The 57,671-nt window shown below is 38.7% G+C and carries 54 protein-coding genes and 1 tRNA gene (2 of these 55 cut by a window edge); 17 read left to right on the forward strand and 38 right to left on the reverse strand.

Features of this window, described 5'->3' with window-relative positions; translation table 11 throughout:
• A protein-coding gene (gene rnd, locus HSP_RS0102170) for a ribonuclease D (protein ID WP_007525114.1) crosses the window boundary here: on the reverse strand, window positions 1-485 show its 5' portion. It extends 628 nt beyond the left edge of the window; only the first 485 of its 1,113 coding nucleotides appear in the window; its start codon is at window positions 483-485; its stop codon lies beyond the left edge, outside the window.
• A gap of 149 nt (window positions 486-634) precedes the next feature.
• Here rnd and HSP_RS0102175 point away from each other — a divergent pair, with 149 nt between their 5' ends.
• Together HSP_RS0102175 and bioD are read left to right on the forward strand one after the other, a co-directional pair.
• Window positions 635-1,834: an ROK family protein gene (locus HSP_RS0102175; RefSeq protein ID WP_007524902.1), complete on the forward strand. Its 1,200-nt coding sequence runs from the start codon at window positions 635-637 to the stop codon at window positions 1,832-1,834.
• A 46-nt stretch (window positions 1,835-1,880) separates the two neighbouring features.
• Entirely contained in the window at window positions 1,881-2,600 is a 720-nt protein-coding gene (gene bioD, locus HSP_RS0102180) for a dethiobiotin synthase (RefSeq protein ID WP_007524042.1), read from the forward strand.
• A 187-nt stretch (window positions 2,601-2,787) separates the two neighbouring features.
• On the opposite strand, the gene HSP_RS0102185 is transcribed toward bioD, so the two are convergent.
• The 4 genes from HSP_RS0102185 to pheS form a co-directional block, all read right to left on the reverse strand.
• Window positions 2,788-3,318 (reverse strand): NlpC/P60 family protein, encoded by a 531-nt coding sequence (locus tag HSP_RS0102185; protein WP_007524244.1) that lies wholly within the window; start codon window positions 3,316-3,318, stop codon window positions 2,788-2,790.
• Between the two features lie 47 nt (window positions 3,319-3,365).
• Complete coding sequence (locus HSP_RS0102190) at window positions 3,366-3,659, reverse strand: integration host factor subunit alpha (RefSeq protein WP_007524318.1); 294 nt, start codon at window positions 3,657-3,659, stop codon at window positions 3,366-3,368.
• A 30-nt stretch (window positions 3,660-3,689) separates the two neighbouring features.
• Window positions 3,690-6,077, reverse strand: coding sequence for a phenylalanine--tRNA ligase subunit beta (pheT, locus tag HSP_RS0102195; RefSeq protein WP_007524386.1), 2,388 nt, complete (start codon window positions 6,075-6,077; stop codon window positions 3,690-3,692).
• Window positions 6,078-6,207: 130 nt separating this feature from the next.
• Entirely contained in the window at window positions 6,208-7,191 is a 984-nt protein-coding gene (gene pheS, locus HSP_RS0102200; protein ID WP_007524769.1) for a phenylalanine--tRNA ligase subunit alpha, read from the reverse strand.
• A 197-nt stretch (window positions 7,192-7,388) separates the two neighbouring features.
• On the opposite strand from pheS, the gene HSP_RS0102205 reads away from it, so the two are divergent.
• Window positions 7,389-8,051: an NAD(P)H-dependent oxidoreductase gene (locus HSP_RS0102205; RefSeq protein ID WP_029495019.1), complete on the forward strand. Its 663-nt coding sequence runs from the start codon at window positions 7,389-7,391 to the stop codon at window positions 8,049-8,051.
• A 27-nt stretch (window positions 8,052-8,078) separates the two neighbouring features.
• Here HSP_RS0102205 and HSP_RS0102210 read toward each other — a convergent pair whose 3' ends face one another.
• From HSP_RS0102210 to HSP_RS11565, 4 genes are all read right to left on the reverse strand, one after another.
• Window positions 8,079-8,297, reverse strand: a complete 219-nt coding sequence (locus HSP_RS0102210) for a sulfurtransferase TusA family protein (protein ID WP_007524754.1) — start codon at window positions 8,295-8,297, stop codon at window positions 8,079-8,081.
• Window positions 8,297-8,809 carry a hemerythrin domain-containing protein gene (locus HSP_RS0102215; RefSeq protein ID WP_007524493.1) on the reverse strand — a complete coding sequence of 171 codons (513 nt, stop codon included), beginning with the start codon at window positions 8,807-8,809 and terminating at the stop codon, window positions 8,297-8,299. The genes HSP_RS0102210 and HSP_RS0102215 overlap by 1 nt, the downstream gene beginning before the upstream one ends.
• 47 nt (window positions 8,810-8,856) lie before the next feature.
• Window positions 8,857-9,996 carry a tRNA guanosine(34) transglycosylase Tgt gene (gene tgt, locus HSP_RS0102220; RefSeq protein WP_007524841.1) on the reverse strand — a complete coding sequence of 380 codons (1,140 nt, stop codon included), beginning with the start codon at window positions 9,994-9,996 and terminating at the stop codon, window positions 8,857-8,859.
• An 82-nt stretch (window positions 9,997-10,078) separates the two neighbouring features.
• A complete protein-coding gene (locus HSP_RS11565; RefSeq protein ID WP_007524027.1) occupies window positions 10,079-10,213 on the reverse strand; it encodes a lipoprotein in 135 nt (44 codons plus the stop codon).
• Window positions 10,214-10,313: 100 nt separating this feature from the next.
• On the opposite strand from HSP_RS11565, the gene HSP_RS0102230 reads away from it, so the two are divergent.
• From HSP_RS0102230 to HSP_RS0102260, 7 genes are all read left to right on the forward strand, one after another.
• Window positions 10,314-10,886, forward strand: coding sequence for a YceB family lipoprotein (locus tag HSP_RS0102230; RefSeq protein ID WP_007525272.1), 573 nt, complete (start codon window positions 10,314-10,316; stop codon window positions 10,884-10,886).
• A gap of 94 nt (window positions 10,887-10,980) precedes the next feature.
• Entirely contained in the window at window positions 10,981-11,721 is a 741-nt protein-coding gene (can, locus tag HSP_RS0102235; protein WP_007525484.1) for a carbonate dehydratase, read from the forward strand.
• A gap of 311 nt (window positions 11,722-12,032) precedes the next feature.
• The gene (locus HSP_RS0102240; protein ID WP_010128325.1) at window positions 12,033-13,757 is read left to right on the forward strand and encodes an acetolactate synthase 3 large subunit; all 1,725 of its coding nucleotides are present in this window, start codon (window positions 12,033-12,035) and stop codon (window positions 13,755-13,757) included.
• Window positions 13,750-14,241 (forward strand): acetolactate synthase small subunit, encoded by a 492-nt coding sequence (gene ilvN, locus HSP_RS0102245; protein WP_007524449.1) that lies wholly within the window; start codon window positions 13,750-13,752, stop codon window positions 14,239-14,241. The genes HSP_RS0102240 and ilvN overlap by 8 nt, the downstream gene beginning before the upstream one ends.
• A gap of 228 nt (window positions 14,242-14,469) precedes the next feature.
• Window positions 14,470-15,468, forward strand: coding sequence for an iron ABC transporter substrate-binding protein (locus HSP_RS0102250; protein ID WP_007525017.1), 999 nt, complete (start codon window positions 14,470-14,472; stop codon window positions 15,466-15,468).
• An 84-nt stretch (window positions 15,469-15,552) separates the two neighbouring features.
• A complete protein-coding gene (locus tag HSP_RS0102255) occupies window positions 15,553-17,073 on the forward strand; it encodes an ABC transporter permease (RefSeq protein WP_007524839.1) in 1,521 nt (506 codons plus the stop codon).
• Window positions 17,074-17,085: 12 nt separating this feature from the next.
• On the forward strand, window positions 17,086-18,141 hold the full coding sequence (locus HSP_RS0102260) for an ABC transporter ATP-binding protein (RefSeq protein WP_007525349.1): 1,056 nt from the start codon (window positions 17,086-17,088) through the stop codon (window positions 18,139-18,141).
• 90 nt (window positions 18,142-18,231) lie between these two features.
• Here the strand turns inward: HSP_RS0102260 and HSP_RS0102265 are convergent, their stop codons facing one another.
• The 6 genes from HSP_RS0102265 to rplM form a co-directional block, all read right to left on the reverse strand.
• Window positions 18,232-19,005, reverse strand: a complete 774-nt coding sequence (locus HSP_RS0102265) for a Zn-ribbon-containing protein (protein ID WP_007524270.1) — start codon at window positions 19,003-19,005, stop codon at window positions 18,232-18,234.
• The gene (locus HSP_RS0102270) at window positions 18,986-19,906 is read right to left on the reverse strand and encodes a cation diffusion facilitator family transporter (protein ID WP_029495020.1); all 921 of its coding nucleotides are present in this window, start codon (window positions 19,904-19,906) and stop codon (window positions 18,986-18,988) included. Before HSP_RS0102270 ends, HSP_RS0102265 begins: the two co-directional genes overlap by 20 nt.
• 2 nt (window positions 19,907-19,908) lie before the next feature.
• Complete coding sequence (locus tag HSP_RS0102275; protein ID WP_007523998.1) at window positions 19,909-20,448, reverse strand: hypothetical protein; 540 nt, start codon at window positions 20,446-20,448, stop codon at window positions 19,909-19,911.
• On the reverse strand, window positions 20,448-21,224 hold the full coding sequence (yaaA, locus tag HSP_RS0102280) for a peroxide stress protein YaaA (RefSeq protein WP_007525440.1): 777 nt from the start codon (window positions 21,222-21,224) through the stop codon (window positions 20,448-20,450). Before yaaA ends, HSP_RS0102275 begins: the two co-directional genes overlap by 1 nt.
• A 96-nt stretch (window positions 21,225-21,320) precedes the next feature.
• Window positions 21,321-21,716 carry a 30S ribosomal protein S9 gene (rpsI, locus tag HSP_RS0102285; RefSeq protein ID WP_007525323.1) on the reverse strand — a complete coding sequence of 132 codons (396 nt, stop codon included), beginning with the start codon at window positions 21,714-21,716 and terminating at the stop codon, window positions 21,321-21,323.
• Window positions 21,717-21,731: 15 nt separating this feature from the next.
• Window positions 21,732-22,160, reverse strand: a complete 429-nt coding sequence (gene rplM, locus HSP_RS0102290) for a 50S ribosomal protein L13 (RefSeq protein WP_007525214.1) — start codon at window positions 22,158-22,160, stop codon at window positions 21,732-21,734.
• A gap of 296 nt (window positions 22,161-22,456) precedes the next feature.
• Between rplM and HSP_RS0102295 the strand changes: the two genes are divergently transcribed.
• Window positions 22,457-22,846, forward strand: a complete 390-nt coding sequence (locus tag HSP_RS0102295; protein ID WP_007524465.1) for a Z-ring associated ZapG family protein — start codon at window positions 22,457-22,459, stop codon at window positions 22,844-22,846.
• Between the two features lie 45 nt (window positions 22,847-22,891).
• Here the strand turns inward: HSP_RS0102295 and glnD are convergent, their stop codons facing one another.
• The 8 genes from glnD to rlmE form a co-directional block, all read right to left on the reverse strand.
• Window positions 22,892-25,435 (reverse strand): bifunctional uridylyltransferase/uridylyl-removing protein GlnD, encoded by a 2,544-nt coding sequence (gene glnD, locus HSP_RS0102300; RefSeq protein ID WP_007524894.1) that lies wholly within the window; start codon window positions 25,433-25,435, stop codon window positions 22,892-22,894.
• Between the two features lie 69 nt (window positions 25,436-25,504).
• Window positions 25,505-26,710 (reverse strand): aromatic amino acid transport family protein, encoded by a 1,206-nt coding sequence (locus HSP_RS0102305; protein ID WP_007524134.1) that lies wholly within the window; start codon window positions 26,708-26,710, stop codon window positions 25,505-25,507.
• Window positions 26,711-26,850: 140 nt separating this feature from the next.
• Window positions 26,851-28,065 carry an aromatic amino acid transport family protein gene (locus HSP_RS0102310; RefSeq protein WP_007524188.1) on the reverse strand — a complete coding sequence of 405 codons (1,215 nt, stop codon included), beginning with the start codon at window positions 28,063-28,065 and terminating at the stop codon, window positions 26,851-26,853.
• A gap of 142 nt (window positions 28,066-28,207) precedes the next feature.
• Complete coding sequence (locus HSP_RS0102315) at window positions 28,208-29,002, reverse strand: formate/nitrite transporter family protein (protein ID WP_007525294.1); 795 nt, start codon at window positions 29,000-29,002, stop codon at window positions 28,208-28,210.
• A 152-nt stretch (window positions 29,003-29,154) separates the two neighbouring features.
• A complete protein-coding gene (locus HSP_RS0102320; RefSeq protein ID WP_007525519.1) occupies window positions 29,155-30,303 on the reverse strand; it encodes a hypothetical protein in 1,149 nt (382 codons plus the stop codon).
• A 14-nt stretch (window positions 30,304-30,317) separates the two neighbouring features.
• Window positions 30,318-32,969, reverse strand: a complete 2,652-nt coding sequence (locus HSP_RS0102325) for a TonB-dependent receptor domain-containing protein (RefSeq protein ID WP_007524023.1) — start codon at window positions 32,967-32,969, stop codon at window positions 30,318-30,320.
• Between the two features lie 241 nt (window positions 32,970-33,210).
• Window positions 33,211-35,130 carry an ATP-dependent zinc metalloprotease FtsH gene (ftsH, locus tag HSP_RS0102335; RefSeq protein ID WP_007524292.1) on the reverse strand — a complete coding sequence of 640 codons (1,920 nt, stop codon included), beginning with the start codon at window positions 35,128-35,130 and terminating at the stop codon, window positions 33,211-33,213.
• Between the two features lie 48 nt (window positions 35,131-35,178).
• Complete coding sequence (rlmE, locus tag HSP_RS0102340) at window positions 35,179-35,805, reverse strand: 23S rRNA (uridine(2552)-2'-O)-methyltransferase RlmE (protein ID WP_007524260.1); 627 nt, start codon at window positions 35,803-35,805, stop codon at window positions 35,179-35,181.
• 226 nt (window positions 35,806-36,031) lie between these two features.
• Between rlmE and guaB the strand changes: the two genes are divergently transcribed.
• The 4 genes from guaB (at window position 36,032) to HSP_RS0102360 (ending at window position 40,484) form a co-directional block, all read left to right on the forward strand.
• The gene (gene guaB, locus HSP_RS0102345; RefSeq protein WP_007524038.1) at window positions 36,032-37,498 is read left to right on the forward strand and encodes an IMP dehydrogenase; all 1,467 of its coding nucleotides are present in this window, start codon (window positions 36,032-36,034) and stop codon (window positions 37,496-37,498) included.
• Between the two features lie 60 nt (window positions 37,499-37,558).
• Complete coding sequence (locus HSP_RS0102350; protein WP_007524328.1) at window positions 37,559-37,888, forward strand: hypothetical protein; 330 nt, start codon at window positions 37,559-37,561, stop codon at window positions 37,886-37,888.
• Window positions 37,889-37,901: 13 nt separating this feature from the next.
• Window positions 37,902-39,473, forward strand: coding sequence for a glutamine-hydrolyzing GMP synthase (gene guaA, locus HSP_RS0102355; RefSeq protein WP_007524106.1), 1,572 nt, complete (start codon window positions 37,902-37,904; stop codon window positions 39,471-39,473).
• 78 nt (window positions 39,474-39,551) lie between these two features.
• Window positions 39,552-40,484 (forward strand): AEC family transporter, encoded by a 933-nt coding sequence (locus tag HSP_RS0102360; RefSeq protein WP_007525379.1) that lies wholly within the window; start codon window positions 39,552-39,554, stop codon window positions 40,482-40,484.
• Window positions 40,485-40,522: 38 nt separating this feature from the next.
• Here HSP_RS0102360 and leuB read toward each other — a convergent pair whose 3' ends face one another.
• On the reverse strand, window positions 40,523-41,605 hold the full coding sequence (leuB, locus tag HSP_RS0102365) for a 3-isopropylmalate dehydrogenase (RefSeq protein WP_007525219.1): 1,083 nt from the start codon (window positions 41,603-41,605) through the stop codon (window positions 40,523-40,525).
• Between the two features lie 88 nt (window positions 41,606-41,693).
• On the opposite strand from leuB, the gene HSP_RS0102370 reads away from it, so the two are divergent.
• On the forward strand, window positions 41,694-41,921 hold the full coding sequence (locus tag HSP_RS0102370; RefSeq protein WP_010128330.1) for a YceK/YidQ family lipoprotein: 228 nt from the start codon (window positions 41,694-41,696) through the stop codon (window positions 41,919-41,921).
• Window positions 41,922-42,006: 85 nt separating this feature from the next.
• Here the strand turns inward: HSP_RS0102370 and lpdA are convergent, their stop codons facing one another.
• The 7 genes from lpdA to lolB form a co-directional block, all read right to left on the reverse strand.
• Complete coding sequence (gene lpdA, locus HSP_RS0102375; RefSeq protein ID WP_007525161.1) at window positions 42,007-43,431, reverse strand: dihydrolipoyl dehydrogenase; 1,425 nt, start codon at window positions 43,429-43,431, stop codon at window positions 42,007-42,009.
• A gap of 102 nt (window positions 43,432-43,533) precedes the next feature.
• Window positions 43,534-45,438, reverse strand: coding sequence for a pyruvate dehydrogenase complex dihydrolipoyllysine-residue acetyltransferase (aceF, locus tag HSP_RS0102380; RefSeq protein WP_007524838.1), 1,905 nt, complete (start codon window positions 45,436-45,438; stop codon window positions 43,534-43,536).
• Window positions 45,439-45,499: 61 nt separating this feature from the next.
• Complete coding sequence (gene aceE / locus HSP_RS0102385) at window positions 45,500-48,157, reverse strand: pyruvate dehydrogenase (acetyl-transferring), homodimeric type (RefSeq protein WP_007524903.1); 2,658 nt, start codon at window positions 48,155-48,157, stop codon at window positions 45,500-45,502.
• Between the two features lie 270 nt (window positions 48,158-48,427).
• The gene (gene pyrD, locus HSP_RS0102390; RefSeq protein WP_010128331.1) at window positions 48,428-49,441 is read right to left on the reverse strand and encodes a quinone-dependent dihydroorotate dehydrogenase; all 1,014 of its coding nucleotides are present in this window, start codon (window positions 49,439-49,441) and stop codon (window positions 48,428-48,430) included.
• A gap of 104 nt (window positions 49,442-49,545) precedes the next feature.
• Window positions 49,546-50,496 carry a ribose-phosphate pyrophosphokinase gene (locus HSP_RS0102395; protein ID WP_007525184.1) on the reverse strand — a complete coding sequence of 317 codons (951 nt, stop codon included), beginning with the start codon at window positions 50,494-50,496 and terminating at the stop codon, window positions 49,546-49,548.
• Window positions 50,497-50,516: 20 nt separating this feature from the next.
• Window positions 50,517-51,359, reverse strand: coding sequence for a 4-(cytidine 5'-diphospho)-2-C-methyl-D-erythritol kinase (gene ispE, locus HSP_RS0102400; RefSeq protein ID WP_007524994.1), 843 nt, complete (start codon window positions 51,357-51,359; stop codon window positions 50,517-50,519).
• Entirely contained in the window at window positions 51,359-51,991 is a 633-nt protein-coding gene (gene lolB, locus HSP_RS0102405) for a lipoprotein insertase outer membrane protein LolB (protein ID WP_007525508.1), read from the reverse strand. The genes ispE and lolB overlap by 1 nt, the downstream gene beginning before the upstream one ends.
• Before the next feature lie 136 nt (window positions 51,992-52,127).
• Between lolB and HSP_RS0102410 the strand changes: the two genes are divergently transcribed.
• On the forward strand, window positions 52,128-52,748 hold the full coding sequence (locus tag HSP_RS0102410; RefSeq protein ID WP_007525335.1) for a DUF1919 domain-containing protein: 621 nt from the start codon (window positions 52,128-52,130) through the stop codon (window positions 52,746-52,748).
• Between the two features lie 66 nt (window positions 52,749-52,814).
• Here HSP_RS0102410 and HSP_RS0102415 read toward each other — a convergent pair whose 3' ends face one another.
• The 7 genes from HSP_RS0102415 to pyrF all read right to left on the reverse strand — a co-directional run.
• Window positions 52,815-53,603, reverse strand: a complete 789-nt coding sequence (locus HSP_RS0102415; RefSeq protein WP_007524276.1) for an OB-fold protein — start codon at window positions 53,601-53,603, stop codon at window positions 52,815-52,817.
• A 162-nt stretch (window positions 53,604-53,765) separates the two neighbouring features.
• Window positions 53,766-53,851: transfer RNA gene (locus HSP_RS0102420), tRNA-Leu, on the reverse strand.
• A gap of 6 nt (window positions 53,852-53,857) precedes the next feature.
• On the reverse strand, window positions 53,858-54,190 hold the full coding sequence (gene secG / locus HSP_RS0102425; protein ID WP_010128332.1) for a preprotein translocase subunit SecG: 333 nt from the start codon (window positions 54,188-54,190) through the stop codon (window positions 53,858-53,860).
• A gap of 115 nt (window positions 54,191-54,305) precedes the next feature.
• Window positions 54,306-56,219 carry a DNA topoisomerase III gene (locus HSP_RS0102430; protein ID WP_010128333.1) on the reverse strand — a complete coding sequence of 638 codons (1,914 nt, stop codon included), beginning with the start codon at window positions 56,217-56,219 and terminating at the stop codon, window positions 54,306-54,308.
• A 71-nt stretch (window positions 56,220-56,290) separates the two neighbouring features.
• The gene (gene mepA, locus HSP_RS0102435; protein ID WP_007525151.1) at window positions 56,291-57,121 is read right to left on the reverse strand and encodes a penicillin-insensitive murein endopeptidase; all 831 of its coding nucleotides are present in this window, start codon (window positions 57,119-57,121) and stop codon (window positions 56,291-56,293) included.
• A 108-nt stretch (window positions 57,122-57,229) separates the two neighbouring features.
• The gene (yciH, locus tag HSP_RS0102440) at window positions 57,230-57,541 is read right to left on the reverse strand and encodes a stress response translation initiation inhibitor YciH (RefSeq protein WP_007524280.1); all 312 of its coding nucleotides are present in this window, start codon (window positions 57,539-57,541) and stop codon (window positions 57,230-57,232) included.
• A 3-nt stretch (window positions 57,542-57,544) separates the two neighbouring features.
• Window positions 57,545-57,671, reverse strand: partial view of an orotidine-5'-phosphate decarboxylase gene (gene pyrF, locus HSP_RS0102445; RefSeq protein ID WP_007524145.1) — the end only. The gene runs 569 nt beyond the window's last position; the window shows 127 of its 696 coding nt (coding positions 570-696); the start codon falls outside the window, past its right edge; it ends in the stop codon at window positions 57,545-57,547.

The raw sequence follows: 57,671 nt of genomic DNA on the forward strand, positions 1-57,671 counted from the left end.
AAGAGATACCAAACGTCTGCAGCCGCATAATCAAGTTGGACTTCGCTTAATGGGCGTGCTAGCCAATCCGTACGGGATGCTCCTTTATCTAACTCAATCTCAAGATAATGTGCCACTAACTTAGCAAATCCAATAGAGGCTCCCAGCCCTAAAAATCCTGCCATAATTTGAGTATCTATCATTGGCGTTGGCAGTTGCTGAAAGCGATGTTGAAACACCTCTAGATCTTCGCTACAAGCATGCAGTACTTTAATCACCTGTTCATCGGCTAACAAATGGCAAAATGCTGAAAAATCTTGGATTTTTTTCGGGTCAATTAAACTAACGGTTTGCCCATCAAATAACTGAATCAAGCCTAGTTGCGGGTAAAAGGTACGAATGCGAATAAACTCAGTATCTAATGCTACTACTTTTTTTTGCCGAGCAGCTTCACAAACTTCACGTAATTTTTCATTGGAATCAACCCAAAGATAAGGTATAGCCATTACTTTCTCACTAATTTTTTTATGTTTTGAAATAAATAATGTGATGCAGATCACAATCTAAGTATAAACTCATTGAATCCTTTAGCCACTCTGGAGCAAAATGCTCAAAGGACTGGAGTGATTTTTTGAGTAAGGATAAAGGGGATGTTATGATGTCTGAAAACCGCCTGCAACATCTTGGCAAAATTTATCATCTGGTTGAACAATTCGAACTCATCTCTCGAACAGATCTCGCGAAGCTTTCTGGTTTTGCGCCAGCCTCAATTACAAATCTCACTAAGTCGTTAATTGATCAGCAATTTATTCTTGAACGCACTGTTCAAAATCATACGACACGAGGGCGCCCAGCAGTTGGACTTGCTATCTCACCTTTTTATTGGCAACTTCTTTCCATTATTGTTTCTCCTAACAAGGTAGAAATTTCACTCTGTGAATTAAATGGAACCACAATTTATTCACAAAATTATACCGTTTCTGCCGAAGATTATCCTGCCCTAGATGAAAAAATTCTTAGCTTTTTGCAAAATTTTGAGCAAAAACGACCGCTTGTCGATGCACGTTTATTGGCAGTTTCCGTTAGTGTGATCGGCCGCATCAATGCCAAAAAAACAGACATTGTCCAATTAGGTAATTCAGCCTTGCAATGCGCAATTGTTAATGCGCTAAAAGGACAGTTTACTCAACCCATTCTACTCAATGAGCACTTCCAACTTTGGCTCCTTACCGAATCAAAACTCGGTAGATTGATTAGCCATCAGAATGTGCTTTTTTTACAACATGGCGACACGCTAAGACTTGGCGTGATGGTTAATGGCAGCTTGTTACATAAAAATGTAGATATGAACATCAATCACTTATTAACCCCTTCTTTTGGGCCAATGAGTGATGAAGTCGCAGCCTACATGCAAAAAACGCATCCACAAGCGCAACGATATCAAATCGCAGATCAACTCACTTTCCCTGCACTTGCATTTTTAATAGACCGCTATTTACCAAATACGCTCACGCAAGTTGAGGAAAAAATTGTATTCTTATGCCAACAGATTGAGCAAGTGAATCCAGCCGCATTGGCTATCTTAGAGCATGTCACTAGCCATTTAGCACATCTGTTAATGAACCTGCTCAGCATTTTCTCTAGTGAAAAAATTATGCTGAATTCCCCGCTACTTCCTGTTAAAGACATGCTATTTGAACAACTTACCCAAAAATTAGCTGATTATGGTATTAGGCTTTCACCATTAAATTTAGTAACCAGTTTATTAGAATGGGATAGCCCTTTTATTGCCTGTAGTGCGATTAAACAGGGAATTTATGAAGGAAATTTGATCAAGGACAGGATCTCTCTTTAAAAAATCCGCTAGACTAGCGTAGCTTTGAACAAAAAAAGGACAAATTATGCCTGCGCTATTCATCACAGGCACCGATACCGATGTTGGAAAAACCATCGTTTCCCGTGCCTTATTGCAAGTTTTACAACAACAGCAATATAAAATCGTGCCTTATAAACCCATCGCTTGTGGTGGAGATGACGAACTCCCGACCGATCCTATTTATAATGATTATGCTAGCGAAGATAACTCTGACGTGCTAATACTACTCAATAGCTGCACACAGCCTGTGTCATATCAAGAAATCAATAGTTATACCTTCAAACATTCAAGCACGCCTGTGTTTGCTGCATTGGATGCGGTTCGTCGCATTCAAGTTGAAAAATTAGATAGTGATCTCGCACGCTTAAAAGAGAATTATCAAAATGTTTTGGTTGAAGGCACTTATGGCTGGTTAACACCAATCAAAAAACAGTTTAGTTTTGCTGATTGGGTAGAAAAAAATCAAATGCCGGTTGTATTAGTAGTTGGAATAAAAGAAGGTTGCGTAAACCATGCTTTGCTTACTGCAGAAGCGATAAAAGCGCGCGGGGTACCATTGCTAGGTTGGGTTGCAAATCGTATCAATCCTGGTTTACGTCATTATACGAAATTAGTCGAATTACTTGCCAAACAAATTGATGCACCATTGCTTGGACAAATTCCTTATATCGGCCACCCAGAAAACAGAGATTTGACACAATATATCGAAAATCCAACACCGTTATTAGACTATTTCAAAGCCTAAAAAAAAAGCCCCTAATCAGGGGCTACTCGGAAAGCAAATTTATAAATAGGTTGTTAAAACAACACTTATATTTGTTAGGCTTAGAGTACGAAAGTTTCACACAATTTTCAAACTTATTTTTTGATTCCAAGGAACTTCTTTTCGATTTTGTGATCTGCTTCAAACTTTTAGCCAAACAATATAAAAATTATAACCGGCGTGCTTGCCAGAATGTTTTAGTCCAATATGGAGAATCCATATCAGAATAAATCACCCCGCCTTTAGTTGAAGCATGTAAAAACTGCCCGTTTTTAACATAGACCCCCACATGCTTACCATTGGGGCCTCTTCCTGTATTAAAGAAGACTAAATCGCCCGTTCTTAATTCGCTTTTACTAATTTTCGTTCCTTCTTTGGCCTGATCAACAGTCATTCTTGGTAAATCAATGCCAAATAGGTCACGGAAGGTAATTTGCATAAATCCGGAACAATCTACGCCACTCTTTGAATTTCCACCAATGCGATAACGAGTACCTTGCCATTCTTGCTGATGTTCACTTAAATTGGCAATCACCATAATTTGATCATCTAAATTTGAGATCACGCGATTGGTTTTGAAGATACCTGCTTTAGCTTTAATTGGCCCTTTCACGTTTTGATTGGTACTTGATGAACAAGCGGTCAAAATTACCGAAAAAGTTGCTAATGCCAATACTTTCAAGGGTGAACGATAATTCATAACATATCCTCTTAGTCATTCTTCCGTATTGCTACGGAAGAATCTACTTAATTTTTTGCTTTAAATGCACTGACCCGTTCTCGCATTTTAGGGCTAGCTTTAAAAGTGACGACACGGCGCGCAGAAATCGAAACTTCTTCACCAGTTTTAGGATTCCTCCCAGGGCGTGCTTTTTTCTCACGCAGTTGGAAATTACCAAAACCAGATAATTTCACCTCTTTACCAGAGGCTAATGCGTTACGGATTTCATTAAAAAATTGTTCGACAAAGTCTTTTGCTTGCGCTTTATCAAAGCCTTTTGCCACTAATGCTTCCGCTAATTCCACTTTTGTTAATGCCATAAAATATCCTTTTTCGGGTCAACCCATTTATTAGTCACGAAGCACTGCATTAAAGCGCTCTGCTAGCGCAGATAATACTGCTTGCATCACCGCATTAATTTCGTCTTCTTCTAACGTTTTTTCCGCATCTTGAATAGTTAAACTAATAGCTAAACTTTTCTTACCTTCAGCAAGATTTGCACCTTGATAAACATCGAATAAGTTAACCGCAATAAGTTTTTCACCACCAGCTTGACGGCACACATTTAATACATCGCCTGCAGCAACGTTGTTATCTACCACAACCGCAATATCACGGTTATTAGCAGGGAATTTAGAAATCTCTTTCGCTGCAGGGATAGGACGTTCTGAAATAGCTTGCGCTAAAATTTCAAATACAACCGGTTTACCTTTAATTCCTAATTTTTGTACGATGCTTGGATGCACAGTGCCGATAAATCCAATTTCCTGACCATCTAACATAATTGCCGCAGATTGTCCCGGATGCAATGCAGGGAAACTTTTCGCTACAAATTGTAAATCATGACGTACGGATGTTAATGACAGAATGCGCTCTAAATCCCCTTTTAAGTCAAAGAAATCAACTGCTTCTGCTTTGCTTTCCCAATAGGTTGAACGTTTATCACCTACAATCGCGGCTGCAAACACAGGCTCTTGGCGCACGCCAGATTCAGCATTAGTATCTGGAATAAAGCGTAATCCCGTTTCAAAAATACGAACACGGGGTCGTTGACGGTTTTGGTTATAAACGATAGTTTCCAATAACCCAGTTAATAATGAAACGCGCATTGCAGACATTTCACTGGAAATCGGGTTAGGTAAAACTAACGCTTCCTGTTCTGGATGTAATAACTGTTGGATTTTCGGATCTACAAAGCTATAAGTAATGACTTCTTGATAATCACTATCTACCAATGCTGTACGCACACGGCTCGCTTCCAATAATTTTTCAGGCGTTCCTTTCATTTCAAGGTGTGCTAATGGAGAATTATTTGGAATGCTGTTATAACCGTAAATACGCGCAACTTCTTCAATTAAATCTTCTTCAATTTCAATATCAAAACGCCAACTTGGTGCAACTGCTGTCCAAGTGTCATTTTCAAAACGAACATTTAAGCCTAAACGAGTAAGAATATCTGTTACAACATGATCTTCAATGTGATGACCAATTACCGCATCTAATTTAGCTCTTCTAAGCGTGACGTTATTACGTTTTGGCAAATGCGCCTCGCTCACTGCCTCAACAATTTCACCCGCTTCACCACCGCAAATTTCTAGTAATAATGCAGTTGCACGTTCCATTGCACGACGAGTTAATTCAGGATCTACACCACGTTCAAAACGATGTGAAGCATCTGTATGTAAGCCATATTGACGAGCACGGCCTGTAATCGCTAATGGCGCAAAGAATGCGGCTTCTAATACAACATCTTTGGTTTCTTGGCTAACACCACTTGCTTGGCCACCAAAGATACCTGCCATCGCTAATGCACCTTTATCATCTGCAATAACTAATGTATTTGGTTGTAATTTAGCTGTTGTACCGTCTAATAATACTAATTCTTCGTCCGCTTTTGCCATACGAACTTGGATTGCGCCATCAACTTTAGCGGCATCAAAAGCATGCATCGGTTGACCTAACTCAAGCAAGCTCAAGTTAGTAATATCTACGATTGGATCAATAGAACGAATACCACAACGACGTAATTTTTCTTGCAACCATAAAGGAGATGCTGCTTTCACGTTTACATTTTTCACTACGCGCGCTAAATAGCGCGGGCAAGCTTCTGGTGCTTCTAATTTCACCGCTACTTTATCTGTAATAGTTGCTGCTACAGTTTGAACCTCAGGCGCAACAACTTCTGCACGGTTAATCACCCCCACTTCGCGAGCAATACCGGCAATGCTTAAACAATCTGCACGGTTTGGGGTTAAACTAATTTCAATTGCAACATCATCTAAATTCAGATATTCACGAAAATCTTTACCAATAGGCGCATCTGCAGGTAATTCAATAATACCACTATGATCTTCTCTGATGCCTAGTTCAGAAAATGAACAAAGCATTCCTTCTGACGGCTGACCACGTAATTTAGTTTTCTTAATCTTAAAATCGCCCGGTAAAACTGCGCCTTCAGTCGCACAAGCTACTTTTAAACCTTGGCGACAATTTGGTGCGCCACATACGATATCTAATAAACGATCTCCGCCTACATTGACTTTTGTCACACGTAATTTGTCTGCATCTGGGTGTTGTGCACATTCCACCACTTCACCTACAACCACACCAGTAAATGCACCCGCAACAGGTTCTACGCCATCCACTTCTAGACCTAGCATAGTAATTTGGTCGCATAACTGCTCCGTGGAAATTGCAGGATTTACCCACTCACGCAGCCAAGATTCATTAAATTTCATTTTATATCCTTTCCAATTTTGTAAAATTCTTGCGGAATTTAACCGCTTGTACACTATTTTGCATCGTTATCAAATCTCCCCTAATCCCTCTTTGAAAAAGAGGACTGGGGGAGATTTTGAGCGAAGCAAATTATTTAAACTGTTTTAAGAAACGTAAGTCATTTTCGAAGAATGAACGTAAATCAGTTACGTTATAGCGCAACATAGTTAAACGTTCAACGCCCATGCCTACCGCGAAACCACTGTATTCGTCAGGATCAATACCAACATTGCGCAATACATTCGGATGCACCATGCCACAGCCTAATACTTCTAACCATTTACCGTTAGAACGCATAACATCTACCTCAGCAGAAGGCTCTGTGAATGGGAAGAATGAAGGACGGAAACGTACTTGTAAGTCTTCTTCAAAAAATGCTTTTAAGAAGTCATGAATCAAGCCTTTTAATTCAGTAAAGTTAGCTTTTTTATCTACATAAAGCAGCTCAATTTGATGGAACATTGGCGTATGCGTTTGGTCGTAGTCGTTACGATACACACGACCCGGCGCTACAATACGTAAAGGCGGTTGAACTTTCTCCATCGTACGAATTTGCACACCTGAAGTTTGGGTACGTAATAAACGCTGAGCATCAAACCAGAAAGTATCATGATCTGCACGTGCTGGGTGATGAGCCGGAATATTTAACGCATCAAAGTTATAATAATCGGTCTCAATTTCAGGCCCGTTTGCAACAGTAAATCCTAATTCAGAAAAGAATTTCACCACACGTTCAATCGTAATAGAAACTGGATGCAATCCACCTAATTCTGTTTTACGACCCGGTAAAGAAACATCAATACGCTCATTCGCTAATTTTGCATTTAACTCTGCTGATTCTAATGCTTCTTTTTTCGCATTTAATGCATTTTGCGCAATTTGTTTAGCATCATTGATTTTCTGACCTACCGCTGGGCGCTCTTCTGCGGGCACATCACGCAGCCCCTGCATTAACGCAGTAAAATGCCCTTTCTTACCAAAATATTCTACTTTTAATGCTTCTAATGCCGCCAAATCTTCCGCTGCATTTACTGCCTCAACAGCCTGTGCGACTAAACTTTCTAGGTTTTGCATTCTATCCTCTAAATTTATCGATGAAAAATTGTTGAAATAATAATACTTTGAAGGCAGAAAGTAAACGCAAAGATAGGCTAAGACGTTGATTTCTCTTCTTAAATCAAGGCTCTCACAAGCGGTCTTATTTCTTAAAATTTTTGCAAATTTTGACTTAAGGTGTATGATTCGTTCATTGATATTTCATTTGTGAGGAAATTATGTCAATTGAGAAACAACAAGTTTTAGATGCTTTTCATTTTCGTAGTGCTTGTCGATACTACGATGCGAATAAAAAAATTAGTCGTGAAGATATGGAATATATCTTAGAGTTAGGGCGACTTTCACCAAGCTCAGTGGGTTCTGAACCTTGGCAATTTTTAGTGCTACAAAATGAAGCAATTCGTGAAAAAATTGCACCTGTAACTTGGGGAATCAAGCATCCAATGAATGAAATGAGTCATTTAGTGGTGCTTTTAGCCAAGAAAAATGCGCGTTATGATAGTGCTTTTTTTCGCAATTCGCTTGAACGTCGTGGTTTAACACCAGAGCAAATTGAAGCAACTTTAAGTCGCTACAAGACTTTCCAAACCGAAGATATTCAAATCACTGATAGTGAAAGAACCTTATTTGATTGGTGCAGCAAGCAAACCTATATCGCACTAGCGAATATGATGACTGGTGCAGCAATGATTGGAATTGATTCTTGTCCAATTGAAGGTTTTCATTATGAATCCGTCAATCGTATTTTAAGCGAAGCAGGTTTATTTGATGCCAATGAATGGGGCGTTTCTTGTATGGTAACTTTCGGTTATCGTTCGAAAGAAATTAAGAAGAAATATCGCAAACCAGCTGATGAAGTGATTAAGTGGATTGAGTAAACGTAATAAGACCGCCTACAAGCGGTCTTATTTTTTGATTAATATGCAAATTTCATCTTCATAATTTTGCACATCAACTATTTGATATTGTTCTGCTTCACAAAGCAGGCGAATATCGTCTAACTGGCTTGTATGATTTAAGTGAATCTTTAGGCTATCGCCACTAGCAAGCTTTATCAATGCCTTTTGGGTCATCAATAAAGGTAACGGGCAAAGATATGCCCGTAAATCAAGTTCATATTCCATTATAATTTGCGACGTGCCGCCATAATTTTGCCCATTTCAGATAAAGTTTCTGAATCTAAGCATTCTCTGCCCATTTCAAATAATGGCTCTTCAATCGCAATATGCACATCATAGCCTGCAATAAACTGTTGAATTAGCGTTTCATCAATTTGATCTTGCTTACCGGCTAATAAATCTTCTAATGCTTGTGCTAATAATGCCCAGTTATGATGCAATGTATGATGTTGTTTTTCTAGCTCATCAATTGCTGTTTGTGCTTCAGGCTTTTTACTTGCCAAAATAGGGAAAAAATCCTGTTCTTCATCTTCATGATGAAGTGGTGCTGAGCGATTAAAATAATTTAGAATTTGCTGAACATCATTTTTCACCGCTTGATTCACACCATTTTCTGCTAAATATGCTGGCAAAATTTGTAACTGTTTGCAAAAGCGTTTTACTTTGCTATGGCAAGCATAAAGCATTTCAATGGGTTCTGCCCAAGTCGCAAATTGTTGAGGTTGAAGCTGTTGCATAGTTTCTCCTTTATAAAATAGGCGCACTGAATGCGCCTGATTTTCTATTATGCTTTTTGCATTGGTGGCACTTCTTTACCAATTTTGGCATAGAATTCCACAACAAAGTCGTTAAAACGATCTTCTTCGATTGCTTGGCGAATTTGTGCCATTAAACGTTGATAATAACGTAAGTTGTGAATGGTATTAAGTCTTGCACCTAAAATTTCACCACATTTATCTAAATGATATAAATAAGCTTTGGTGTAGTTTTTACAAGTATAACAATCACATTCTGGATCTAATGTACTGGTGTCATTTTTATATTTCGCATTACGGATTTTCACCACGCCATCGCTAACAAATAAATGACCGTTACGCGCATTACGCGTCGGCATTACACAGTCAAACATATCAATACCACGGCGCACACCTTCGACTAAATCTTCTGGTTTGCCCACACCCATTAAGTAACGGGGTTTATCTTGTGGCAATAACGGCGTAGTAAATTCTAAAATGCGGTGCATTTCTTCTTTCGGTTCACCCACGGCTAAGCCGCCAACCGCATAGCCATCAAAACCAATATTGACTAAGCCTTCTACTGAAACTTTACGTAATTCTTCAAAGGTTCCGCCTTGAACAATACCAAATAATGCTCTTGGATTTTCCAATTCATCAAAGCGATCACGGCTACGTTTTGCCCAACGAAGTGACATTTCCATCGATTTTTTCGCATAATCAAAAGTCGCCGGATATGGTGTACATTCATCGAAAATCATTACGATATCAGAACCTAAATCGTATTGAATTTCCATAGATTTCTCTGGCGAAAGGAAGATCTTCTCACCACTGATTGGGTTTTGGAACGTCACGCCTTCTTCTTTAATTTTGCGTAATTTACCCAAACTGAATACTTGGAAGCCACCACTATCGGTTAAAATCGGGCCATGCCATTGCATAAAATCATGCAAGTCACCGTGCATTTTCATCACTTCTTGCCCTGGTCTAAGCCATAAATGGAAGGTATTGCCTAATAAAATTTGAGCACCTGTTGCTGCCACCTCTTCGGGTGTCATCCCTTTAACGGTACCGTAAGTTCCCACAGGCATAAATGCTGGGGTTTCCACTACATATTCGCCCTTTGGACGAGAAAAAATTAAACGACCACGGCGCGCATTGCCATTGGTTTTCTTAAGTTCGTACTTCATAAAATCCTCTTATAGATAAACAGTCTATATACAAGCGGTCAAATTCCGCCAAAATGTTGCAATGTTGCAAAATATCAATGCATTAGAAGTTAATACCAGAACCAATGCCTACACCTACACCAACGCCATTAGAGCCACCACCAGCACTAATACCACCGCCGAAAGAACAGGCTGAAACGCTCAGCATCACAACTAATGCTAATAAGATTTTTTTCATTTATTATTTCCTTTCACAGAACTAAATTGCTATATTAGCTATCAAAAGTACAACATTTTACAGATTTTTTTGATTGAACACTAACTGAAAGAGGCTTTTCATGAAACTTTTACATAAATTGACTGCCGTCTCATTAACGGTAGGTTTTGCCTCAATGGTTTTTGCCAGTCCATTAAGCATTAGTGAACAAGAAATTAACCATTATTTGCATAATCACTTGGCAGAAAAAGTGCCATTACAAAATAATGTTGGCGTGCCGGGTTTATTTGAACTTGACTATAATTTACACGATCTGATTACTCGCATTGGGCGAACTGATGAAAAGAAAGTGGAAATCCAAGGCATTGTAGACGGCATTTTAACGGCTAAAGGCAAAAAACATAATGCGCAGGTTAAACTAAATTTAGATACCAAACCTTATTATGATGCCGAAAAAGGTGCATTGTTTTTACAAGATGTTCGTTTGTTAAGTTGGTCTGCTACGCCAGAAAAATATCAGGAAAAATTAGCGATGTTTATGCCGGTGTTAATGGATGGATTAACGGAAGTGCTAAACAGCACGCCAGTTTACACGCTGGATGAAACGAAAAGTAAAGAAGCGTTAGTGAAAAAATTTGGAAAAGCGATCATCGTGGAAAAAGGCGAATTACGACTAGAAACATCTGTGTTTTAAGCCTCTTTTCCATTCTTTTACAAGCGGTGGAATTTGCAATCTTTTTTGCAAATACCACCGTTCTTTATTCCAACGAATATAACATGGAGATATTATGTTAGATATTGCACAACTGTTCGCCAATAATCACGCTTGGGCAACCAAGATGAAAGATGAACAGTCAAATTATTTTAAAGAACTTGCTGAACACCAAAAACCGACCTACCTTTGGATTGGTTGTTCAGATAGCCGTGTTCCCGCAGAAAAACTGACTGGATTAGGCCCAGGTGAGCTATTTGTTCATCGTAATGTAGCCAATCTTGTGATCCATACTGATCTTAACTGTTTATCTGTTGTTCAATATGCGGTGGACGTGTTAGACATTAAGCACATCATCATCTGTGGCCACACTAATTGTGGCGGCATTAAAGCCGCAATGGGAACCGTTGAAGATTATGGGCTTATCAGTAACTGGTTATTACATATTCGCGATCTTTGGTTTAAGCACAGCCATCTACTTGGCAAACTTTCTTCGGAACAACGCGCGGATATGCTGACCCGCTTAAACGTGGCAGAACAAGTATATAATCTTGGTCGTTCATCGATTGTTAAAGCCGCTTGGGAGCGCGGAAAATCACTTTCTATTCATGGATGGGTTTATGATGTGCAAGATGGTTTCTTAAACGATCAAGGCGTAATCGCAACTAGCCGTGAAACATTAGAAATTACTTATCGTAATGCAATTGCCAAACTGACAACAGAAATCGATGCCCTTGTTGAACAGAGCACGCAAGAAAAAGCAGAATTAGCGGAAGCAGAACGCATTAAACAAGGATTAGAAAACTTCGTTGATTAACTTCTAACCAAGCTTGAGATTTTCTTTATAAAAAGTGTGATCTAAATCACACTTTTTATATTTTTTATCCTCTCTCCTTAAAAAAATTAAATTCTGTTCATTTTATAAAATCCCGATAATTTATCTAAAAATGGCATTATTATTCATTTTAATTTTATTTAAATCTGATTTTTCTATTTATTTGAGATTAAATATTGAAAAACACCATTTTTAGGTATCTAGACAATCTTTTTCATTTTTTGCAGAATGCTCTTACCAACACTGCTAATTCAAAAGCAGGATTATCAAACACAACATCTCAGGAGTATTCAATGAAAAAACTTTCTGGTGCAGAAATGGTCGTACAATCGCTTAAAGACGAAGGCGTAGAATACGTTTTCGGCTATCCAGGCGGTGCAGTATTAGATATCTATGATGCGATTCATACGCTAGATAACATTAACCACGTTTTAGTTCGCCATGAGCAAGCCGCCATCCATATGGCTGATGGCTATGCCCGTTCAACTGGTAAAGTCGGTTGCGCATTAGTGACATCTGGCCCTGGTGCAACCAATGCGATTACTGGTATTGCTACGGCTTATGCGGACTCCATCCCATTAGTTATTTTAACAGGACAAGTACCTTCAAATTTAATTGGTACAGATGCTTTCCAAGAGTGCGATATGTTAGGTATTTCTCGCCCTGTGGTAAAACACAGCTTTATGATTAAAGATCCGCAAGAGATTCCAAACATCATCAAAAAAGCATTCTATATTGCTTCAACCGGACGCCCTGGTCCTGTGTTAATTGATATTCCAAAAGATATGGTTAACCCAGCGAATAAATTCACTTACGAATATCCTAAATCAGTTTCCCTTCGCTCTTACAACCCAACGGTTCAAGGGCATAAAGGTCAAATTAAAAAAGCATTAAAAGCATTATTAGTCGCGAAGAAACCAGTACTTTATATTGGTGGTGGGGTAATTTCTGCAAATTGTGCTGCGGAATTAACCGATTTTGCGAAAAAACTCAATTTACCGGTAACCAGTTCATTGATGGGGTTAGGCGCATTCCCTGCTTCTGATAACCAATTCTTAGGTATGCTTGGCATGCACGGTACTTATGAAGCCAATAACGCGATGCATGAAAGTGATTTAATTTTAGGGATTGGCGTACGTTTCGATGATCGTACAACAAATAATTTAAGCAAATACTGCCCTAATGCGAAAATCATTCACGTTGATATTGACCCTGCTTCAATTTCTAAAACCGTGCCAGCCTATATTCCAATTGTAGGTTCTGCTAAAAATGTATTAGATGAACTTCTTTCTCTTTTAGAAGATGAAAATCTTGCAAAAAGCCAAGCAGATTTGACCGCTTGGTGGGAACAAATTAAAGAATGGAAAGCGAAAGAATGCTTAAACTTCGAGAAAAGCGATAGCGTGATCAAACCACAAGCGGTTGTACGCTTAATTCATAAGCTAACAAAAGGCGATGCTTATATCGTATCTGATGTAGGGCAACACCAAATGTTTGCTGCACTACACTACGGTTTTGATAAACCTCGTCGTTGGATTAACTCGGGCGGTGCCGGCACAATGGGCTTTGGTTTACCGGCTGCTATTGGAACAAAATTTGCCCACCCTGATGCAACCGTGGTTTGTATTACGGGAGATGGTTCAATTCAAATGAACATCCAAGAGCTTTCAACGGTTAAACAATACGATACTCCAGTTGTGATTGTTAGCCTTAACAACCGCTTCTTAGGCATGGTAAAACAGTGGCAAGATTTGATCTATTCTGGTCGCCATTCGCAAGTTTATATGAACTCGTTACCAGATTTCGCAAAACTTGCTGAAGCTTATGGCCACGTTGGCATTACCATTGACCACCCAAGTGAGCTAGAAGAAAAATTAACCCAAGCTTTTGCCATTAAAGATAAATTAGTGTTTGTTGATGTAAAAGTGGATGAAACTGAACACGTTTACCCAATGCAAGTGCGTGGCGGGGCTATGAATGAAATGATTTTAACTAAACCGGAGAAAAAAGATGCGTAGAACACTATCCGTATTACTTGAAAACGAATCTGGGGCATTATCACGCGTCGTCGGGCTTTTTTCTCAACGCGCATTTAATATCGAAAGCCTAACCGTAGCGCCGACAGATGACCCAACGCTTTCACGCATGACCATCGTAGCAAAAGGCGACGAAGGCATTTTAGAGCAAATTGAAAAACAACTACATAAGTTAATTGATGTATTTAAAGTCAGCAATTTAAGTCAAACTGAGCATGTTGAGCGTGAAATCATGTTATTAAAAGTTCGGGCAACTGGCTCTTCTCGCGATGAATTGAAACGGATGGTGGATATTTTCCGTGGACAAATCGTAGATATCACGCCGAAGCTATACACGATTCAGCTTTCTGGCTCGAGTGAAAAATTAAATGCTTTCATTGAAACTATTAAACAAGAAACTTCTGTGGAAGAGATCGTAAGATCGGGGGTTATTAGCCTCTCTCGTGGCGAAAAAAACATTTTGTAATCTTCGTTAAAAATTAGACCGCTTGTTCTACCAAGCGGTCTTTTTTTATCCATAAAATGTTTCTGAACTATCGATGAATCTTTACGTAATCTATCGAATCATTCTAAGCGATTGACAAAATGATATTTTTTGATAATTATTTGCATTATCTCTTTTAAATATATTAGAATGAGACAATTTGTATTTTCAGAAAATGGGCGATTTGCCCAATAACATAAAGGAGTTTTCATGAAAATTAAACATTTCAAAATTGCAGCCCTTACCGGCTTAATGGCATTTGCAGGATTCGCTTCTGCAGATATTACCGTTTACAACGGCCAACACAAAGAAGGTTCTCAAGCTGTTGCTGATGCATTTACAAAAGCAACAGGTATTAAAGTGACCTTAAACAGTGCAAAAAGCGATCAACTTGCTGGCCAATTAAAAGAAGAGGGTGATAAAACCCCTGCTGACGTATTCTTTTCTGAACAAACTTCGCCTTTTGCAACGTTATCTGATGCTGGTCTTTTAGAGCCACTTTCAGATGCAACAATCAAACAAACTGCACATAATGGCGTGCCTGTTGCACCTAAAAAAGACTGGGTTGCATTAAGCGGTCGTTCTCGTGTTGTGGTTTACGATCACACTAAATTATCTGAAAAAGACATGGAAAAATCCGTGTTAGATTATGCAACACCAAAATGGAAAGATAAAATTGGTTACGTTCCAACTTCAGGTGCATTCTTAGAGCAAGTTGTTGCGATTACCAAATTAAAAGGTAAAGATGCCGCTCTTAAATGGTTAAAAGGCTTAAAAGAAAACGGTAAACTTTATGCGAAAAACAGCGTTGCTCTTCAAGCGGTTGAAAATGGTGAAGTACCAGCAGCGTTAATCAACAACTATTACTGGTATTCACTTGCAAAAGAAAAAGGTGCTGATAACCTCAAAACACGTCTTTACTTCATTCGTCATCAAGATCCAGGTGCATTAGTGACCTATTCTGGTGCAGCGGTATTAAAAGGTTCTAAAAATAAAGAAGAAGCGAAAAAATTCGTTGATTTCTTAGCAAGTAAAGAAGGACAACAAGCGTTTGTTTCAGTACGTGCAGAATACCCACTTCGTACCGATGTGGTTTCTCCATTTAACATGGAACCTTATGCGAAATTAGAAGCGCCTGTTGTTTCGGCAACCACTGCTGAAGACAAGGAAAACGCAAATAAACTTATTGAAGAAGCTGGTTTGAAATAAGTTTAATTTGCTATGCAATATAGGGCGTGTAATACACGCCCTTCTGTTATTTACTCTACACTAATATTTTCAAAGGATTCTTTTGTGTCTAATCGCCCACCTCGCTGGCTTATAGCCTTAATCGTGCTGATTAGTTTGCCATTATTATTACCTTTTTTATATGTTATTGAGCGTGCTGCAGATGTTGGATTAGCTCGCAGCATTGAATTACTTTGGCGCCCAAGAATGTGGGAATTGCTCAGTAATACCCTACTTTTAATGGTATTTGTGACGCTTTTCGCCATTATTCTCGGCACGTTATGTGCATTTTTATTAGAACGTTATCGCTTTTGGGGAAAAGGTTTTTTCCAAGTTGCGATGACACTCCCTCTTTGTATTCCGGCTTTTGTTAGCTGTTTTACGTGGATCAGTCTCACCTTCAGAGTGGAAGGCTTGTGGGGAACCATAGGCATTATGACGCTGAGTTCTTTCCCGCTTGCTTATCTCCCTGTCGCGGCGACCTTAAAAAGACTCGACCGCTCTTTAGAAGAAGTGAGCCTTTCATTGGCTAAAAGCCATGCTTACACATTTTGGCATGCGATTTTTCCGCAACTCAAACCCGCGATTGGTAGTAGCGTATTATTAATTGCGCTTCATATGTTGGTAGAGTTTGGTGCGGTTTCTATTTTAAATTATCAAACCTTCACTACAGCAATTTTCCAAGAATATGAAATGGCCTTTAATAACAACACTGCCGCCTTACTCTCTGGCGTGTTAATGGTCATTTGTATCCTTGTTGTGATGGGTGAAGTTCGTTTTAGAGGCACACAAACGCTCTATCAAAGCGGCAAAGGTGTAATACGTCCGTATCCGTTGAAAACGCTCTCAGCAGGAAAACAAATTTTAGTCGTGAGCTTTTTCACGACCATTTTTGTGCTCAGTATTGGTGTGCCGATTACTATGCTGATTTATTGGCTAACCGTGGGAAGTTCCATTGAAAATGCGGTCGATTTTGGGGAATTTTTTACCGCCTTCACAAATTCACTGACTATATCAACACTGGGGGCAACACTTACCGTTATTTGTGCACTACCATTGGTATGGGCTGCGGTACGCTATCGCAGTAAATTGACGATTTGGCTTGATCGAATCCCTTATCTACTTCACGCTGTACCAGGGCTTGTTATCGCATTATCGTTGGTCTTCTTTACCATCAACTATGCGTATTCGCTTTATCAAACCTTTGCCATGGTTGTCGTCGCCTACTTTATGCTTTATCTTCCCATGGCACAAACGACCTTACGAGGATCGCTTGAACAGATGTCTGATAACATCGAAAAGGTGGGGCAAAGCTTAGGCCGTAGTAACTTTTATATTTTCCGTACCTTAGTTATTCCAGCTATGTTACCTGGAATTGCTGCTGCGTTTGCTTTAGTTTTTTTAAACTTAATGAAAGAGCTCACCGCAACCCTATTACTGACCCCAAATGACATTAAAACGCTTTCAACCGCAGTGTGGGAATATACCTCTGATGCGCAATATGCGGCAGCCACGCCTTATGCCATTATGTTAGTGCTATTTTCTGGGATTCCTGTATTTTTACTGAAACGATACGGTTTTAAATAACGAAAAGATAAAATGACAACATTACTCGATATTAAAAATTTGAATAAATCCTTTAATGGACAACAGGTTTTACACAATATCTCGCTACAATTAGAGAAAGGTGAAATCCTATTTCTTCTTGGTGCATCTGGTTGTGGGAAAACCACCTTATTGCGTAGCATTGCTGGTTTTGAACAACCAACAAGCGGTGAGATTTGGTTAAAAAATCAACCTATTTTTAACGACAATATCAATGTGCCAACCCAACAGCGCAAATTAGGTTATGTGGTACAAGAAGGTGTGTTATTCCCCCATTTAAATGTTTACCGCAACATTGCTTATGGCTTAGGAGATGGCAAAGGAAAAACAGAGGCGGAAAAACAACGCATACAGGAAGTGATGAAACTCACCGGCATTAGTGACTTAGCTGACCGTTTTCCTCATCAGCTTTCAGGCGGGCAACAACAGCGTGTGGCACTTGCTCGAGCTCTCGCACCAAGCCCAGAATTAATCCTGTTTGATGAGCCATTCAGTGCATTAGATGAGCATCTGAGAAATCAAATTCGTTACGATATGTTACAAGTATTAAGAGAAAGTGGTTCCTCTGCCGTATTCGTGACCCATGATCGTGATGAAGCACTATGCCATGCGGACAAAATCGCAGTGATTCAAGAAGGAAAAATTCTCCAAATTGCGACACCTAAAACGCTGTATTGGTCACCTCAGTATTTGTCTATTGCCAAATTTATTGGGGAAAGCATTATTCTTCCTGCAACATTAAAAAGCGATGGCATCGCAACCTGTCAATTAGGTGAAATTGCCGTCGAAAATAAAGGAAATGGTCATACGCAAGGGAAGGTTTTATTCCGCCCTGAGCAATTCTCTCTTGCAAAAAAAATCCAAGATCCGACCGCTTCTTTTCAAGGTGAGATTAAACGGATTGAATCGAGAGGACGCGCCATTAATCTTTGTATTGATGTAGGCGGTTATGAATTTAATCTTAATGAAGATCTGATCAGCGAATACTATACGGGCGAACAAATCACCCTGTATTTATATGGGAAAGGCGTGTTCTATCATGATGAATAATCACTAGAGTAACGAGACTAAAAAATAAACCCAGCAACCATAAAAAGTACTGGGTTTATTTTCTATCTATCGAAATGATTTTGTACGGTTTTATAAAATTTCCCAACTTAAATTTGAGACTAATCGACAAGTATCGCATTTAAAATGGAGAATTTCAGCTATTGATTCAACTAATTTCCATGTACTCCCACAACTTGGACATTTTCGTTCGTGCTCTACCTTCGTATCTTTCCCTAATCGATAGAGATAATAATAAACCGCTGTTTGATTAACTTCTTCAATAGCTTTTGCTAAACGACGTCCAGTTTGAGTTAATACACTATCTACATGACTAATCTCTGCTAATGCCTGCGCTTCTAATACATGACCGTTCATTTGCAGTTGATCGCAGGCCTGCCAATCTTCTTGCCATTTCACTAGCGCTTCACTTAATTCAGGCGATTCCTTTAATATACGATAAAGCGGTACAGGTTTAAGCGCCTGTGTTTTCTCATCAAAAGTTTTAATAGGAGAACAGCTATCCAGATGTGTTGTATAGAGAATCAGCATATCTTGGTTTATAAAACTTGCGGTTTCATCTGCTTGATAATCTTGCCCAATAATCTCAAACGATTCAAAATAAACACCATATTCTTCTGCCTCTTGTTGAACGAGAACTACCCACTCACTATTCCATTTGGGCAAAAGACTTTCTTGTTCAGGCAAAGAAAGGCGTGCTTGAAAGTGGTCTTGATGAAATGTCACCCCAAATTCTCGCCCGATAATCTGTCCATTATTCCGCCACTGTTCAATAATTCGGCTAATTAACGTAACTGGATCTTGCTCAAAATGCTGATAGGAAAAATTAGCGATAGCTTGGTACATGGTGTTTAATTTGCCCTGTGATAAGTTCATGCTGAACAATAGAAGTTGGCTCTTGATGAATAATGATTTCCGTCTTAGGAAAAACCGCTAGAATCTCTTTTTCTAGCTGCTCTGTTATCTCATGCGCCTCTAAAAGCGTTAGATTGTCACGTAACTCTAAATGCAATTGAATAAAATGAGTTGCCCCTACTTGTCGCGTAAGTAAATCATGTATGCCGATAATTTGTGGGTTATGTGATGCCATTTGAAGAATCTGTTGAACCTCTTCATCTGGCAATGCGCGATCTAATAATACCTGCACGGCTTCCCAAAACATCTTGAATGCATTAAAAGCAATATAGAAGGCAATTCCTATTGCAAATACGGCATCAGCATAAATAAAGCCAAATAAGTTTAAAATCATCGCGACAAGAATCGCCGCATTCATCAATAAGTCTGTTTGATAATGCAACGAATCTGCCTCAATAGCTGGACTTTTTGTGAGTTTTACCACTCGTTTTTGATAGATGACCAACAATGCAGTCAATACAATAGAAATGATACTGACAATAACACCAAGCTCTGCTTCAATTAAATGAGGAGCTGTAAGCTTATGAATCCCTTGCAATAACAAAAATGTTGCAGAACCGGCAATAAATGCGCTCTGCGCGATAGCTGCAAGAGATTCGGCTTTCCCATGCCCAAAAGCATGATTTTCATCAGCAGGCTGTAATGCAAAACGTAGCACAATAACATTGGTAATAGAAGCAAAGAGATCCACAACTGAATCGGTCATCGCCGCTAAAATAGAAATTGAACCGGTTTTCCACCAAGCAATCGCTTTGATAACTATCAATAAGGCTGCTACAGCAATCGCTAAATTAGCAGCCCGTTTTACTAATTGAGAGTAATTTGTAGACATCGTTACTGACATTTAATCTGCCACGCTAAATAATTAAATTGATTGGCTAGCTCAACTAATTCCGCAGTATAACTGCTAAGATGCACATTATTCGGTTGTGCTACTTGACGTTTTTCTGAATATTGAATTTGTCCATAGCCACATTCAGATTGCTTGCCACGAGAGACCTCTAACTGAACATCATTAAAACGGCCACTTGGTGGATAGATCACTTTGCTGCGCAATTCATTATTTTCGATCCCCACCTGTGCAAAGGCTTCGGTTTCTCTAAAATGAGTTTGACGTAAAGCAACACGCGACTCCATCGTTTTACTCTTATCCGTGTCTAAAAATAACAAAATGCCTTTGCCCCATTTTTCTGCATTTTTGCTACTATCACTTGGTAAATAAAGCAAACTTTGCATTGTCTCGATTTTGTTATCTGTCACTTTTTCGTATGATTTTCCTTGAAAATTCACTTTTTCCGGTAGTAAAAAATGCTTAGGCCCACTCTGACAAGCGGTCAGAAAAATGGATAAACTTACTGAAATTGATAAACGCATTAGATAGACTCCTCTCTTTTAAATACGAATTCCGTCTCTGTAGATGAATCTGGATCAAACCAGTATCCACCATAATTAAAAGCTTTTAATTGTTCAACGTTACTTGGCTGATTTTCTAACATAAAGCGCACCATCATACCGCGTGCTTTTTTGGCATAAAAACTAATTTGTTTAAATTTACCATTTTTCTCATCTAAGAAAATAGGCTTGATAATTTGTGCCTGTAAATGCTGAGGTTTAACTGCATTAAAATATTCATCAGAAGCTAAATTAACTAGTACATTATCATTTTGTTCATCAATCGCTTTCTGTAAACATTCTGTAATGATATTCCCCCAAAAGGCATATAAATCTTTCCCTTTTGGGTTCACTAATCTTGTGCCCATTTCTAGACGGTATGGTTGCATCAAATCAAGTGGTTTTAATAAACCATATAAGCCAGATAACATACGCAAATGTATTTGTGCATACTGTACTTGTTCTGGCGTCAAAGTTTCTGCAGCTAAGCCGGTATATACATCGCCTTTAAAAGCGAATAATGCAGCTTTTGAGTTCTGTAAATTGTGTTCTAATTGCCACTGTGCAAAACGAGCAACATTTAGGCTAGCTAGCTTATCACTAATTGACATTAAAGAAGCTAATTCGGCTGGAGAGAATTTCTGACAAATCTCAATTAACTGCTGACTGTAAGCGGTCAAATTTGGTTGAGAAAATGCAAATTCAGGTGATGGGGTTTCAAAATCTAATGTTTTTGCGGGAGAGATAATCGCAAGCATACAATAACTCTTTTATTTCTATCTTGACTAAATAGCAAAAAGGCAGGAAACCCTGCCTTTTCTGATAATACTTTCGTATATCGATAATACTCGAAATTAACGTTTTGAGTATTGTGGACGACGACGTGCTTTGTGTAAACCCACTTTTTTACGTTCAACGCGACGTGCGTCACGAGTAACGAAGCCAGCTGCACGAAGTGCTGGGCGTAGAGTTTCGTCGTATTCCATTAATGCACGTGTAATACCGTGACGGATTGCACCTGCTTGACCAGAAATACCACCACCTTTAACAGTGATGTATAAATCTAATTTACCTAATAACTCAACTAATTCTAATGGTTGACGAACGATCATACGTGAAGTTTCACGACCGAAGTACACTTCTAAAGAACGTTGGTTAATAGTAATGTTACCGCTGCCCGGTTTGATAAATACACGAGCTGAAGAGCTTTTGCGGCGACCTGTGCCGTAGTTTTGATTTGCTGCTGTCATTTTTCTGCTCCGTGATTAGATGTCTAAAACTTGTGGTTGTTGTGCAGCGTGGTTGTGTTCGTTACCTGCGTAAACTTTTAATTTACGGAACATTTCACGACCTAAAGGACCTTTCGGTAACATACCTTTAACTGCGATCTCGATCACTGCTTCCGGACGACGTGCAATCATTTCTTTGAAGGTTGCATCTTTAATGCCACCTACATAGCCAGTGTGCCAGTAGTAAATTTTATCAGTTTCTTTTTTACCTGTTACAGCTACTTTCTCTGCATTGATAACAACGATGTAATCACCAGTATCAACGTGTGGAGTGTACTCAGCCTTGTGTTTACCACGAAGACGACGTGCTAATTCAGTAGCTAAACGACCTAAAGTTTTACCTGTCGCATCTACTACATACCAGTCACGTTTTACTGTTTCTGGTTTTGCTACAAAAGTTTTCATTAATTAAAATACCAAATTTAAGTTTATACCCAATATCTTTTCAGATATTACCTATTAATTTTTTCGGCTAAATCCGACCCCTTCGAGCCTTTTTTAGACCAACTTGTTTGGCGGGAAAGTCCAAACAAAAACAGGGTGCGCTAATTATACGGATTTTTAACCAAAAAGCTAATTTTTTCAGAAAGAATTTTCGTTTTTTTATGACATAACTCACATTTTCAGCCTTTAAGGGTTTATTTTTAAAAAGTAACATGCTAAAAAGATACTGAATGTTAATCAAAATAAGCGAGGATCTTATGACAGCAGAATGGACAGTCGCCGTTTGGGGTGCAATTGGCGCAGCTTTTATTGTGGGATTATTTTTCGGTGTGTTGTTTACCCGCTTTGGTAGCCGTAATATCCAAAAACAGCAACAAGTTGAAGCGGAATTGAAAAATATGAAAACTCAAGCTGATGAGCAAAAACAACAGCTTGAACAACACTTTGCAGAATCAGCAACCTTGTTAACCACTTTAGCAGAAGACTATAAAAAACTTTATAGTCATTTAGCACAAAGTTCATCTCAACTATTATCTAGTGAAAAACAAGCTGAAGTACTCAAATTGTTACAACATCAAGATGAAAATCAGCCAAGAGACTACTCTGAAGGTTCATCTGGATTATTTAAAAATACATCTGAAAACTAACTATCCTCAAAAAAGCGCACGATTTAACACTCGTGCGCTTTGTCTTTAATGATCCAGTTCCTCAATCAATCTATGTTTTAATTGCTGCTTATCTTCATCACTAAAAACATCTGCTCTAGCTCTTAATACAAAAAAGTCCTCTGCTTTTTCACCAATAGTCGTAATTTTTGCATTTAATAATTCTAAGCCCAACTGATTAAATATATGACTGATTTGTACTAACAACCCTTCTCTATCTAGCGTAAATATCTCTAACGCAACTTGATTTTCTTGCACATGTTCAACAAAGCGCACCTTGGTTTTCCGCTTAAATGGTTGCGCCTTCATTGGCTTTTTATTTACCGTAAAGGAAGTTGAGCTTGGATCAGTCAAGATCTTTGATAAATATGCTTGAATTTGTTGGCAACGAAGCGCATCTAACGCAGCTCCAGAAATTTCTGTCACAATAAAGCTATCGTAAATCCGCCCATTTTCTCCAGTAATAATTTGCGCATCATGAATACTGATTTTTTTCTGACTTAATGCCTGTGCAATCCTTTCAAATAAATAAGGCTGATCATCACAATGAACAAAAATTTCTGTCGCCCCTCGCGCATATTCGTTACTAACCAATACAAGCGGGAGTTGTGACTGTTTTAAATAATGCAGCGCATGCCAAACCAATTGAGTTGGCTTATGTCGTAAAAAATAGTCATCCGTTGATTCCGCCCAAAACGTATTCAAACGTAATCGTTCTGCTGGGGTAAGTGCAAATTTGATCTGCTCTAAAGCTTGTTGACGGTTATTTTCAGCTTCTTTTCGATAATCTAACTGTTGTGCTAATTGCTGTATCGTGAATTGATAAAGTTGCGTAAACAGTGTGCGCTTCCATTCATTCCAAAGCGTTGTATTCGTCGCACAAATATCAGCAACAGTTAAGCAAAGCAGCATTGAAAGCCGTGAGGATGTTTGAACTGTTTCCGCAAATTTTGAGATCACATTGGGATCGTGAATATCTCGGCGTTGTGCTGTAATCGACATGGTAAGATGCTCTTTAACCAACCAAGCAATATCATCTGTTTCATCTTCACTTAATCCATGTTGCTGACAGAAATGATATGCTTCTTCGGCACCATTGATTGCATGATCACCCTCTCGACCTTTTGCAATATCATGCAATAAAGCCGCTAAATACAGCTTAGCTCTTGCTTGATTTTCACTGAAAAGCTGATGACATAATGGATGCTGTGTTTTAGCCTCATCCTCAAGAAAAGACTCGATTTTTAGCATGACACGAATAGTATGCTCATCAACCGTATAAATATGAAAGAGATCAAACTGCATTAACCCACGAATTGCTTGCCATGCTGGAAAATATGCAGATAACACACCAAGTTGATGCATCGGTAAAATTGCCCGCTTAATGGCGTTGGGGTGTTCAAAAAGTGCAATAAATTGCTGGCGCACTTTTATTTCATCACATAATGGCGTTGTTCTTTTTTGTAAGGCTAATCGCAAATGGCGCAGCGTATCTGCCGCCACATAAGTTTGTGGAAGTGCGGCCAAATGGTGAAATAATCTTATTACTGTTTCAGGCTGTTGTATAAAGCATTCATTATTTTTTGCTGAAATAGCGTGACATTGCAACTTAAAAAACTCATCAAGCGGTTGATTTTCTGCTGTTTTTTGCAAATTCAAGACGGACTGTTCAAAACTATTTAGCAATAGCTGACTTAATTGAGAAACAGATTGTGTAGCTTGAAAAAAATCTCGCATCATTGTTTCAGCAGGTTGATTACCTTCACCTTTATAACCTAATTGCTCACTCAAACTCAATTGGCGGTCAAAACGTAAACGGTTATCTGGACGTTTTAGTTGCAAATGTAATGCAAAGCGGATACGAAATAATTCCGCTTCAGCGGCTTTTATCTCTTGATACTCTTCTGGCATCAGAATTTTGGCCTTCAATAATGATTCAAAAGAGGCCATACGATAATGCCGTAGCATAATCCAAGAGAGTAAATGTAAGTCACGCAAACCACCTGGACTATGTTTAATATCTGGCTCTAAATTATAACTGGTGTTGTTATAGCGAGCATAACGCTCTTCTTTTTCCGCTAATTTCGCTTGGTAAAATTGTGCTATCGGCCAAAAATCCGCTTGATAAATTCTCTCTTTTAGTTGCTGCCATAATGATGAATTACCGAATAAAAATCTTCCTTCATACATATTAGTTGCAACCGAAAGTTCTTCACGCCCAATTGTTATGCATTCTTCTATTGTGCGAATTGTTGCCCCTACCTGCAATTTAAGATCCCAAAGTGTATTCAGTAGCGCATTTATACTTTGTTGCGAAGCTTCGTCCAACGGTGCTTGCGTTAGGATCAAAATATCCAAATCCGAAAGAGGAAACATTTCTCTTCTGCCATACCCACCTACTGCAATGAGCGCTAAATCTTGACGGATAGCAAAACCAAATTGCTGCCAGAGTTTTTTCAACATTTCATCATAAAACAGGCTACGTTGATGCAATAAAGCTACCACATCATGGGTTCCAAAATCTTGTTGTTGCTGAAGGTTAAAGGTACTAAGAGAATCTTTTAACGTCATACATATGTTCCCAATAAAAAAGCGGTCTAATTTTGCAAAACTTTTACAAATTCAGACCGCTTGTTTAAATTAACCTACAACTTTTGGTAGGTCTAAAAATGGAATGATGATAATAATCACACCTGCAATAAAGGCAAGAATCAGGGCAACGTTTCCGCCAATAACACGATACGGAAGATTCGGATGCGTAACTCGTGCTCGCCATGCCAATAAAACTGGAAGAATAATACCGTAATAGGCAAACAGTAAACCAGCATAACCTAGTGCAGCAATAAAGGCTTCTTTCCAGAATAATGCAAATAATAATGGTGGCGCAAATGTCACTAACGTTAATAACGCACGGTTTTCTTTCAGATTTACACGTTTACGTAAATCGTCCATACATTCAAAAATACCTAACGCTACCCCTAAAAATGAAGTAATCAGCGCAAGAATGGAGAATAAGCGCATCATTTCACCTAATGCACTGCTTCCTGTTAATATACTCGTTGCTTTAATTAAGCCGTTTAATGTTGGATCAGATTTTAAGATCTGAACAAATTCACCTTGAGAAAGTACACCGTGGGTCGCTAATTGCCATAATACATAGGCGATCAATGGAATCGCGGTGCCAATGTAAATCGCAATACGAATTTTACGAATATCCGCATTTAAATAGGTATTGATACTTGCCATGATTACGTGGAAGCCAAATGAGGTGAAGAAAATTGGAATCGCTGAAACAATCAAAAGATTATCTAACGGCACCGCGGTCAAGTTTTCTAATTTTGCTTTAGGTAACATTAAGATCAATACTGCTACGAATGCAATAATTTTGCCGATAAACAGTACGCGAGTTAATCCATCAACGCCTTTAATTCCCATCACAACAAAAGAACCCAATATGATGGTAAAGATTAAAATACCGATTTGTTCGGTCGTTTTTGCATCCCCCATTTTTGGTAAAATGCCTGAAAGTAATGAGCCACCGCCAGAAATATAAGCTGCTAATAAAGCATATAATAGGACTAATAAACTAATAGTAGCAGATAAACGCCCGCCAATACCCAAATATTGCTCGGCCAAACTTGCTACCCCCACATCTTGACGTGGTGCAGTTTGGTAAACTTCCATAAATAATAAGCCAGTATAGGCTAATAATGCCCAAAGCCCGATCAATAACACTAATGTTGCACCGAAACCCATACCGGCAGATGTCAGTGGCATGGCAAGCATTCCAGCCCCAATGGTTGTGCCTGCAATCATTAAGGCACTACCTAAGATCTTATTTTTCATAATAACCTCTAAATAAAAATATTCTGCATTCTAACAAAAATCTGCTCAAAATGGAGCAGACTCATTCTATTTTTCTATTCGACAAGCGGTCATTTTTTTGCAAAATTTTGCAAGAATTAAACCGTTTGTCTGTTTTCGTCTTAGCCAACCACTTTCGGTAACAGCCCTTCTTGAATCAAGAATGGAACGATCACGATAAAAATCCCGATAACTAACGCCAATAATAAAGAAAGACTACCACCTTTTACACGATAAGCTAATGTTGGGAATTGTTTACGCACACGCCAAACTATCGCAATCGGTAAAACAATCGCATAGAACGCAAACATTTGACCTGCATAGCCTAACGCCATAATAAAACCTTGCGGGAAAAAGAAGGCAAAAAGCATTGGAGGAATAAACGTCAATAAGCCTAACGTTTTACGACCAGCCGGTAAATTAACACGTTTTAATAGATCTTCTAAAGTTTCAAACAAGCCTAATGCCACCCCTAAAAATGAGGTAATTAACGCCGCTGCAGAAAATACGCGCACTGTAATACCAATCCATGCGCTGCCAGTCACTTCATGTGCGGCTTCAGCTAAGCCATTTAATGTCGGATCTTTATCTAATAATGCTAAAAATTGTGTTTGACTTAACACACCGTGCGTTGCTAATTGCCATAAAAGATACGCAACTAAAGGAATTGCTGTACCTACTAAAATAGAAATTCGTAGCGCCTTAACATTGCCCTCAAGGTATTTATTTAAACTTGGAATAGAACCATGAAAGCCGAATGAAGTAAAGAAAATCGGCAAGGCAGAAATTAGTAACGCCTTATCAATCGGCATCTCTAATAAGTTTTCTATTGATACTTTAGGTAGCAATAAACCGAGTACCACAATAAACGCCAACATTTTCGTAAAGAAAATGATACGGTTAGCGGCATCAACGCTAGTGGTACCAGTCACAATAAATGAACCAAAAAATAACGTAAAAATCACACCGGCCACTTTGATGGTTGTGTCTTTATCAACAATCGTTGGTAATACGCCACCAAAAATCGAACTCGCCCCAGACACATAAGCTGCTAAAATCGCATAAAGGAAAATCACTAAGACAGCTGTTGAAACTACTCGCCCCAAGGTGCCGTAGTATTTTTCAGCTAAAGTACCTAAACCAACATCACTATCTACGGTTTGATATGCTTCAACAAAAAGCAATGCGCTAAAAGCAAGCAAAAGCCAAAGTGAAACTAAAAGTAATGTTGTAAACCCAAAACCTATACCAGCTGAAGTTAATGGCATAGCCAACATACCGGCACCGATAGTCGTTCCTGCAACAATCAATGTGCTGCCTAATGTTTTATTTTGCATAACCACCTCATAATTGATGAATTGGTGGCATTCTACCTCAATATTTTTTAAATGTAACGAATTATTTTCACTGTAAACTTTTGATTACAACCAAATAAAAAAGGCTAACCTCATAAGTTAGCCTTTATCAACATTCTGATTCTTAAATAGAGTAATCTTCTTTTAATAAATGGCGATATGCATAAAGATAAGATGCCCCAACAAACGCAGCTCCACCTGTCACATTTCCTAAAAAGACTGGAATCATATTAAGAAAGAATTCTCCCCAAGTTACATTAGCCCCTGCAAAAATACCTGCTGGAATGATGAACATATTCGCGACAAAGTGCTGTAAGCCGATCAATACGAAGATCATAACCGGAAACCACATCGCTAAGATTCGCCCAGAGGTTTGTTTCGCACCAAAATAGAACCAGATTCCCATGCACACCATCCAGTTACACGCAATCGCAGAAATAAATGCTCGGCCGAAATCCATTTGCACTTTTGCTTGTGCAATTGCAATCGTTTTTGCAGCAGCACCACCTTCTGCCAAACCAACGTAATGCCCTAAGAAATAAGCCATGAATAGCGCACCGGCTAAGTTACCAAAGCTAACTACAATCCAATTTCGGAATAATTTCTTGAAGCTAACTCGATGAGTTAAGCGTCCTAATGCCATCATCATCATATTTCCGGTCGCTAATTCCCCGCCACCAATAAGAATACAGATTAAACAAATTGGGAATACTGCAGCGCCTAGTAAAGTTGCTAAACCGCCCCATTCAGCAGGAATACCGCTTACCACTTTAAGATAAGCCATATAACCGAAACTGACATAGCCCCCACCTAAAAAGCTGAGAATGGCCAATGTTTTTAAATGCCCTTCAGATTTGGCATAACTTTTATCAATGACATCTTGTAAGATTTCATGAGGGTAAAGATCACGATGTTGCATATGTTTTCCTTCTTTAATGATTAAAATTATTAGTGGCTAAAATGTAACAAATCTATGCAACAGCCCAAAAGAACTCCTCTCTATATTGTGTGTGTTTTAGTTATAACAAAGGATATAAACAAAACGGCTAAGCATATGCCTAGCCGTTTCAATTATGGTGTCGTAGTCGATGTAGGCTCTTTAAGCTCTGCGCCGAATACAGCTCGATATTCTAGTGGATCATTTGCTTTTAGTTCTTCATGACTAAAAGCTAATTTTACTTCACCAACCACGCCTTTTGCAGACTCACCCACAAATTTGGCTTGATAGCGACTTTCATCTTCATTGAATTCACTCCCTTTTAAAGATACAGCCCCTGTGGTTAGCGTATTACGTTGTAAATTAAATGCCTCACTCTGCTCTAGCATAATTTTTTTATTGAGCAATTTACTGTCAATTTCTCCAGAAATCGTTTTATTAGCCCAATCTGCGGTTAAATGAACCGTTCCATCTTCTGTTGGTAGTGTAGCTTGCGTAATATCATAGCTAGTAAATCCTGCATCTGCACTATCAACATATCGGCGTACACTTGCAATGACTTTACCTGTATATTCCGCTTTACCACTTAATCGTTCTACCACCTCTTTACGATAACGTAGTTCACCATCGTTATTCGCATATGGTAAATCTTCCGATTTTACTTGAGCGTTTTCTTCCCCATCGTTGGTATAACGATTGTTTAATGCAGTGGTAAAATAAACTACATCATTACCGTTAGTAAACATCGCACCATAAGAGGCATAAGGCGTATTTCTGAAAATATAGTTAATTTTATCTACAGACTGCTTTGTCCATTTCTGTGTTGTAAGGTCATATTCAACCAATGAACCTTTAAGAGACGGATCTGCAATACTTCCTTGATAAGTGTGATTAATATTTTTTCCAATTTCAGTAATATTCAGACCTATCTCTGCATTTTCATCTTTATCGAAAGGGGAAATCTCTGAAATAGACTCGTTCGACCATTCACTAAATGGAATTTGTCCTTCATAAGCACGAATTTTCTCAGCAACATAGCGATCACTTCGACTACTCGTATCTGTAATTGAATTAACTTTTAAATTCCGCCACCCTTGTTCGCCAGAAATGGTTTGTGGTTTTTCTTCAATTGGCTTGACCGTATTTGGATCGATAGTTTCTGGTTTACTTTCCTCTTTTGCGCCAGCTTGATTGCTTGCACCATCAGAAACTGACATACAACCACTTAAATTGAGTGCCAATAAGAGACTACAAGCGGTCATTTTTAATGAAATTTTTACCATATTAAGTTCTCCTTTTAATATTTATAATTAGCGGTGAAAATTGCTGTTCTACCACGCGCATAGTTATTAAGCACAGACTGATTTCCGTCATACATGGTATAAAGTCGTTGAGCTGCTGAGTCATTACCAGCATCAAGCGGATCAACATATTTTTTATTGAAAATATTTTGTAACTCTGCTTTTAGCACTAAGTTTTTGATAGGCTCATAACTTACATATACATCATAAATCATCGGCTGTTTACGAATTTCTTCTGTTTTTTTCACCACCTCAATACGGTCACCATCATTAATTGCACCGCTTATACCATATAAATAACGCTCCTCTAAAGTCGCCCTTTTACTTTTACCGTAATAACGCATAATTCCGCCTAATACCAATTTTTGGTCGAACCAACGGCTTCCCATTTCAAGGCGTGCATAATCTTTTGGTAACATACTCACTTTAGTTAAACCATTACCTTGCTTGAGCAAGTCTGCCATTGCCACATTATTACGAGCAGGGCTAGTATCACTATAATTAGTCGGCTGGTTAGTCACCTGATATGCATAAGCAAAATTAGTAAAGAAACGACCCACATCGTAATTTAATTCAATCTCTACCCCTTTCTTATGTACAGCATCGCGATAATTGCGATGTTGAATGGAATACGGGATTTTTTCTGACCAATCTGGGCGTTTATCCCACCAATATCCCCATGCATTATGGATATAATTATCGATACGAGTTTGGTAATAAACAACTTTAAGACCGAACACATCATCAGCTTTTAGCGCTGATTTTTTATACGAATTAAAACCAATTTGATAAGTTTTTGCTTTTTCTGGTTTTAAATTTAAGTTAGTACCCGATGCTCCAATTTGAGAGAAATACATTTCTTGGATATTTGGCATTCTATGGGTGCGAGAAAAACTAACAAACGGAGAAAAATAATCTTTAACGTTAGCACTTAATACTACAGAATGATTTACCGCACTACGTTTTCCACCTTTTCTAACTAAAGGTTCATAAATCTCTCGGCAAGTTTGAAGATCTTCACTACAACCAGCTTCCTGATAAGCTTTAGAATCTTTCCCAAAGGTTTTTACAAAATCCGCATAATCTTTGTAGTATTCTGCAACATCACCATTAAATCGATATTGTAATAAGTTCACGCTGTAATCTGCTTTAAAAATGCCTTTTGAAAGGCTGTTATCTAAATAAAAGCTATTAAAGCGTTGTTCACCATTTGGATACACTGGTGTTGATTTCTGTGGAAGAATTTGAAAGTTTCCACTATCGCCGCCTAAACTACTTTGTAATCCTTTAACATGCTCTTGATAAAATAGCGCTAGCTCTTCTGGAAAACGATTTCTGTCATAACGGTTTTTTAATAAATTCACACCTACTGTCGTTTGTAAATCAACTGATTTAGGTAAGAAAAAATTAAAGGTATTGTGTACATCTAGTGTATTCGCTTTATTCGTTAGCACTAAATTTTTCTTAATTGGCCAACCACTAAATTCAGAACCAACAGGGTATCTTTGTTTTCCATCATTATATGCCGCTAAAATAGAGAGATTGAGGTAATCATTCTTTTTGAATTGATAATCAGCTTGGTAATTCTGATTTTCAACTTTGCGAATGCCTATATGATTATTCATTTGACGATATTGTAGATTCAATGAATGAATATCATCTGCATACTCAAATTTTACTAAATGGCTGTGCGAACGCTGACGTAAACTTTCAGGATCAATGGGACGAACATCAAATTGTGGCTTATCAAAGCGGTTAAAAAGACTATTTTCTTCCGCTGGCGAAGTAATCGTCGCTTCATTCACCAGTTGCGGATTATCTAATAAGTTTACGTTTTTACGACAAAGATTTGTTGCCTCTTCATCAGTTTGGAAATAGTAGTTATCGCATTCAAGTCCAGCCGTATTAAATGTTCGTTGTTTAATACGTGCTAATACATCCGCGCCTAAATTACCAATTTTGGTGCTTCCTCCACCGACTTTATAGTTTTGGGCTACTTCCCGTTGACTATAGCCATATAGAAAACCAATATAGCCATTGTCTAACCATTTGCGAGCGGCAAATGTTCCCATAAAATTAGGTTTCGTATCGTTTGTGCCTGATAATCCTTTAAATAACACGCCAACATTATTTTCAGGATCTACCACATCATTTACGCCAAGCGTACGGAAATTAGCCGAACCAAATAATGCATTAGCGCCACTTGCTCCACTGAACGTTCCTTTTGTTAAATCAACACCTGCAATAAAGTTGGGATCTATCGCAGCCCCAAATTGGGCATTACCACCCGCTCGTCCATTACCATCAGATGCAGTAGCATAAAAAGTTTGTGACACACCATCGACCATAGTATTAGCACGTCCGAAACCACTCTCACCTCGAATGTTTAACGCTACCACACCAGTAGATTTATCTTGTTGCGTAAAAGCACCAGGCATACTGCGAACAATATTATCAATGCTTTGACTTTGTTTAAAAATGTCTTGTTTAGTGCTACTAGCTTTAGCTTCAGTAAAGATTTTTTTCTCGCTGGAAATGTCATGTTCCACAACGCTAACTTCATCTAAAATGGCTTCTTCAGCTTGTACAGAATGGATGCTTTGCAATATTGCAAGTGTGATTAAATTGATTTTTGTGATCGACTTCATATCTCTATCCTCCAATCACGAGATTTAGTCTTTGAGAAAATAGATAGGCTCAACCAAATGGTTAAGCCTAATCTCCTTTTAAAATTTAAACGGGTAAATGTTGTCTTGTTATATACCCATAAAAATAATATGTCTAACTTAAAGAAAATGCAAGTAATTCTTGATGAGATTGAGAGGATAAAATGCGCAGTCGAAAAAAAAGCTGAATTTATTTCTAAATTCAGCTTTTTAAAGTTAGGTATTAAGCATCAGCTTGATTATCAGATACGTTAGGTTCAACCTTTGTTTCAGATTCTAAATCTGTTTTAATTTTATCATCTGATTTTGGTTGCTCATCCTTTGGTTTATCATTCCAACCTGAAGGTTCTCCGACTGGACGACGAGCCATTAAGTCATCAATCTGATTACGATCAAGGGTTTCATATTTTAACAATGCATCTTTCATCGCATGTAAAATATCCATGTTGTCTTCAAGCGTCTGTTTAGCACGATTGTAGTTGCGGTCAATAATTTTACGCATTTCAACATCAATCAATTTTTGCGACTCTTCAGAAACACCTTTAATTGCGCCCATTCCATCTTCATTTTGATAGAAAATAGGCCCAAGCTCTTTAGAGAAGCCCCATTGCGTTACCATTGCTCGTGCAATTTGTGTTGCACGATGAATATCTGATGATGCGCCAGTAGTAATTTTATCTTCACCAAAAATTAGCCCTTCCGCAATTCGACCTGCAAATAAAGTAGAAAGCTGGCTTTCTAATTTAGTGAAGGTTTCACTTACACGGTCACCTTCTGGTAAGAACTGCGCAAAACCTAATGCTTGACCACGAGGGACAATCGTCACTTTATTCAGAGGGTCATGCTCTGGCATTAAATAACCGACGATAACATGACCAGCTTCATGATAAGCCGTATTGATAATCTCTTTTTCAGTCATCGTATTCGAACGACGCTCTGGCCCCATATTGATTTTATCACGTGCTTGTTCAAAATCTTCCATGGTAACTACACGACGGTTTTTACGTGCTGCAAATAAAGCGGCCTCATTCACTAAGTTCGCTAATTGTGCCCCCGAATAACCAGGTGTGCCACGAGCAATTTGCATTGCATTCACATCATCTGCAAGCGGTACTTTTTTCAAGTGAACTTGCAAAATTTGCTCACGGCCTTTTACGTTTGGCAAATCAACGGTAACTTGGCGGTCAAAACGTCCTGGACGCGTTAATGCATCATCCAATACATCAGCACGGTTCGTTGCTGCAATGATAATGACCCCTTCAGAACCTTCAAAACCATCCATTTCTACTAACATTTGGTTTAATGTTTGTTCGCGTTCATCGTGACCACCGCTAAAACCAGCACCACCACGTTTACGACCAACCGCATCAATTTCATCAATAAAAATGATACAAGGTGCATTTTTCTTCGCCTGTTCAAATAAATCACGTACTCGAGAAGCACCCACACCGACGAACATTTCTACGAAGTCAGAACCAGCCATAGTAAAGAAAGGAACCTTCGCTTCACCAGCAATCGCTTTAGCTAATAAAGTTTTACCTGTTCCTGGTGGACCAACCATTAAAATACCTTTTGGAATACGGCCGCCCAGTTTTTGGAATTTGCTTGGATCACGTAAGAAATCAACCACTTCGCCAACTTCTTCTTTCGCTTCATCACAACCTGCCACATCTGCAAAGGTCGTTTTTACTTGATCGGCAGTGAGCATCTTCGCTTTACTTTTACCAAAGCTAAATGCCCCTTTACCGCCACCACCTTGCATTTGGCGCATATAGAACACCCAAAAGCCAATTAGAATAATAATTGGAAATGAAGAGATAAGCAGTTGCACAAATACATTGCGACGCTCTTCAGGTTGACCAGTTACTGTTGCATCTGTTTTTGATAGATCTGCTAACAAATCACGATCGTACATCGGCATTACTGTTTGATATTTAGTGCCGTCTTTTTTAGTCACACTGATCGTTTCGCTATTACTTTTCATATCCACATCTTTTAAAGTATTCGTACGAATATCATTTAAGAAAGTGGAATATGCCACAGTATTGTTATTCCCAAAGTTAGAATTAAAGCCTTCAAATGCCGTCATCATCACAATGGCAACTACAACCCAAAGAAGTATATTTTTAACCATATCGTTCAAGGTTAATGTCCTCTTTAACTAATAAAAAATCTTTACTCGGCTTATCAATTAGCCTTTATAGCCTGTTGCAACAATATAAACTTCTCGAGAACGATCCCTTGAAGCCTCAGGCTTGCGTACTTTTACCGTACGGAACATTGCCCGAATATCACGCAAATACTCATCAAAGCCTTCTCCTTGGAATACCTTGACAACAAAACTGCCATTCGGTGCTAATACTTGGCGACACATATCTAAAGCAAGTTCCACCAAATACATAGCTCGAGGAATGTCTACTGATGGCATACCGCTAAAATTGGGCGCCATGTCAGACATCACTACATCGACTAAACTATCGCCAACTCGTTCTAACAAAGCGTTGAGCACACTTTCTTCTCTAAAATCGCCTTGTAAGAAATCGACCCCCACAATTGGATTCATATCCAAAATATCACAGGCTATAATTCTCCCTTTACTGCCAATTTGTGTCACGGCATATTGCGACCAACCGCCAGGTGCCGCACCTAAATCAACCACGGTCATTCCAGGTTTAAACAATCGGTCAGTTTGCTGAATTTCATCTAGTTTGAAATAAGCTCGGGAGCGTAATTTTTGTTTATGTGCTTTTTGCACAAATTGATCTTTAAAATGCTCCGCAAGCCAACGGGAAGAGCTTGCACTTCTTTTTCTACCCATAAATTCTCTTTCTCTTACTATTAAAGGTATAGTGTACCATAATAAGGCCTCTTTGGCGTGATTCAAGTCAAGATGTAAAATATTTATTTCATGATGCTATTATCAAACTCTTAAAACTTAAGCAACAGTTCACTAATTTCAGTTTTACAATTTCCAATTCCCCCTGTATAATACGCCCGCAATAATTTCTAGCTCAATTTTTCATTTTAAAAAAGGAACTATTGCAATGTCATTACGCATTAAACAAGAAGCGCTTACCTTTGACGACGTTCTGCTCGTCCCAGCTCACTCAACTGTTCTCCCTAATACTGCCAACCTTTCAACTCAACTCACCAAAGAAATTCGCTTAAATATTCCTATGCTTTCTGCTGCAATGGATACTGTTACAGAAACCAAATTAGCCATCTCTTTAGCACAAGAAGGCGGTATCGGCTTTATTCATAAAAATATGACTATCGAACGCCAGGCAGATCGCGTTCGCAAAGTGAAAAAATTCGAAAGTGGTATTGTTTCTGAACCTGTGACTGTTTCTCCTGATTTAACCCTTGAAGTACTTGCTGAAATGGTCAAAAAAAATGGTTTTGCAGGCTACCCTGTAGTAGATGGCGAAAATAATTTAATTGGTATTATTACTGGTCGTGACACGCGTTTCGTAAAAGATTTAAGCAAAACCGTTTCACAGGTAATGACGAAAAAAGAACGCTTAGTGACGGTAAAAGAAGGTGCTGCGCGTGATGAAATTCTTGCACTCATGCACGAACACCGTGTAGAAAAAGTACTGGTAGTAGATGATGCTTTCAAATTAAAAGGTATGATCACCGTTAAAGACTTCCAAAAAGCGGAACAAAAACCAAACGCATGTAAAGATGAATTCGGTCGTTTACGCGTTGGTGCGGCTGTAGGTGCAGGCCCAGGTAACGAAGAACGTATTGATGCTTTAGTAAAAGCCGGCGTAGATGTATTGTTAATCGACTCTTCTCACGGCCACTCAGAAGGCGTATTACAACGCGTTCGTGAAACTCGGGCAAAATATCCAAACTTACCTATTGTTGCGGGTAACGTAGCAACGGCTGAAGGCGCAATCGCATTAGCAGACGCAGGCGCAAGTGCAGTGAAAGTAGGTATTGGTCCTGGTTCAATTTGTACAACTCGTATTGTAACTGGTGTAGGTGTTCCACAAATCACCGCTATCGCAGACGCAGCTGCGGCATTAAAAGATCGTGGCATTCCAGTTATCGCGGACGGTGGTATTCGTTTCTCTGGTGATATTGCAAAAGCTATCGCAGCAGGTGCTAGCTGTGTAATGGTTGGTTCTATGTTTGCCGGTACTGAAGAAGCACCGGGTGAAATCGAACTTTATCAAGGTCGTGCATTTAAATCTTACCGAGGTATGGGCTCATTAGGTGCGATGGCGAAAGGCTCATCAGACCGTTATTTCCAATCTGATAACGCTGCAGACAAACTCGTACCAGAAGGTATCGAAGGCCGCATTCCATATAAAGGTTACTTAAAAGAAATCATCCATCAACAAATGGGTGGCTTACGTTCTTGCATGGGCTTAACTGGCTGTGCAACTATTGATGAACTACGCACCAAAGCGGAGTTTGTTCGCATTAGCGGTGCAGGCATTAAAGAAAGCCATGTTCATGATGTAACCATTACTAAAGAAGCGCCAAACTATCGTATGGGTTAGTGATGAGTAAAAGAGCGGATAAATTTGACCGCTCTTTTAACCTATAATTAAGAGGCTAAAATGAAAAAACTAGCATTACTTATTCCTTTTATCGTATCAGGTTGTGCACTTTTTGGTCCAACCTATACGGGAAAAACAACTGCAAGTTATTTACTAAAATCAGATACAGAAAGTAATATCAATCTGTTTTTTAGAGCAATTCATAATTGTACGCCCAAACAAATTCATACTCAGATCAATGATGTAAAAATCGACCCTAAAACATCTACTGTCGATTCAGTAGATGAAACTTGGACAGTAACTGGCTGTAACCAAACTGAAATATTTAAAATTAAATATACCAATGATGGTCAAGGCGGCACTTACATCAATATGAGAAAACAAAACTAACGCAAGGTAAAAAATGACAAACATCCACAATCATAAAATACTGATCCTCGACTTTGGTTCACAATATACCCAACTGATTGCACGTCGTGTGCGTGAAATTGGCGTGTACTGCGAACTTTGGGCGTGGGACGTGACGGAAGAACAAATCCGTGAATTTAATCCAACGGGGATTATTCTTTCAGGCGGTCCTGAAAGTACTACTGAAGAAAATAGCCCGCGTGCACCAGAATATGTATTCCATGCTGGTGTGCCAGTATTAGGTATTTGCTACGGCATGCAGACAATGGCAATGCAACTTGGTGGCTTAACAGAAACCTCTGACCATCGTGAATTCGGTTATGCCTCTGTTACATTAGAAAATGCCACAGCGCTTTTTGCAAATCTTAATAATAATTTGACCGCTTGCGAGCCAAAATTAGACGTTTGGATGAGCCACGGCGATAAAGTAACCCGCTTACCAGAAAACTTCAAAGTAACTGGCACCACGCCAACCTGCCCAATTGCTGCAATGTCGGACGAAAATCGTCGTTTCTACGGTGTACAATTCCACCCTGAAGTAACACATACTAAAAAAGGTTTAGAATTATTAACCAACTTTGTAGTCAACATTTGTGGCTGCGAAACTAAATGGACAGCTGAAAACATCATTGAAGATGCCGTTGCTCGTATTAAAGAGCAAGTGGGCGATGATGAAGTGATTTTAGGTTTATCCGGTGGTGTAGACTCTTCTGTGGTTGCACTACTTTTACATCGCGCTATCGGCAAAAACTTACACTGCGTATTCGTGGATAACGGCTTACTCCGCTTACACGAAGGCGATCAAGTCATGGAAATGTTTGGCGATAAATTTGGTTTGAACATTACCCGCGTTGATGCGGAAAGCCGTTTCTTAGGTGAACTTGCAGGTGTATCTGATCCTGAAGCAAAACGCAAAATTATCGGTAAAGTATTCGTTGATGTATTCGATGATGAATCGAAAAAACTCACTAATGTGAAATGGTTGGCACAAGGTACGATCTACCCTGACGTAATCGAATCGGCAGCAAGCAAAACCGGTAAAGCACATGTGATTAAATCACACCACAACGTAGGTGGTTTGCCGGATTATATGAAATTAGGCTTAGTTGAACCGCTACGTGAATTATTTAAAGACGAAGTGCGTAAAATTGGTTTAGCATTAGGCTTACCGGCTGAAATGATCAACCGCCACCCATTCCCTGGTCCGGGTTTAGGCGTACGTGTATTAGGCGAAGTGAAAAAAGAATACTGCGATTTATTACGCCGTGCGGATGCAATCTTTATCGAAGAATTACGCAACAGCGGTTGGTATGAAAAAACCAGCCAAGCCTTCAGCGTATTTTTACCAGTCAAATCTGTAGGTGTGATGGGAGATGGCCGTAAATACGATTGGGTGATCTCACTACGTGCAGTAGAAACCATCGATTTTATGACCGCACATTGGGCTCATTTACCTTATGATTTATTAGGCAAAGTGTCTAACCGCATTATCAACGAAGTGAACGGCATTTCCCGTGTGGTGTATGACATCAGCGGAAAACCCCCAGCAACTATCGAATGGGAGTAACCTAAATCAATTTAAAGGGCAAATTATTTTTGCCCTTTTCTTCTTTTATAACAACAACTTTTCTCATCAGAATTCACTATGGACATCGCATTTTTACTCGGTACTAAAATTATTGAACTGACACTTATTGTGCTTATTGGCTATGGGTTAGTTAAATCAAAACTATTAAAATCAGAAAATAGCAAGCCACTTTCTATTATTGGACTTTATGTCATTAGTCCAGCGGTGATGATTGAAGCCTTTCAAATTGATTACACGCCTGAAATCTTGCAAGGTTTACAGCTTTCACTTCTTATGGCGGTGTTTCTCCACATTATTCTGATTATTATTGGTAGCCTATTGAAACGTCTATTAAAACTTGATCCTATTGAACACGCCACCTCTATTTATTCAAATTCAGGCAACTTAATTATTCCGATTGTAATGTCGTTATTCGGTAAAGAATGGGTCATTTACGCCAGCTGTTTTATTGTGGTACAAACCTTTCTATTTTGGACGCATTGCCGTTTGATTATTGTAGGAAAAGGGAATTTATCATTAAAGACAATCGCCCAAAACATCAATATCTGGTCAATTCTCGTTGGCGCATTTTTGTTTGCTTTTCAAATTAAGCTGCCAAATATTATCAATGGCACACTCTCTTCCATCGGTTTGTTTATTGGTCCGAATGCCATGCTTGTTGCGGGTATGTTAATTGCTGCAATTCCGTTAAAAAGCATCGTATCATCTAAGCGCATTTATTTAGTTACGCTATTACGCTTGCTGCTTATTCCGATTTTATTACTGGTATTGATAAAGCTCATTGGCTTTGCTGATTGGATTGAAAAAGGAGAGATAATTGTGCTAATTAGCTTTTTAGCAACCACCAGTCCCTCTGCAGCAACAGTGACACAAATGGCGGTAATTTATAACAACAATCCGCAAAAGGCTAGTGCTATTTACGGGGTAACGACGCTGCTTTGTATGTTTACAATGCCACTTGTGATTGCGTTATATCAAATGTGGAGTTAATAAAAAACCACGCTTCAGCGTGGTTTTGTTTTCTTTCGTTAAGCTAAGATGTTCTTCGCAATCACATCGCCCATTTCACTGGTTGAAATTGGCGTATTTTCATCTGCTAAATCACCTGTACGATAGCCATCTGCAAGTGCTTTTTGAATAGCTTGCTCAATTGCATCTGCTGCATCATTTAAGTTAAAGCTATAACGTAGCATCATTGCAGCAGAAAGAATTTGCGCAATAGGGTTTGCAATGTTTTTGCCTGCAATATCTGGCGCAGAACCACCTGCTGGCTCATACAATCCAAAACCATCTTCATTTAAACTGGCTGAAGGTAACATTCCCATTGAACCGGTAATCATGGCAGCCTCATCTGAGATGATATCGCCGAAGATATTTGAACAAAGCAGAATATCAAATGATTCTGGCGATTTGATAAGTTGCATCGTTGCATTATCAATATACATATGTTCTAAAGTCACTTCAGGGAATTCTTTCGCTACTTCATTGACTGTTTCACGCCATAAAATTGAGCTTTGTAATACATTCGCTTTATCAATTGAGGTAACGTGTTTTCTGCGTTTCATTGCTGATTCAAATGCTACGCGTGCAATACGTTCAATTTCATATTTGTAATACACTTCCGTATCAAATGCTTTGGTTTGTGCCCCTTCGCCTTCTCTGCCTTTCGGTTGTCCAAAATAAATACCGCCTGTTAATTCACGCACCACCACCATATCAAAGCCTTTTGCTGCAATATCTGCACGTAGTGGACAGAATTTTTCTAAGCCTTGATAAAGTGCCGCAGGACGAAGGTTACAGAATAATTTGAAATGTTTGCGAAGTGGTAATAATGAGCCACGTTCTGGTTGCTCATCTGGAGGAAGATTAGTCCATTTCGGGCCGCCAACAGAACCGAATAAAATAGCATCGGCTTCTTCGCAGCCTTTTAGGGTGTTTTCTGGTAGCGCTCTGCCTTGAGCATCAATAGCTGCACCACCGATATTAAAATGATTAAAATTTAATTTGAAGCCAAATTTTTGTTGTGTTGCTTCTAATACCTTGATGGCTTGAGCCATAATTTCAGGTCCAATACCGTCACCGGCTAATACTGCGATGTTGTAAGTTTGCATAAAATCCTCAATAGTTATTGATAATAGTTTTCTCATTTTACCCAAAAAGCCAATTTTGGGCTAGAATAAGTTATTCGAAGGAGAAAGAATGCAAACAAAAATATTCACCAAATTGGCTTTTGTAATCTGCTGCATAAACTTAACCGCTTGCGGCACGATAACTAGCCTAGCTAAAGAGAATTATTCGCCTTATGCCGGCGTAGTTTTAGATTTTAAAACGATGCAGGAAGGGGGTATTTTCAGCGTTCTCGCTGTCATTGATTTACCGCTAAGTTTTATATTAGATACACTAATGCTACCCGTTACTTTGAGTTAAAGAATAACGAATATAAAAAAACAAGCGATCAGATTTTGCAAAATTTTTACAAAATCTGACCGCTTTATTTTACGTTAGTCTATGATTAACGTTTTTTTGCTTTTGCATTTGGAAGGTCAGTAATTGAACCTTCAAACACTTCTGCCGCTAAACCAACAGATTCGTGAAGTGTTGGGTGAGCGTGGATGGTTAATGCGATATCTTCAGCATCACAACCCATTTCGATTGCTAAACCAATTTCACCTAACAATTCGCCACCGTTGCTACCAACGATTGCGCCACCTAATAAACGGTGAGTGTCTTTATCGAAGATTAACTTGGTCATACCTTCAGAACATTCTGAAGCGATTGCACGACCTGAAGCTGCCCAAGGGAATTTAGCCACTTCGTAGTTTAAGCCTTCTTGTTTACACTCTTTCTCAGTTTTACCTACCCAAGCAACTTCTGGCTCAGTATAAGCAATTGATGGAATCACTTTCGGATCGAAGTAGTGTTTTTGTCCTGCAATTACTTCTGCAGCAACGTGACCTTCGTGAACACCTTTATGTGCTAACATTGGTTGCCCTACGATATCACCGATTGCAAAAATGTGTGGTACGTTAGTGCGCATTTGTTTGTCAACGTGAATGAAACCACGCTCATCAACTTCAACACCTGCTTTACCTGCATCAATCAATTTACCGTTTGGCGTACGACCGATAGCAACAAGCACGGCATCGTAACGTTTAGTATCGTTACATGCTTTGCCTTCCATTGAAACATAGATACCGTCATCTTTTGCTTCAACTGCAGTTACTTTCGTTTCAAGCATTAACTTGAATTTTTTCTCGATTTGTTTGGTGTAGATTGCTACCACATCTTTATCTGCTGCAGGGATAACTTGGTCGAACATTTCAACCACTTCAATCTCTGAACCTAGAGAGTGATACACAGTACCCATCTCTAAACCGATGATACCACCACCCATGATAAGAAGTTTTTTCGGTACTTCTTTTAATTTAAGTGCATCTGTTGAATCCCAAATACGTGGATCTTCATGCGGGATGAAAGGTAATTGAATTGGACGAGAACCCGCTGCGATAATTGCATTATCAAATTTAACAGTAGTTGGATTACCATCACGGTCACGCGCAACTAATGTATTTGGGTCAGTAAATGCTGCTAAGCCTTCAACTACAGTCACTTTACGTGCTTTTGCCATACCCGCTAAGCCACCAGTTAATTTAGCAACTACGGCATCTTTACCTGCACGAACTTCATCTAAATTGATGGTTGGTTCACCAAAGTAAACACCATTTTTAGTTGCGTGTTTTGCTTCTTCAATTACTTTAGAAACGTGTAATAACGCTTTTGATGGAATACAACCTACGTTTAAACATACCCCACCTAAAGTTGAATAACGCTCAACAAGAACGGTTTCTAAACCTAAGTCTGCGCAACGGAACGCTGCTGAATAACCTGCTGGGCCCGCACCAAGTACAACCACTTGTGTTTTAATTTCTTTACTCATATCGTTTTTCCTTTGAAGACGTAAAACGTCATTTCGGATGATTTGATAACAAGCGGTCAATTTTGCAAAACTTTTTACAAATTCGACCGCTTACAGATTTCATTACATGACTAAGCGACGAATATCTGCTAATACGCCATTGATGTAGCTTAAGAAGCGAGCACCATCAGCACCATCGATCACGCGGTGATCGAATGATAATGATAATGGAAGCATTAAGCGTGGCTCGAATTCTTTACCGTTCCAAACTGGTGCCATTTCAGATTTAGACACACCTAAAATTGCCACTTCTGGCGCATTTACGATTGGAGTAAAGTGGGTGGTACCGATACCGCCAAGGCTTGAAATAGTGAAACATCCGCCTTGCATATCTGAACCTGAAAGTTTGCCATCACGTGCTTTTTTCGATACTTCCATCAATTCACGAGAAAGTTCAATAATGCCTTTTTTGTTTACATTTTTGAATACTGGTACAACTAAACCATTAGGCGTATCTACCGCCACACCAATATTGATGTATTTTTTAAGTGTAAGTTTTTGACCATCTTCAGAAATTGAACTGTTGAAACGAGGGAAGGCTTCTAATGCTTTCGCAACCGCTTTCATAATGAACACAACTGGTGTAATTTTCACATCCAGTTTTTGTTTTTCAACAATCTTGTTCTGTTCTTTACGGAATGCTTCAAGTTCAGTGATATCTGTACGGTCGAAGTGTGTTACGTGAGGAATCATTACCCAGTTACGGTGTAAGTTCGCACCTGAAATTTTATTGATACGGCTTAATTCAACTTCTTCTACTTCACCGAATTTGCTGAAGTCAACTTTCGGCCATGGTAATAAGCCTAAGCCCGCACCATTTGCTACACCGTTGCCAGCAGCTGCAGCTGATGAAACAGTACCTGTTTCAAATGCTTTAACTGCAGTTTTCACGTATGCTTGAATATCTTCTTTAACGATACGACCTTTACGACCTGTACCTTTTACTTTATCTAAATTAACACCGAACTCACGTGCTAGACGGCGAATCACTGGTGTTGCATGAGCGAATGCTGCGCTTGCTACTACCTGTTCTTGGCTTAAACCTGAAACATTACCAGATTGAGCTGCTGGCGCTGCTGCCGCTTGTGGTGCCGCAGGTGCAACGGCTGGCGCTGACGCTGCTGGAGCAGGTGCTGCGCCTGCAACTTCAAAGCGCATAATTAATGAACCAGTTGATACTTTATCGCCTGATTTCACTAAAATTTCTTTTACTACGCCTGCAAATGGTGCTGGTACTTCCATTGATGCTTTATCACCTTCAACGGTAATTAAAGATTGCTCTTCAGAAACGGTATCACCTACTGCAACCATAATTTCAGTGACGTTTACTTCATCACCACCGATATCTGGTACATTAACATCTTTAATTGAAGCTGCTTGAGGTGCTGCTGGCGCTGCTGCTTGAACTGGTGCAGTTGCAGCTGCTGGTGCTGCTGATGCAGTTTCAAATTTCATGATAAGTTTACCAGTTGAAACTTTATCACCTACGTTAATTAAAATTTCTTTAACCACGCCTGCGATTGGTGCTGGTACTTCCATTGAAGCTTTATCGCCTTCAACGTTAATGATAGATTGATCAACTTCAACGCTATCACCTACTTTCACCATGATTTCAGTCACGTTTACTTCATCAGAACCGATATCTGGCACATTAACTTCAACAACAGCTGAAGCGGTTGCCACTGGTGCTGGTGCTGGTGCTGCAGCTGCTGGCGCTTCTGCTGCTGGTGCTGCGCCTGCCGCTTCTAATACTAACATTGGTGAACCAGTTGTTACTTTATCGCCAACTTTAACTAAAACTTCTTTAACCACACCTTCTTCTGGTGCTGGTACTTCCATTGAAGCTTTATCACCTTCTACATTGATGATTGATTGATCTGCAGAGATGGTATCGCCCACGTTCACCATTACTTCTGTTACGGTAACTTCATCACTACCGATATCTGGTACATTTATTTGTTTTGACATTTTGGTAATCCTTGTTGATTAAAAATCTCTCTCCCTTTACGGGAGAGAGCTTTATTCATTTTTATGCGTATAACGGGTTAATGCGATCTACATTTAATCCGAATTTCGCAATTGCATCAGCAACTACTTGTGCAGTTACTGTGCCTTCTTTCGCTAATTGAGAAAGTGCAGCTACAACAACATAACGTGCATCCACTTCGAAGTGTTCACGTAAGTTTGCACGGCTGTCTGAACGACCGAAACCGTCTGTACCTAACACATGATAGTGACGGCTTGGTACGAATGCACGGATTTGGTCTGCGTATGCTTTCACATAGTCTGTTGAAGCTACTGTTGGTAAGTCCGCTAATACTTGAGCAACATAAGGTACGCGTTGTTCCGCTGTTGGATGTAATAGGTTCCAACGTACTGCATCTTGACCTTCACGAGCTAATTCATTGAATGATGGTGCTGAGAATACATCTGAAGTTACACCATAGTCATTTGCAAGAATTTGCGCTGCTTCGCGAACATGACGCATGATTGCACCTGAACCTAATAATTGAACGTGACCTTTGCCTTTACCTTTTACAGTTTCAAATTTGTATAAACCTTTACGGATACCTTCTTCTGCACCTTCTGGCATTGCAGGTTGATCCATCACTTCGTTTAATGTAGTCATGTAGTAGAACACGTCTTCTTGTTTTTCACCATACATACGGTTGATACCGTCTTGCATGATTACCGCAACTTCAAACGCAAATGATGGGTCATAAGTTACACAATTAGGGATGATGCCAGCTTGAATATGGCTGTGACCATCTTCGTGTTGTAAACCTTCACCATTTAAGGTTGTACGACCAGAAGTACCACCTACCATGAAACCACGAGCTAATTGGTCACCTGCTAACCACATCATATCGCCCACACGTTGGAAACCGAACATTGAGTAATAGATGAAGAATGGGATCATTGGTTGGTTATTAACAGAGTATGAGTTCGCTGCAGCTAACCAAGATGCTGTCGCACCTAATTCATTGATACCTTCTTGTAACACTTGACCATCTTTTGCTTCACGATAGTATGCAACTAAATCACGGTCTGAAGGAACATAGTTTTGACCATGAGGGTTATAAATACCAATTTGACGGAATAAACCTTCCATACCGAAAGTACGTGCTTCATCAGCAATCATTGGAACAATAGTTTTACCGATGTTTTTATCTTTTAATAAGATATTTAAAGCACGAGTAAACGCCATTGTCGTAGAAATACCACGTGGTTGCTCTTCTAATAACGCTTTAAATTCCTCTAATGCTGGGACTTTATACTCAACATCAAATTTAGGACGACGAGCCGGCACATAACCATTTAATGCTTTACGGTGGCCGTGTAAGTATTCATACTCTGCAGTACCTTCAGCAAATTTAATGTATTCTAAGTTTTCAACTTGCTCATCAGTTAATGGTAATTGGAAGTAGTCACGGAAACCTTTAAGGCTTTCGTAAGACATTTTTTTAGATTGGTGAGCGGTGTTTTTACTTTCTGCTTCAGGAATTTTATAACCTTTAACTTGGTGCGCTAAAATTACAACAGGTTTATCTGCTTTTTGTGCTCTTGCATAAGCTGCATATAATTTTTCGCTATCATGTGCACCACGGCGTAATGCCCAGATTTCATCATCTGTCATATCTGCAACTAATGCTGCAGTTTCTGGATAACGACCGAAGAAGTGTTCACGAACGTAAGCACCATCTTTAGATTTGAAAGTTAAATAGTCACCATCAACCACTTCCATCATTAACTGAGTTAATTTACCTGAAGTATCTTTAGCGAATAATTTATCCCAATTGCTGCCCCATAATACTTTGATTACTTCCCAACCAGCACCAGTGAATAAGCCTTCTAACTCTTGAACGATTTTACCGTTACCATTAACTGGGCCATCTAAACGTTGTAAGTTACAGCTGATAGTGAAAATTAAGTTGTCTAATTTTTCACGAGCTGCGAAAGTTAATGCACCTTTAGACTCGATTTCATCCATTTCACCATCGCCTAAGAATGCATATACTTTTTGGTCTTTAGTATCTTTTAAGCCACGGTTATCTAAGTATTTTAAGAAACGAGCTTGGTAGATTGCGTTCACTGGACCTAAACCCATTGAAACGGTTGAGAATTGCCAGAATTCAGGCATTAATTTAGGATGTGGATATGAAGATAAACCATCTGTGAAAGCTTCTTGGCGGAAGTTATCTAATTGTGCTTCAGTTAAACGACCTTCAAGATAAGCACGAGCATACATACCTGGTGCAGCGTGACCTTGGAAGAAGATTAAGTCGCCACCATTTTTTTCTGTTGCCGCTTTAAAGAAGTGGTTATAGCACACTTCATACATTGTCGCAGCTGCCTGATAAGTTGAAATATGACCACCTAAGTCAAGATCTTTCTTCTGGCTACGTAAAACCATTGCGATAGCATTCCAACGAACTGCAGAACGGATACGACGCTCGATTTCATGATCACCAGGGTATGCAGGTTGCTCAGAAACTGGAATTGTGTTCACATAATCGGTTGTAACACCTGTTGGTAAAGCAACACCATTAGTACGAGCCTGTCCGATAACTTGCTCGATGATATATTGAGCGCGTTCAACGCCTTCTTCACGAATTAATGAGTCTAATGATTGTAACCAATCTTGTGTTTCGATTGGATCTACGTCATTTTTAAGAATCTCTGACATAGGTTGTCCTTATATTTCTATTAAATGATTAAAAAGTAGCAAGTTAAATAACTTGCCATTAACTAAAATTAAGTAGAAAAAAGAGTGTTAAACTAATTTAAACTACTTGTTCCTGCATATTTTAACAAAAACATCCGATTGTTAAAAGAATGTAGAAAATTTGGAGAGAAAGATAACAAAATAACTATTTTTTGTCTAGCCTTTTAAGGCTCTAGCCATAGTCTCTGCTTATCTTTTCGCTACTTCAAATCTTCATTAAATTTAATCAATTTATTGATTTTTCAATTGGATATGTTTCGCTAATGTTTGAATTAAACCAGGGCCTTCATAAATTAAACCGGAATAAACTTGTAATAATTTTGCTCCCGCACCAATCTTTTCTTGTCCAGATGCTAAAGAATGAATGCCACCACTACCAATAATAGGTAAAGCCCCATTTAATTCTTTTGCTAACTGCATAATTAATTTAGTACTTAACGCATTTAACGGTTTTCCGCTGAGTCCTCCGACTTGTTCTGCATTGATTAACCCAGCAACCGTTTCGCGGGACAAAGTGGTATTTCCAGCAATGACGCCATCAATACGATGTCTGATTAAACTATCAGCTACAGAAGCAATCTCTTCCTCTGTTAAATCAGGCGCTATTTTTAATACAAGCGGTTTATATTGTTGAAACTTTTGCGAAAGTCGCGCTTGCTCGGCTTTAAGTCCTAAAAGTAACTCATCTAATGCTTCGCCATATTGCAAGCTACGCAAATTTTTGGTGTTAGGAGAAGAGATGTTTACCGTAATATAATCAGCATATTCATAGACCTTACGTAAGCAAATTTGATAATCATCTAAGGCGTTTTCAATTGGTGTAACCGCATTTTTACCAATGTTAATACCTAAAATACCATCATATTTTGCACGTTTTACATTTTCGACTAAGACATCCACACCGAGATTATTAAAACCATTTCGATTGATAATTCCTTCAGCTTCTAAAATTCGGAACTGGCGTGGTTTAGGATTGCCATCCTGCGCCAATGGTGTAACCGTGCCCACCTCAATAAAACCAAAACCCAGCTTTCCAAAACCATCAATAGCCTCTCCATTTTTATCTGCGCCAGCAGCAAGGCCAATTGGATTTTTAAATTTTAGCCCCATAACTTCTACTGGGTTATCTGGTGTAGGAAAAATCGGAAAAGGGAGCTTACCAGCCATTTTTAGTGCTTTTATTGTAAACTCATGCGCACTTTCTGGTTGCATAGAAAAAATGAACTTTCTAACTAATGAATACATAAATATTAAGCCATTTGTTGTGTTATCTCGCTTCCTAGTATAGGCCGAGAAAAGTGATATGATTTCTATAGAAAAAAGCCCAATCTTACGATTGGGCTTTTATATTAGGCATCAAACATAGCCGAGATAGATTCTTCATTACTAATGCGGCGAATCGCTTCAGCTAACATGCTTGATAATGTTAAAGCACGGACTTTGTTTAATGCTTTAATTTCATCTGATAATGGAATGGTATCTGTGACAACCACTTCATCTAAAGCTGGATTTGCGAGATTCTTCGCAGCAGTACCTGAAAGTACAGCATGTGTTGCATAAGCAACAACTTTTGTTGCTCCGCGTTCTTTTAACGCTTCCGCTGCTTTAACTAAAGTACCGCCAGTATCAATCATGTCATCAACAAGGATACAATCACGGCCAGAAACATCACCAATAATATGCATAACTTGAGAAACATTTGCTTTTGGACGGCGTTTATCAATGATTGCCATATCTGCATCATTTAATAATTTTGCAATTGCACGCGCACGAACCACACCACCAATATCTGGAGATACAACCATCGGATTATTTAGTGCATTTTGTTTTTGAATATCTTCAATCAATACTGGTGAACCAAATACGTTATCTACTGGCACATCAAAGAAGCCTTGAATCTGCTCTGCATGTAAATCACAAGTTAACACACGATCGACCCCTACGCTAGAAAGGAAGTCCGCAACCACTTTTGCGGTAATTGGCACACGTGCAGAACGTACACGGCGGTCTTGACGAGCATAACCAAAATATGGAATAACTGCAGTAATACGACCAGCTGATGCACGACGCAATGCATCTACCATTACGACCAACTCCATTAAGTTATCATTCGTTGGTGCACAAGTGGATTGAATAATGAATACATCTGCACCACGTACATTTTCATTGATTTGAACTTGAATTTCACCATCGCTAAAACGACCGACTGTAGCATCACCAAGAGAAGTATAAAGATGTTTAGCAATACGTTTGGCAAGCTCTGGCGTTGCATTACCTGCAAACAGTTTAATATCTGGCATGGAAAAGATCCTTTGTTGGATTAAGGGATTAAATGAAGATGTTGATGCAATGGCGAAATGTTTTGCCCTTTCGCCACAAAACCAAACACATCTGCTGGTTTTTGAGCAAAGACTTTTCTCGCCTCTGCTTCAGAATCAAATTCTGCAAAAATACAGGCACCTGTACCTGTTAACCTAAACTCTGCGTATTTTAACAACTTTAAGATAAGTTCATCAACCTTTGAATAATGTTCTCGGACAACTTTTTCGCAATCGTTTTCCCATTTGGCAGTCAATAATGTTTTAACATCACGTTTAGGGGTATTTCTTGGTAAATTCGGATCATTGAAGATCTCTGCAGTTGATATCGAAACATCTGGCTTTAAAACCACGTACCAAGGCGTTTTCAGCTCACAAGAGGTTAATTCTTCGCCAACACCTTCCGCAAAAGCTGCAAAACCTCGTACAAAGATTGGTACATCCGCCCCTAATGACAAGCCTAATTCCGCTAATTCTGGCAGTGATAGCCCTGTTTTCCAATAATGATTAAGCCCAACTAGCACCGTTGCCGCATTTGAAGAGCCCCCACCAACACCACCACCCATCGGCAATTTTTTATGAACAGCAAGACGTGCCCCTTTTAAACAAGCGGTCTTTTTCTGTAAAAGTTTTGCAGCACGGTAAATGAGGTTTTGTTCAGTAGGAACCCCTTCGATTTCATTCTCTAAAATAATCTCAGGGTTCTCAGTGACTTCAATCTCAATCTCATCTCCGAAATCTAGAAATTGAAAAAGGGTCTGCAAATCGTGATAGCCGTTTTCACGTTTGCCTACCACATAAAGAAAAAGATTTAATTTAGCCGGACTAGGTAATGTATATTTCATTAAAATACCCAATTATCAATACGAATTTTCAGGGTTTGTGTGCCATTTTCTAATACAATGAGTTTCGGCAGATTAGGAACACGATCTTCATAATATTCAACATAGTTAACTGTCCAATTTACATTATTCAATCGATAACTAAACTGGGAAAGTTGACGTTTTTCATTCACAATATATTGACCTTCTTTTTCTGGTTGACCTTTCAACCAGTATGCGAGCTGATCAATAGGGAACGATACGCCAATAATTTCTTGCATTAATGCATCAATATCACGATCCGAACGTGAATTTCCTTCACTATCAGATACTGTTAATCCTTTCGCATTACGATGAAGTTTTAATGATTTACTAGATAAATTGGAAGATAATTCTAAGCCAAAATTAGCAGGTGAATTATATTGCCAATTAAAATGGGAAGAGAATCTCTCTTCTGGTGAAATATATCCAAATTGGCCATCTGTTTTATAATGTTGAATTTGGCTAAGTTTAGCTAAATGAGCTTGCCATTGTTGATCATTATGTGGGATATGAATGACTGGTTTTTGTGCTTGGGTCGGCGCATCTAATACTGATTTACACCCACTTAAAGAAAGTAGCACTGCTAAACCCATTGCTTTAGTTATTTTTTTCATAGAAATCCTTACGATTATCACTTAATTAATCAACAATATACCTGAAATTAGCTTTTTTTTCTATGCTCATCACAAAGCTTGTTTTGTTGAGTAGGGATTTCTATAATAAGAATTCATTTCACTACTGGAAAATAAAATGTTATCTGCATTAAAAAAAATTATTAATAAACTATGTCGTCCATCTATCAATAAAAGATTGCAGCAACGATTAAAAAATCATGAAATGTCTGTTATTTCAAGTAACTGTAATGGGGCATTGATCTTACATGATTTAAACCAAGCATTTCGCTCTCCTTTTGTAAATCTTTATCTCGAACCTTCCGATTTCATTCGATATCTGAAAAACATGCAGGAATATAATGCCCAAACACTGACATTCATTCCATCTGATAAATCTTATCCCGTTGGAAAGTTAGGGGATATTACCTTACATTTCATGCACTATCATTCAGAAGAAGAGGCAAAAACCAAATGGGAATCACGGCTTAAACGAATTAATTTAAATAATCTATTTATTATAATGACCGATAGAGATGGGGCGACTTACCAAGATCTAAAAGAATTTAATGAACTCCCATTTAAAAACAAGATTGTTTTTACGCATAAGCCTTATCCAGAATTCTCTTCTAGTTTTTATATAAAAGGTTTTGAAAATTCATCACAAGTTGGCGACTTGTTTGATTTTTCTGGATGGAATGGACAAAAATATTATGACCAATTCGATTATGTAAATTGGTTTAATCAAGAAAATACATAACCAAAAACCTAGTTTTTAATAACTAGGCTTTTATTTGATATACTGATTGAGTAATTTCTAAATCGACTATTTTTCACTTACTTGCAAAAATTCACGTAAAGGACTGAGCTCTTGGCTTATTTTATCTATTTCCGCTTTAGGAGCTTTTGAAATTGCCTTTTCTATACATTTTATTTCTATCTTATCTTTACAGAGAGAAAATTCATTTGTTGCTTTAGAAAAAACACTTGATGTAAAGCTTAGCTTTCTCATCACTTGAGAAGCCTCACTTACGTTACCCGCCTTTAATTTTTCCAATTCATCTACATATGATTTAACAACCGCATCCACAGCCTCATTCTTATCAAAGAAGCTACACTCAGTTAACATAGGAGAACCATTAATTTCTCCAGAGCCAGTGCAAAATACTTCTATTTTTTCTCCCTTGTTAACTTCTACTAGTTTTTCATACTCTGTTTTTTTAAATCTTGCTTGAACAGACTGAAAACTAAATTTATCTTTTGGAAGGAAAATGAGGAATGCATCATCGTTAATTCCATTATCAATTGTTTTTATCGTGCCCGAAACAAGAAAAGATTTTCCTTTATAATACTTATCTCCTCTGAGCTCATTTTCACTATATGTTTTTAAAATAGTTTCTGCCTCTATCGGTTTTAGTGCATTAAGCTTTTCATTTTCCTTATATTCCTCATTAAAAGGCGTTTCCTCACCATTCAGGAATTTTTGTATATCTTCCTTTAACATAACTTTGATAACTTCAAGTTCCTTATCTGTCGGTTTAAACGCTTCTTCTTCCGCATACACTAACCCAGAAAAAGAAGAGAGTATTAGTGATGATAATAGTAGTTTCTTCATTTTTTAACTCCTGTTGCATCTAAGTTAAGCGATTTTACTATAAACAAATTTTATTTAGATATAGATCGCAAGAAAAAATTAGATAAGAAATATAATGATATGATTCAAAGAGAATTTTAAGATAATAAAAAAGCCTAGTTATTAAACTAGGCTTATAATAATTGGTGCTCTGAGCGAGACTCGAACTCGCACATCCTATGGACACTACCCCCTCAAGATAGCGTGTCTACCAATTCCACCATCAGAGCATTTAATTATTGAGGAATATCACTATTTAGTTGTGAATTCACTTTAGCGGGTTGTTCAATTGTTTGTTGAACATTGCTTAAATCTTCAAATTGGCTAGACGGTCTCGTTTGATGTGTATTTAAATTACCAATCAATAAACTGATACCAAAGAAAATTGTTGCAAAAACTGCGGTCATTCTAGACAAAAAATTAGCAGATCCTGCAGAACCAAAGACGGTTCCTGATGCACCAGCACCAAATGAAGCACCAACGTCTGCACCTTTTCCTTGTTGCATTAGGACTAATCCTACTAAAATAACTGCAACAAAAAGATAAACAAGAGTTAAAATATTTAGCATTAAATCATCCGATATTTTTTAGATTTAAAAATTAAAATCAATTTGCTATAGGCGAGATAATATCGCGTTCTCTAGCCACTTGCAAGTGCTTTTTATACACTAATCTTCTCTTTGATTATTTTTCAGCTTGCGCCATATTTTTATTAGCCTTAGCATAACCTTTTCTAGCTGGTTGAGACATTGACCCAAGACTTCTCAATTTTTCTCTATCAACATACAATAATGTTGGTAATTGCGATGTCAATTCAGACATAAATTGCTGGTAACTAGCCTGTTTTTTGCTAATATCCGTTAATTGCATCTCCCAATGAGCCGTCATGTCTGGCAGTGTTGCTTGTGTAGGTAGCGCATGAATTAATATCCGTCCAACCTCTGTACTTTGAATGTAACGTCCTTTTTTTATTAAGAAACCGCGCTTGAAAAGTAACTCAATAATACTTGCTCGCGTCGCCTCTGTACCTAATCCATCGGTTTCACGCAGCACTTTTTTTAGCTGCTTATCTTGTACAAAACGCGCAATTCCAGTCATTGCTGAAAGTAAAGTGGCATCAGTAAAATAACGCGGAGGTTGCGTTTTTTTACTTTCCATTTCACCTTTCTCACAAAAAAGCTCATCGCCTTTTTTGACTTCTGGTAATAAAGGTTCAGCTTCTTCATAAGCGTCCTCTTTCCCTAATAATGACTTCCAGCCTGCTACAATCAGATTTCTAGCCTGGGCAATAAAACTTCCACCTGCAATTTGTAAGCTAATTTTTGCTTTTCGATATTCAGCATCCACACAAAATTGCATTAAATACTGGCGAGCAATAAGTCGATAAACTCGTTTTTCGTTCTCTGTTAAATGAACATTTCCTTGTCTAGATGTAGGAATAATGGCATGGTGTGCTTCCACTTTTTTATCATTCCAACAACGATTACGCAAATTAGGGTCAACTACTGCTGGTGGCGTATTATATTCTTCTAAATGATGCCCTATAGCTGAAATTACCTTGAATCTATCTGCATAATGTTCTTGAGGTAAATAACGATTATCAGAGCGTGGGTAAGTAATCAATTTATGGGTTTCATATAATTTTTGGCAAATATCAAGCACTGCTTGTGCTGAGAGGCCAAATAAGCGTGCTGCATCAATTTGTAATGCAGAAAGTGAGTATGGCAACGGAGCACCTTCATTTTCCATCTTATTTTGATAATCTACCACGCTAGCCGGTTGAGCAGTTATCCGTTTAACTACATTCTCAGCTAAACCTTGCGAAATTACCCTCCCTTCATCATCTTGATAATCTTCACAAGCTGGACTAGGTTGCCATTTTGCTTTAAAGCGAATATCTGTTTTAGGATCATGAATATGTGCAAACACTTCAAAATAATCTTTAGGCACAAAATTTTCAATTTCTAGATCGCGCCTAACAATCAATCCTAAAACGGGAGTTTGTACTCGTCCAACTGAGAGCACACCTTTATAGCCAGCCCATTGTCCTTGAATGGTATATGCCCGGCTCATATTGATACCATATAGCCAATCGGCACGCGCGCGTGCTAAAGCAGAAGTTGCAAGCGGTACAAAATCCTTATTATTTTGCAAACGTTCTATAGACCGTTTAACCGCATTCGGATTAAGATCACTGACTAAACAGCGCTGAATTTGTTGGCGTTTTTCTGATGATACATTTAGATAGCTAAAGAGCTCATCCACTAAAAGCTGCCCTTCTCTATCTGGGTCACCCGCATTAACCAGCACATCTGCTTTTTTTACTAATTTTTCAACCGCTTGTAACTGTTTATACGTTTCTTTTTTAGGTACTAACTTCCATTGTTCAGGCACAATTGGCAAGGTTTCCATTCGCCATTTTTTAAAACGCTCATCATAAGCTTCTGGTGGTGCTTGCTCAAGTAAATGCCCGATACACCAAGTAACCACATCATTCTCACCACACTGAATATAGCCATCTCCACGGGTATGCGGCTTAGGTAACACATCGGCAATTGCTCGGGCAAGACTTGGTTTTTCAGCTATAAATAATCGCATAAAAATAATTAGAATTTTAGAAAGAAGGAAAAGGAGAATGTTTTTTCATTCTCCTTTTTATTAGTTACTGGCTAGTTTAAACCTTGTTGAGATAACAGCATTTGACATTGCACTGGGGCAACCGGTATTGATTTTACTTTTGGCTTGCTAGATCCTTCAGGTGCAGGCTCAAACCAAGAGTAAAGTTCTGCACCACAACCATCGCCTGCAGGTAATGCAGCCTGATTTTCACAATTTGGTGCATCGGCAGGACAACTTAAGCGAACGTGAATATGTGAATCGTGTCCATACCAAGGGCGAATCTTTTGTAGCCAAGCTCTATCTGCACCCGCAGTATTACAAAGTTTCACTTTAATCGCTGGATTCACAAAAATACGGTTTACTCGAGGATCTTGCGCAGCTAATTTAATTAGAGTGGTCTGGTTCGGTGTCCAAACACGTTCATCTACCACTTGTGCATCATGATTAACCATTAGGGTGGCTAATCCTGCTGGATTTTTGGCAGTTTCATCGTCCATTGGGCCAAACCGTAACCAAATATCTGCATCTAAGCCTGTTTGATGGCTCGCATGACCAGAAGAAAAACGTCCACCAGCAGGCATTCCCATATCTCCAATTAAGATAGGTGGTAACCCAGCTGCTTTTGATTTCTGCCCAAGCTGTTTTAAATAATTTAATAATTGCGGGTGTCCATAATAACGATTTCTTGATGAACGAATGACTTGGTATCCCTCACCTTTTAAAGCTAATGGTTGGGCACCAATAATACAACCGTTGCTATAGCCGCCTATTGATTGAGGTTTACCGTTAATTGGTGCTTGAATTTTCTCCCAAATACTCGCTTGTGAAGAAAATGAAAGTGCCGCTAACCCAAGCAGCACCACAGATTTTAATTTTTTCATAACTTTCCAAACATAAATAAAAAAGGACAATCTCATGACTATTTTGGCAAATTCCCTATAAAATAGCTACTGATTGTCCAATTTATTACAATTCTTACAGAAGTGAGATTAACCACCAGCAAGTTTTACTTTAAAGCCTTTTTGCGTAAGGATTTGTTGCAATAATTCACGATTATCACCTTGAATTTCAATTGTGCCATCTTTAACTGAACCACCCACACCGCTACGTTTTTTCAATTCTGCAGCTAACAATTTTAATTCAGTATCAGATAAATCTAATCCTGTAATTACGCAAACGCCTTTGCCTTTTCGACCGCTTGTTTGACGTTGAATACGAACAATACCATCGCCTTTCGGTCTTTCTTCTTTAGGTTTATTCGGCGTAATTCTTCCTGTTTCTGTGGAATAAACTAAAGTCATCCATTATGCCTCAATAGATGCGTTAATCGCTTTTAAGGCAGCAAGCGGGTCTTCAGCTTGTGTAATTGGACGACCAATTACCAAATAATCTGAACCCGTTTCGATAGCCAAACGCGGTGTCATTACGCGA

The organism is Haemophilus sputorum CCUG 13788, from assembly GCF_000238795.1.
GTDB lineage: Bacteria > Pseudomonadota > Gammaproteobacteria > Enterobacterales > Pasteurellaceae > Haemophilus_A > Haemophilus_A sputorum.

Coding starts and splice junctions, on each gene's coding strand:
- HSP_RS0102175 (WP_007524902.1), top strand. CDS start 635: ATGATGTCTGAAAACCGCCTGCAACATCTTGGCAAAATTTATCATCTG.
- bioD (WP_007524042.1), top strand. CDS start 1,881: ATGCCTGCGCTATTCATCACAGGCACCGATACCGATGTTGGAAAAACC.
- HSP_RS0102185 (WP_007524244.1), bottom strand. CDS start 3,318: ATGAATTATCGTTCACCCTTGAAAGTATTGGCATTAGCAACTTTTTCG.
- HSP_RS0102190 (WP_007524318.1), bottom strand. CDS start 3,659: ATGGCATTAACAAAAGTGGAATTAGCGGAAGCATTAGTGGCAAAAGGC.
- pheT (WP_007524386.1), bottom strand. CDS start 6,077: ATGAAATTTAATGAATCTTGGCTGCGTGAGTGGGTAAATCCTGCAATT.
- pheS (WP_007524769.1), bottom strand. CDS start 7,191: ATGCAAAACCTAGAAAGTTTAGTCGCACAGGCTGTTGAGGCAGTAAAT.
- HSP_RS0102210 (WP_007524754.1), bottom strand. CDS start 8,297: ATGGAATATGAACTTGATTTACGGGCATATCTTTGCCCGTTACCTTTA.
- HSP_RS0102215 (WP_007524493.1), bottom strand. CDS start 8,809: ATGCAACAGCTTCAACCTCAACAATTTGCGACTTGGGCAGAACCCATT.
- tgt (WP_007524841.1), bottom strand. CDS start 9,996: ATGAAGTACGAACTTAAGAAAACCAATGGCAATGCGCGCCGTGGTCGT.
- HSP_RS11565 (WP_007524027.1), bottom strand. CDS start 10,213: ATGAAAAAAATCTTATTAGCATTAGTTGTGATGCTGAGCGTTTCAGCC.
- HSP_RS0102230 (WP_007525272.1), top strand. CDS start 10,314: ATGAAACTTTTACATAAATTGACTGCCGTCTCATTAACGGTAGGTTTT.
- can (WP_007525484.1), top strand. CDS start 10,981: ATGTTAGATATTGCACAACTGTTCGCCAATAATCACGCTTGGGCAACC.
- HSP_RS0102240 (WP_010128325.1), top strand. CDS start 12,033: ATGAAAAAACTTTCTGGTGCAGAAATGGTCGTACAATCGCTTAAAGAC.
- ilvN (WP_007524449.1), top strand. CDS start 13,750: ATGCGTAGAACACTATCCGTATTACTTGAAAACGAATCTGGGGCATTA.
- HSP_RS0102250 (WP_007525017.1), top strand. CDS start 14,470: ATGAAAATTAAACATTTCAAAATTGCAGCCCTTACCGGCTTAATGGCA.
- HSP_RS0102260 (WP_007525349.1), top strand. CDS start 17,086: ATGACAACATTACTCGATATTAAAAATTTGAATAAATCCTTTAATGGA.
- HSP_RS0102265 (WP_007524270.1), bottom strand. CDS start 19,005: ATGTACCAAGCTATCGCTAATTTTTCCTATCAGCATTTTGAGCAAGAT.
- HSP_RS0102270 (WP_029495020.1), bottom strand. CDS start 19,906: ATGTCTACAAATTACTCTCAATTAGTAAAACGGGCTGCTAATTTAGCG.
- HSP_RS0102275 (WP_007523998.1), bottom strand. CDS start 20,448: ATGCGTTTATCAATTTCAGTAAGTTTATCCATTTTTCTGACCGCTTGT.
- yaaA (WP_007525440.1), bottom strand. CDS start 21,224: ATGCTTGCGATTATCTCTCCCGCAAAAACATTAGATTTTGAAACCCCA.
- rpsI (WP_007525323.1), bottom strand. CDS start 21,716: ATGACAGCAGCAAATCAAAACTACGGCACAGGTCGCCGCAAAAGCTCT.
- rplM (WP_007525214.1), bottom strand. CDS start 22,160: ATGAAAACTTTTGTAGCAAAACCAGAAACAGTAAAACGTGACTGGTAT.
- HSP_RS0102295 (WP_007524465.1), top strand. CDS start 22,457: ATGACAGCAGAATGGACAGTCGCCGTTTGGGGTGCAATTGGCGCAGCT.
- glnD (WP_007524894.1), bottom strand. CDS start 25,435: ATGACGTTAAAAGATTCTCTTAGTACCTTTAACCTTCAGCAACAACAA.
- HSP_RS0102305 (WP_007524134.1), bottom strand. CDS start 26,710: ATGAAAAATAAGATCTTAGGTAGTGCCTTAATGATTGCAGGCACAACC.
- HSP_RS0102310 (WP_007524188.1), bottom strand. CDS start 28,065: ATGCAAAATAAAACATTAGGCAGCACATTGATTGTTGCAGGAACGACT.
- HSP_RS0102315 (WP_007525294.1), bottom strand. CDS start 29,002: ATGCAACATCGTGATCTTTACCCTCATGAAATCTTACAAGATGTCATT.
- HSP_RS0102320 (WP_007525519.1), bottom strand. CDS start 30,303: ATGGTAAAAATTTCATTAAAAATGACCGCTTGTAGTCTCTTATTGGCA.
- HSP_RS0102325 (WP_007524023.1), bottom strand. CDS start 32,969: ATGAAGTCGATCACAAAAATCAATTTAATCACACTTGCAATATTGCAA.
- rlmE (WP_007524260.1), bottom strand. CDS start 35,805: ATGGGTAGAAAAAGAAGTGCAAGCTCTTCCCGTTGGCTTGCGGAGCAT.
- guaB (WP_007524038.1), top strand. CDS start 36,032: ATGTCATTACGCATTAAACAAGAAGCGCTTACCTTTGACGACGTTCTG.
- HSP_RS0102350 (WP_007524328.1), top strand. CDS start 37,559: ATGAAAAAACTAGCATTACTTATTCCTTTTATCGTATCAGGTTGTGCA.
- guaA (WP_007524106.1), top strand. CDS start 37,902: ATGACAAACATCCACAATCATAAAATACTGATCCTCGACTTTGGTTCA.
- HSP_RS0102360 (WP_007525379.1), top strand. CDS start 39,552: ATGGACATCGCATTTTTACTCGGTACTAAAATTATTGAACTGACACTT.
- leuB (WP_007525219.1), bottom strand. CDS start 41,605: ATGCAAACTTACAACATCGCAGTATTAGCCGGTGACGGTATTGGACCT.
- HSP_RS0102370 (WP_010128330.1), top strand. CDS start 41,694: ATGCAAACAAAAATATTCACCAAATTGGCTTTTGTAATCTGCTGCATA.
- lpdA (WP_007525161.1), bottom strand. CDS start 43,431: ATGAGTAAAGAAATTAAAACACAAGTGGTTGTACTTGGTGCGGGCCCA.
- aceF (WP_007524838.1), bottom strand. CDS start 45,438: ATGTCAAAACAAATAAATGTACCAGATATCGGTAGTGATGAAGTTACC.
- aceE (WP_007524903.1), bottom strand. CDS start 48,157: ATGTCAGAGATTCTTAAAAATGACGTAGATCCAATCGAAACACAAGAT.
- pyrD (WP_010128331.1), bottom strand. CDS start 49,441: ATGTATTCATTAGTTAGAAAGTTCATTTTTTCTATGCAACCAGAAAGT.
- HSP_RS0102395 (WP_007525184.1), bottom strand. CDS start 50,496: ATGCCAGATATTAAACTGTTTGCAGGTAATGCAACGCCAGAGCTTGCC.
- ispE (WP_007524994.1), bottom strand. CDS start 51,359: ATGAAATATACATTACCTAGTCCGGCTAAATTAAATCTTTTTCTTTAT.
- lolB (WP_007525508.1), bottom strand. CDS start 51,991: ATGAAAAAAATAACTAAAGCAATGGGTTTAGCAGTGCTACTTTCTTTA.
- HSP_RS0102410 (WP_007525335.1), top strand. CDS start 52,128: ATGTTATCTGCATTAAAAAAAATTATTAATAAACTATGTCGTCCATCT.
- HSP_RS0102415 (WP_007524276.1), bottom strand. CDS start 53,603: ATGAAGAAACTACTATTATCATCACTAATACTCTCTTCTTTTTCTGGG.
- secG (WP_010128332.1), bottom strand. CDS start 54,190: ATGCTAAATATTTTAACTCTTGTTTATCTTTTTGTTGCAGTTATTTTA.
- HSP_RS0102430 (WP_010128333.1), bottom strand. CDS start 56,219: ATGCGATTATTTATAGCTGAAAAACCAAGTCTTGCCCGAGCAATTGCC.
- mepA (WP_007525151.1), bottom strand. CDS start 57,121: ATGAAAAAATTAAAATCTGTGGTGCTGCTTGGGTTAGCGGCACTTTCA.
- yciH (WP_007524280.1), bottom strand. CDS start 57,541: ATGACTTTAGTTTATTCCACAGAAACAGGAAGAATTACGCCGAATAAA.